The sequence below is a fragment of the Pseudoduganella sp. GW821-FHT05F09 genome (assembly GCF_059419605.1).
In genome coordinates, this window is the sequence record NZ_JBWKSD010000002.1 from 563,072 (window position 1) to 619,481 (window position 56,410).

Genomic DNA, 56,410 nt, shown 5'->3' on the forward strand with positions numbered 1-56,410 from the left:
GGCCTCAAGCCCATCATCCTGGAGCGCGGCAAGACCGTGCGCGAGCGCACCAAGGACACCTTCGGCTTCTGGCGCAAGCGCGAGCTGAACCCGGAATCGAACGTGCAGTTCGGCGAAGGCGGCGCCGGCACCTTCTCGGACGGCAAGCTGTACAGCCAGATCAAGGATCCCAAGCACTACGGCCGCAAGGTGCTGACCGAGTTCGTCAAGGCCGGCGCGCCGGAGGAAATCATCTACGTCAGCAAGCCCCACATCGGCACCTTCCGCCTGGTGAAAATGGTGGAAGCGATGCGCGAGGAAATCGTGTCGCTGGGCGGCGAGATCCGCTTCTCGGCCAAGGTGGCCGACATTGAAATCGACGAGACCAACGGCGTGCGCCAGGTGCGCAGCCTGACCCTGGCCGACGGCGAGCGCATCGCCACCGAGCACGTGGTGCTGGCCATCGGCCACAGCGCGCGCGACACCTTCGAGATGCTGTACCAGCGCGGCGTGTTCATCGAAGCCAAGCCCTTCTCGATCGGCTTCCGGGTCGAGCACCCGCAATCCATGATAGACGCCTGCCGCTTCGGCCCCAACGCCGGCCACCCCATCCTGGGCGCGGCCGACTACAAGCTGGTGCACCACGCCTCCAATGGCCGCGCCGTGTACAGCTTCTGCATGTGCCCGGGCGGCACCGTGGTGGCGGCCGCGTCCGAACCCGGCCGCGTGGTCACCAACGGCATGAGCCAGTACTCGCGCGCCGAGCGCAACGCCAACAGCGCCATCGTGGTCAGCATTTCGCCGGAAGACTATCCGGGCCACCCGCTGGCCGGCATCGAGTTCCAGCGCCGGCTGGAGGAAAAAGCCTTCGAGCTGGGCGGCTCCAACTACAGCGCGCCGGGCCAGCTGATGGGCGACTTCGTGGCGGGCCGCCCGTCCACCGAGTTCGGCGCCGTGGTGCCCTCGTACAAGCCGCAGGTGCAGCTGACCGACCTGGCCACCATCCTGCCGGAGTTCGCCGTGACGGCGCTGCGCGAAGCCTTCCCGGCCTTCGACAAGCAGGTCAAGGGCTACTTCAAGCACGACGCGGTGCTGACCGGCCTGGAAACCCGCACCTCCTCGCCGATCCGCATCAAGCGCCGCGACGACGACCTGCAGAGCATGAACACGCGCGGCCTGTTCCCGGCCGGCGAAGGCGCGGGCTACGCCGGCGGCATCCTGTCGGCCGGCGTGGACGGCATCAAGGTGGCCGAGGCGGTGGCGCTGTCGATGGCGGCCAAGGACTAAGTCCAGCCCGGACGGCGGCCGTCCGGGCTAGCGGCCAGCCTTCATGGCGTCCAGCGCCGCGCGCGCGCGTTGCGTGGTGTCGTCGAGCTCGCGCTGGCGTTGACGGGCATCGTCCTCGGTTTTACGCGCCATGCCGACCGTGTAGACCCGCGTCGCCTCGACCCAGGCGTCGTTGGCGGCGATCAGCCTCCTGGCACGCGCACTGGCGTCCGCCGCCACGGTTTCATACACCTTGTTCATGCCGGCGCGCGCCTGCTGCAGTTCGGTCACGCTCATCAGCTTGGCCAGGTCGGCCGGAATCGCCTTGCCGGGCGGCAACGACGCATCCAGATTCGCCACAAAGCGGTCATAGCACGCGCGCCAGGTCTTCATCGTGGCGGCGAGTTCTTTAATTTCGGGTTGCAGCACCGATTTTTCAGGGAACACCGGCTCGACGCAGCCGAACTTCTCATACTTGACGTCGGCGCCGTCATAAGTGCTGGCAAAGTAGGCAATTTCCGTCTTGCGCTTGCTGCGCAGCTGCATGGTTGCCAGCGATGCGGCGGCATCGGCATTGCCGCGCGCCTGAGCCTGCCGGAGCCAGTGCTCGGCCCGTTCCATATTCTCGGGTACGCCCTCGCCGAAGCCATACATTTCGCCCAGCATCAGCTGCGCGTCCGGCTGGCCGGCCGGCGCCAGCTTGCTGAAGATGCGGAATGCGCTGGCATAGTCCTGCCGGTCCCATGCGGCCACGCCATCCGCCAACTCATCGGCACGGACCGCTGCCGACAGCAGCAGCAACATCCATAGCGCTAGCTGTTTTTTCATCATGCCTCCTACTTGTGTAAAGTAAAAAAAACCCGCATCGCCTAAGCGATGCGGGTCCGGTATGACATGCTTTAAGTAAGCACGAGCTCTATCAGAACTTGTGGTTGAACTCGGCAGTCAGTTTCACGCTGCGTGGATCGGTGGTGCTGATCACGCGTTCGAAGGTATTGCGCAGGCCGTTGCCGTTGTTCCAGCGCTCTTCCACAGCCTGGGTGGTCTGTTCATTGAAGACGTTGAAGATGTCCATCTTCAGCGACAGGCCCTTGACCATGTTAGGACGGTAGACCAGGTTCAGGTCCAGACGCTTGTCCCATGGCAGATTGCCCATGGCGCCGCGCGGGGTCAGTACGTTGGTTGCAACGGTCAGACCGCCGCAGTAGTGTGGACCGTTGCTGTAGTTAGGCGTGGTGCCGTCGAACAGGAAGCGGCCAACGCAGCTGTGTGGACGGCCGGCAGCCAGCAGCAGATTGCCGCCCACGGTCCACTCTTGCGCAACTTCGTAGAAGCCGTATGCCTTCACTTGGTGACGGCGGTCATTGGCCAGCGGACCGTTGGCGCCGATCATCAGCTCCTTGTAGTCCCAGGTCTGGGTTGCAGCCACGTCGGTCTGGCCCACGTCGGACAGGGTCTGGCCTTCGGTGTTACCCGAGCTCTTCGACCAGGTGTAGTTCACCTTGCCGTACCAGCCGCCACGCAGTGGATGCTCCAGGAAGAAGTCCAGGGCGCGGTATTTACGCTCGGCTTTCGGGAAACCCAGATCGGCTGCGGACAGGTTGACCAGCGTCAGGTTCTTCGCGGTGCCGCCGTTGTTGGTCGAACCGCTGTAATCGACGTAGAAGGAATTGGCTTCGCCCGGGTTGAAGTTGGCGCAACCGAAACCGGACCAGTTCGAGGTATCGATCTTGTTCGCGGCAGCATACTTCTCAAACGGACGGCCATCGCAGAAGTCGTCGATGGTCGAACCCAGTTTGCGGAAGGTGCCCTTCACGCCGAAGTTCAGGTCAGGCGAGTACGCGCGCTCGAAGCCCAGCGTGATTTCGTCCTGGTAGGTTGGCTTCAGATCCACTGCGGACAGGGTCTTCGGCTCCTTGGCCTGGCCGTATTCGTTGTTGCTCGAAGCCGGGGCGGACAGTTGGGTCAGGCCGGTAGGGGCGCCGTTGGCGTCCACGCCGGTGTAGGCAAACGCCTGTGCGGTGAAGGTGGAACGGCCGGCGCCACGCACTGCCAGGTGGGTCGGAATCTGCAGGTGGTAACGGCCAGCGCTACCGAACACCTTCGTCGAAGCGTCGCCGTTCATGTCCCACACTGCGCTCAGGCGCGGTGCGATCTGGTTTTTCTGCTCGATGTACTTGACGTGGTCGCCGTTCTGGTTGTCGAAGCCTTCGCGGCGCACGCCTGCGGTGACCAGCAGGTTTTTGGTGATCTGCCAGCCGTCTTCGATGTACTGCGCGGTCTGGTTCGAATATGCATCGGTCACGTCGGTGAACAGGTTCTTGGTCACGTAGTAACCCAGCTTGCCCAAGGGGCTGGTGCTGGTACCCGGGCCTTTGGAGATGCCGCCGCCCAAGTCGAAGGAAGCCATCGGATCAGCTGCATTGCGCAGATAGGTCCAGGTGCCGCCGCCGATTGCCGATTCACCGGCGCTGTTCGAACTCAGCTTGTTCTTGTCCAGACCGAAGCGAATCTTGTGCGTGCCCAGACGGTATTCCAAGTCCAGACGCAGCGACTCGATCTTATCCTTTGCGCCGGTCGGCAGAATGTTGCCGGTGGAGCTGGTGATGGTCTGCTTGTTGACGTAGTTGATGCCTGGAGCCATGTTCTCCGGCGTGAACGAAGCAACGAACAGGTTAGGATCGTAGCCGTCGAACTCATTGATGTGCTTAGACTTCGACTTGCCGTACAGGGCTTGCACCGTGAAGTCGTCGGTAATGTTGCCGGTGTACTTCAGGATCTGGACGTCGGCGCCGTTGTCGGCGATGTTTTTCTCAACTTTCTTGGACGCGACCACACCGTCATGCGTGTTCTTTTTAGGGTCGTAGCCGGAGTTGGTGGTCTTGTTGGTCGGCGTATCGCCGATCAGCGACAGTTCCAGGCGATGGTTGTCGGTGATGTTCCAGTCGAACTTGCCGAAGTAGCGGTCAACCGTGCGCTTGGTGTTGTTCCAGCCGCCAGCCGGTGCGCCGCCAACGCGGATGCCGTTGATGGCGTCCGTGCCGTCGGTATTGGTGCGGGTGGTCTCGGCCGACAGGAACATGAACAGTTTGTCCTGGATCAGCGGGCCGCCTACGTAGGTGCCGTAGCGGGTCTGCGTGCGGCTGTTGTCATGCCGGAAGCGGTAGACGGTGCCATCGGTAGCGTTGGCTCCGGTCGAGAAATGGCCGGTGTTGGCGAAGTACAGATCGCTCTGTTCCGCACGCAGCTTGTTTGGCTCAATGCTGGCCATCGCGCCGAATTCCCAGTTGTTGGTACCGCTCTTGGTGGTGACGTTGACCACGCCGCCAACCGAACGCCCGAATTCAGCACCGAAACCGCCGGTCAGGATCTGCGCCTGGGCGATAGCGCCGAAAGGCAGCTCCGAGGCGCCCAGCTGGGTCAGCGGGTTGGTGACAGGGAAGCCGTTGATGTAGTACGCATTCTCCGAAGCGCCGCCGCCTGCGAAGCTGGCGCCGCCTGCGTAGCGTGGGTCGGCGCGTGTGGTGTTTGGCGCCAGCTGAATAATCGCGTCCACGTTTTGCGCGATCGGCAGTTTGGCCAGTTCACGCGAGGTGAACGTGGCGCCGTTGTTGGCGCTCGAAATGTCGATGCGGTTGCGGCGGCCCGTCACTTGCACGGCCTGCAGCGCTTCCGCGCCGAACACGGCTTCCGCACCCTGGCCAGCCAGCACCTCTACGGTGGCGGACGCGCCGGCAGTGGTCCCCTTCATCAGGGTGACGCTGTAGCGGCCGATAGGCAGTGCCGAGACGGAGAACGTGCCGCTGCCATCGACTGCGGTGGTTCGGGTTTGATTGGTGTCCAGATTTTTGAACACGACGGTATTCGCCGCGCCTGGGGCAACCTTGCCGTAGATGTTACCGGAGGCGTTCGACTGCGCCATGGCCGCCGGCGTAACGATAGCCGACATAGCAGAGGCAGCGAAGGCCAGCTGCAGCGCACGGACCAAAACTGTTTTCTTCAGCATATTTTTCCTAAGTGGTAAAAGCTAACGTAGTGCCTTGCTAAGGCGCCATTGGTTGCTTTGTTAATTATATGTTCCCGACTATTTGCAAAAGAGACGCTTCCAATCGCAGCGCAATTGGCCTTATTTAGACCAACTTCCGCTGCGATTAGATACAGATTCGACCATATGTAAAACTAGACTGTCAAACATGCAATCTTTCAGTTACTCCAAAAAACAACACAAGTTACATTTTACTCAACGTTGTGCAACCATATGGTGCAGCGCGGCACGTATTTAGTGCGTCAAATCCCCATTAAAGTGCCATTTTATGAGGGAAGATAGGTGAAAAATACATATCATCGGGCCGATTTACTGCTTGAAAAATAAGCAGCACTTGTAACCAGGGTAACTTTTGGTTGACGTGAACTGTGCTGGAAAGGTGGAATTTCGCGGTGGAAAGAGACGGCGATCTTGTAGCTAAAAATCACAAAAACCGTCCTAAAAGAAGGGAAATTGATATTAAAAAATTATTCAAAAACACCATGGCAAGAGCCGCGCGGGCCCCTGCCGGATTACTATGGCGGTTAAAGGAGCAAAATATTGCGCTGCGGCGCAGAGGCTGGTATTGATTTGAAAGGCGCGTTTTGGCGGCTATAGCCATCCGGCTTTGCGGAAGCGCCGGTACAAATACACGCAGGTGGCCACCATCACGGCCAGGGCGGCCGGGTAGCCGTAGGGGGAATCGAGCTCCGGCATGTGCTTGAAGTTCATGCCCCAGATGCCGGCAAAAGCCGTCATTACGGCGAAAATGGCGGCATAGGCGGCCAGCTTCTTGTTCACCTCGCCGTCGTCGATGGCCACCATGGACAGGTGCACCTGGATCGCGGTGCTGATGGTGTCCCGGATGGAGTCGAGGGTGGCGCTGATGCGCAGCAGGTGGTCGTGCACGTCGCGGAAGTATTCCTGGGAGTCCGCGCACACGGCCGGCACGCGGCCGCCGTGCAACTTGCCCACCGCGTCCAGCAGCGGCGCCACCGCGTGGCGCAGCGCCAGCGCCTTGCGCTTGAGCGCATACAGCCGCACGATGTTGGCGCGCTGCGCGCTTTGCACGAAGATGCGCTCCTCGATGTGCTCCAGCTCAGTCTCCATGGCGTCCGCGATGGGGAAGTAGCGGTCCACCACGGCGTCCATGATGGCGTACAGCACGAAGGCCGGGCCTTGCTTGAGCAATTGCGGTTCGCGCTCGGCGCGCGCGCGCACGCCCAGCAGGTCCTGGCTGCTGTTCTGCCGGTTCGACAGCACGTAGTTGGGGCCGACGAAGACGTCGACCTCGCCCACCACCAGCTCGTCCGGATTGTCCGGGCTGAGCTCCACCGTCTTGACCACCACGAACAGGGAATCGCCGTATTCCTCGATCTTGGGGCGCTGGTGGCCCCGGCTGGCGTCCTCCACGGCCAGTTCATGCAGGCCGAACTCCTCCTGCATGACGGCCAGCTCGGCCGCGTCGCCCTCGCGCAGCGCCACCCACACGAAGCAGTCGCCACGCGCCACGTAGTCGCTGATCGCGGGAACGGGCACGTCGGCCAGCTTACGTCCATCCTGGTAGGCAACACAATTGATCAGCATAGGGGCGGCTCCGGCGGCAAAGCCGGAAGCTTAGCACGGCCAATGCGGCCCCGCTAATCGTCCTTGGCGCCGTCTATGCCCAGTTCGGCGATCTTGCGCGTGATGGTGTTGCGGCCTATGCCCAGGCGCACCGCCGCGTCGTTCTTGCGGCCGTGCGTGTACTTCAGCGCCGTGCGTATCAGGGCCGACTCGAACTGCCGTCCCAGCACGTCCATCACCTCCTGCTGGCCGCTGGCCAGCATGCCGGCCGCCTGCAGCTCCAGCAGGCCCAGCCAGCTGTCGGCGCCAGCGGCGGCCAGCCCGCCGTGGCCAGCGCCGGACGATGCCGCGCCACCGCCCACTCCGCCCGCCGGCTCGGCCGGCAGCGCCAGCACCGTGCCGTGGTGCTGCATGGCGCCGTGCTCGTGCGCCGCGCCGGCCGGCGCGGCCAGGCTGGCCGGTGCGGCTGCGCTGCCGCCCGCCTGCTCCTGGGTCAGCTCCAGCGGCAAGTCCTTCACCTCCACGGTCTGTCCCGGCGCCATCACGGTGATCCAGTTGCACAGGTTCTCCAGCTGGCGCACATTGCCGGGCAGGTCCAGGCTGCACAGGAAGGCCAGCGCGCTGTCGCTCATGCGCTTGGCCTCCACGCCCAGCTGCTTGGCGCTCTGCACCAGGAAGTGCCGCACCAAAATGGGGATGTCCTCGCGGCGCTCCCTCAAACTGGGCAGGCGCAGGCGGATCACGTTCAGGCGGTGGTACAAGTCTTCGCGGAACAGGCCGTCGCGCACGCGCTGCTCCAGGTTCTGGTGCGTGGCGGTAATCACGCGCACATTGGCCTTCAGCGGCTGGTGCCCGCCCACGCGGTAGAAATGGCCGTCCGACAGCACGCGCAGCAAGCGGGTCTGCAAATCGAAGGGCATGTCGCCGATCTCGTCCAGGAACAGCGTGCCGTTCTCGGCCTGCTCGAAGCGGCCGCGCCGCGTGGTCTGGGCGCCGGTGAAGGCGCCGCGCTCGTGGCCGAACAGCTCGGACTCGAGCAGGTCTTTCGGGATGGCGGCGGTGTTGAGCGCGATAAAGGGCTGGGCCGCGCGCGGGCTGTGCTTGTGCAGCGCGCGCGCCACCAGCTCCTTGCCGGTGCCGGACTCGCCGGTGATGAGCACCGTCACGTTCGACTGCGACAGGCGGCCGATGGCGCGGAACACCTCCTGCATGGCCGGGGCCTGGCCCAGGATCTCGGGCGTCTCGGCCGGGCCGGACTCCACGCTGGTCTCGCGCAGGCTCTCGTCCAGCGCGCGGCGGATCAGCTCGACGGCCTTGTCGATGTCGAAAGGCTTGGCCAGGTATTCGAAGGCGCCGCCCTGGAAGGCCGCCACCGCCGAGTCCAGGTCGGAGAAGGCTGTGATGATAATGACCGGCAGGCCGGGATGGCGCGACTTGACCAGCTGCAGCAGGTCCAGGCCGGAGTCACCCGGCATGCGGATGTCGGACACCAGCACCTGCGGCGTCTCGTGCTCCAGCGCGGCGATGGCGTCGCGCGCGTTGGCAAAACTCTTGGTGGCCAGGCTTTCCCTGGCCAAGGCTTTTTCCAGTACCCAGCGGATCGATTCGTCGTCGTCAACTATCCAGATTGGCTTCATGTGTTCTCAGTATCCCGCGGATGGATCAACAATCAAGGGATCCGGCCCCAATATCGCGCCGCGCCCGCTTATGGCAGGGGCAGCAAGATCCTGAAGTCCGTATATCCAGGCCGGCTCTCGCACTCGATCACGCCCATGTGCTGCTGCACAAAGGTCTGCGCCAAGGTCAGTCCCAAACCGCTGCCGCCCTCCCGGCCCGACACCAGCGGGTAGAAAATGCGGTCGCGGATCTGGGGTGCGATACCCGGTCCATTGTCGATGATATGCAAATCTAATGCCAGGTTGTAGCGCACCTTGGCCAGGGTCACCTGGCGCGCCACCCGCGTCTTCAAAACCAGCTCGGCGTCGCCCTGCTCGATGCGCTGCGACAGCGCCTGGGCGGCGTTGTGCGCGATGTTGAGCACGGTCTGGATCAGCTGCTCCTTGTCGCCCCGGAACTCGGGGATGGAGGCGTCGTAGTCGCGCCGTATCGCCAGGCCGGACGGGAACTCGGCCAGGATCAGGCTGCGCACGCGTTCGCACACTTCATGGATATTGACGTCGCCCACGATGTGCGGACGGCGGTGCGGCGCCAGCAGGCGGTCCACCAGCGTCTGCAGGCGGTCGGCCTCCTTGATGATGACCTGGGTGTACTCGCGCAGCTCGGCCAGGTGCAGCGGCGGCAGCTCCATCTCCAGCAGCTGCGCCGCGCCGCGTATGCCGCCCAGCGGATTCTTGATCTCGTGCGCCAGGTTGCGTATCAGCTCCTTGTTGACCTGGCTCTGGTCCAGGATGCGCTCCTCGCGGTCCAGCTTGAGCTGCTGCACGTTCTCGCGCAGCTCGATCAGGACCGCGCCGGGCGGCTCGTCCAGCGCCGACACGATGCTGTGCACCTGCAGCGGCTCCTTGCCGGCGCGCTCGAGCGCCAGGTCCTGCCGCAGGTCGGAAAACTTGTGCGCGCGCGCCTGCGCGATGATGTTGACCAGTTCGTCGGGATTGCTGAACAGGCCGGCGAAGCGCTGGCCCGACAGCGCCTTGACCGAGCTTTCCAGCAGGTTCTCGGCGGCGGCGTTGACGTAGGTGATCAGGCCCTCGGCGTCCAGCAGGATCACGGCCGACGCCAGCAGCTCCAGCCCGGCCAGCGATTGCGGGCGCGCCAGGGCGGCCGCCGCGCGGGCGATATTGGTGACGATGCTCATATGCCTCCCCTTGGGGATGGTGCGGAAACGGCCCGCAGCGGGATCAGCGGATATTCTGGATCTCGCGCTTCAGCGCTTCCACGTTCTTTTCGGACCGGCTGATGCTGTCCTTCAGGCTGGCCACGCGCTCCTGGTATTTCGCATAATTGCGCTCGTCGCCGCGCCGCTCCGGCTCGCCGCCGTTGAACTCCTTGCGCAGCTCAGCCAGCTTGGCCAGTTCGCCGTTCAGCTCCTCCTGCAGGATCTGGCGGCGGTCGGCGTCGCGCGCCTTCTGCTCGCTGCTGTCCACGCGCGGGAAGTCACCAGGCGTGGCGGCCGGCGCCGGCGCACGCGGCTTGGCGGCGCCCTCGGCGCGGCGCGCAGGGGCCGGGATCGCGCCCGGGATATCCAGCGGCTTGCAGTTGGCGTGCTTGCGGCTGTCGGTCAGTTCCTTGTGGCCGCTGGCGTCCACGCACAGGAAAATCTGTCCCTGGGCCGAGGCTAATCCAGTAGCGAACAACAATGCGATAGGTGCAAAATTCCAGGTAGTCATGCCCCGACTATACAACATCCGGTAAAAAAAACGCGAGGAGAGCAGCTGCTGTCCTCGCGTCTGGTTGCAGGCCGGCCGGAGCCGGCGCTGCATCGCCTATTACAGCGAGTAGTACATGTCGAATTCGACCGGGTGGGTCGTCATGCGCATGCGGGTCACTTCGGTCATTTTCAGTTCGATGTAGGCATCGATCATCGAATCGGTGAACACGCCGCCGCGGGTCAGGAACTCGCGGTCCTTGTTCAGGTGATCCAGGGCTTCTTCCAGCGAAGCGCAGACGGTCGGGATCAGCGCGTCTTCTTCCGGTGGCAGATGGTACAGATCTTTCGATGCTGCTTCACCTGGATGGATCTTGTTCTGCACGCCGTCCAGGCCGGCCATCATCAGTGCTGCGAAGCACAGGTATGGGTTTGCCAGTGGATCCGGGAAGCGGGTTTCGATACGGCGGCCTTTAGGATTGGCCACGTGTGGAATACGGATCGAAGCCGAACGGTTGCGTGCCGAGTAAGCCAGTTTCACAGGCGCTTCGTAGCCTGGCACCAGGCGCTTGTACGAGTTGGTGCCTGGGTTGGTGATCGCGTTCAGCGCCTTGGCGTGCTTGATGATGCCGCCGATGTAGTACAGCGCGAAGTCGGACAGGCCTGCATAGCCGTCGCCGGCGAACAGGTTTTTGCCGTCTTTCCAGATCGACTGGTGCACGTGCATGCCGGAACCGTTGTCGCCAACGATAGGCTTAGGCATGAAGGTGGCGGTCTTGCCGTAGCTGTGGGCCACGTTCCAGACCACGTATTTCAGGTTCTGGGTCCAGTCGGCGCGCTCGACCAGGGTCGAGAACTTGGTGCCGATTTCGTTCTGGCCGGCGCCGGCCACTTCGTGGTGGTGCACTTCAACCGGGATGCCCAGCGATTCCAGGATCAGGCACATTTCCGAACGCATGTCCTGGAAGGAGTCCACTGGCGGCACTGGGAAGTAGCCGCCCTTGACGGTAGGACGGTGGCCGCTGTTGCCGCCTTCGATGTCCTTGTCGGTCGACCAGGAAGCTTCGTCGGAGTCGATCTGCACCTTGGCGCCCGACATGTCGATTTTCCATTTGACGGAATCGAAGATGAAGAACTCTGGCTCAGGACCGAAGTAGGCGGTGTCGCCCAGGCCCGACGACTTCAGGTAGGCTTCAGCGCGCTTGGCGATGGAGCGCGGGTCGCGGTCGTAGCCCTTGCCGTCCGACGGTTCGATCACGTCGCACTGCATGAACAGGGTGGTCTCTTCCATGAACGGATCAATGTTCGCGGTTGCTGGGTCAGGCAGCAGGATCATGTCGGATGCTTCGATGCCTTTCCAGCCGGCGATCGAGGAGCCATCGAAGGCGTGACCGGATTCGAACTTGTCGATATCGAAGTGCGATACAGGCACGGTGACGTGCTGTTCTTTGCCGCGGGTGTCAGCAAAGCGGAAATCAACGAATTTCACTTCGTTATCTTGTACCATTTTCAATACATCTGCGGCGGTCAGTGCCATGCGTCTCTCCTAGTGAAAAAGTGGGGCAGCCCACGCTGTTGCGTGCGGCTTGAAACTCGTCATTCCTTAAAGCAGGAAGCGTGCCAGAGGATTTTCCCTCTTGCACTACTTTTGCGCATAATCTTATGCGCACAATGTTGGTGCATATCCAAAATTATGCACCTCTACGGTGCGAAATTTTGGCATTTTGGAAAAATGCATCGGCATGGTGCAAAAAACTTCCATGGACGATCGGGCACTATAATAAACGCAATATTGACAGCAGAAGTGGGAAATGTGCCATGAGCAGTATTGCCGACATCCTCGAGCGGGCGCGCAGCCGCGACGCCGCCCTGCCCTACGCGGGCGCCGTTACGCCCGCCGAAGCGCACGCGCTGCTGGGCGCGGACAGCGCAGTGAAACTGATCGATGTGCGCACCAATGCCGAGCGCGACTGGGTGGGCCGGGTGGCCATCCCGGAGTCCCAGCATGGTGCAGTCCAATGGAGCACCTATCCGGGCGGCGTGCCGAATCCGCAATTCCTGGAGCAGCTGGGGGCGGTGGCGAAGAAGGACGACGTGCTGCTGTTCCTGTGCCGCTCCGGCGTGCGCTCGCGCCACGCCGCCAAGCTGGCGACCGAGCACGGCTACACGCAGTGCTACGACATCCTGGAAGGCTTTGAAGGGGACAAGGACGCCGAAGGCCACCGCAAGCAGGTGGGCGGCTGGTGCAAGGCCGGCCTGCCCTGGCTGGGCGCCTAGGCGGAACCGGCGGGTTACGGCGCTGCGCGCCTAACCCGCCTGCAGGCCCGCGACTTACAGGCTGTAATTCAGGCGCGCGTACACAAAGCGTCCCGAACGGCCGAACGGCGAGTAGTTCGAATACGGCGCGTTACCCGTCGTGTTGAGCGCGGCCGGGTAGGCGTCCGGATACTGGTCGAACAGGTTGTCCGCGCCCACCGCCAGCGACAGCTGCTTGGTGATGGCGTAGCGCCCTTCCAGGTCCACCAGCGTCTTGGCGCTCATCCAGAAGTCCAGCGCGGCGGTGGTGCCCGGCGCCAGGATCTTGCCGTAGCGGGTGGCGCGCGCCGTCACGCCGAAGGCGCCGTAGGACCAGGTGCTGCTGCCGATGAACTTGGTCTTGGGCGTGCCGTCGGTGAAGGTCAGCACGTTGACGCGGTCGAACAGCACCGGCGCCGGCGACAGCGCCGCCAGCTGGGCCGTGACCGGCACCTTGGTCACGTCGGTCTTGGTGTAGTTGCCCGCCACCGTGAAGTCCAGCTTGCCGTAGCCGTTGGTCTGCACCGGCCAGCTGGTGACGATGTCGATGCCCTTGGTGGTGGTGTCCACGCCGTTGATGAAGAAACGCCCGCCGCCCACGCCGATAAAGCCCTGCTTGGTCAGGAAGTCGCGCACATTGGTCGCCGTCAGGTTCTCGGACAGCACGATGCGGTCCTTGATCTTGATGTGGAAGGCGTCCGCCGTCACGTTCACCGCGCCCAGGCGCAGCACCGAGCCAACCGAGAAGTTGACCGACTTTTCCGCGTCCAGCGGCTTGGCGCCAAGCGCGATGGCGGCCGGGTGGCTAGGCTTGAAGGTGGTGATCTCGAACGGCACGCCGTTGATGAAGTTGGTCGAGGTCGAGGTGAAGAACTGCTGCTGCGGCGACGGCGCGCGGAAGCCGTTCTGCACCGAGCCGCGCAGCGCGAACTCCGGCACGAAGTCGTAGCGGCCCGCCAGCTTGCCCGACACGCTGTTGCCGAAGTCGGAGAAGTGTTCGCCGCGGATGGCCACCGAGCCGAGGAACTGCTTGGTCAGGTTGGCTTCCAGGTCCACGTAGGCGCTGTAGGCCTTGCGGCTGTTGTCCGATTCGTCGGCCGGACGGAAGCCGGGGAAGACCTGCGCGCCCGGAGGCGCAGGCGTGCCGTTGGCCAGCACCTGGCCGCCGTATCGCCACGAATCGGCTTCGCCGGCAAACAGCTTGTAGCCTTCGCGCCGCACCTCGGCGCCCACCGCCAGATTCACCGGCGTGGCCAGGCCCGCGTCGAACTGGCGCACGCCGGACAGGTTCAGCGTCAGCTGGTCGTACCAGAAGCCGCCCGCGTCGAACACGGTTTTGCTGGACGGGCCGATGGAGCGGTTCAGCGTGTTCTCGATGGTGTACTGCATCTTGTTCTTGCCGTAGCCGATGGACGCGTCCATATCCCACACGCCGGCCTGCCAGGTCACGCCGCCGGTGGCGCTGTAGTCGTCCACGTCCGGCGCGATGATGGGCAGGAAGCCGTCCGGGTAGATGGAGATGATGTTCTGGTCCTGCAGCGCGCGGCGGAAGAAGCCGGCCGACTTGGCTTCGCGTTTCTGGTAGCTGGTCCAGCCATACAGCTTGGCGCCGCCTTCCAGCGCGTAGCCTGCGTTGGCGAAGATGGTGGACTGCTTCATTTCAGGCTCGCCGTACCAGGCGTTGAAGCGGTTGATGGTTTTCTCGCGCGGGTCGAAGGCGCCGTTCACCAGCGGGTATTGCTGGCGCACGTCGTAGCCGCTGCGCTCGGTGTGCTCCTGGTCCTTGTATTCGGCGGCGACGGTCAGGTAGCCGCTGTCGCCCAGCTCGAAGCCTTTCCAGCCGCTGACGGTGGCGGTGCCGCCGTCGTTGCGCTTGCGCGAGGTCTCGGTGCCCCACGTGGCGCCGGTGGGCAGCGCGCCGGCGATGAAGTCGTAGTCGGTGCGGCGCTGGCCGTAGCTGGCGGTGAATTCGCCGCCGGTCTTGTCGGTGCGCAGGCGCAGGTTGACCACGCCGGCGATCGCGTCCGAGCCGTATTGGGCGGAGGCGCCGTCGCGCAGCACTTCAATATTCTTGAGCATGGCCACCGGGATGGTGTTCATGTCCACCGAGGAGGAGCCGCGTCCGATGGTGCCGTTCAGGTTCACCAGCGAGGACGTGTGGCGGCGCTTGGAGTTCACCAGCACCAGCGTCTGGTCCGGGGCCAGGCCGCGCAGCGTGGCGGGACGCACGGTGTCGGTGCCGTCGGCCAGGCCGGGGCGAGGGAAGTTCAGCGACGGCAGCGCCACCGACAGCGCCTGGGCGATTTCGGCCACGCCGGTGTTCTTGATGGTGTCGGCGCTGATGATGTCGACCGGCGAGGCGGTGTCGAGCGCGGTGCGGTTCGCCACGCGGGTGCCGGTGACGACCACGGTGGCCGAGTTGTCTGCTGCCGGGGAGGAGGATGCTGGTGCGGATTGCGCGGCGGCGTGGCCGGAGGCGAACAGCGAAGCGATGGCGACTGCGAGTACTTGATTTCTCTGCATTGCAACTCCTAAGGTGGTTGAATTTTTTTTGCTTTACTTAGTATCGCCTTGCCAAAAAAGTAAAGTCAAAACAAATGCAAGCACTGTGTCGCGCCGCTGTAACAATTAAGTAATATTACGTACCGATCATGCAGGCAGTACGTCCTCCGCGTGCGCCCCCAGGATGCGCTGCCGCACCAGGTTGATATGGCTGCGCAGGCCGTACAGGTCGTCGGCGAAGGACAGCGGTATCGAGATCTGGTTCACCTTTTCCTCGATCTCGTTCAGGCGCTCGAGCTGCTCGGCGTGGACCTTGGCGCGCTGGTCCGGCGGCGCGGCGGCCAGCGCCTGCTCCACCGTGCGCAGCTGGCCATACCAGCGGAACACGCGCGAGCGGATGCGCCACACGTACAGCGGCGGCACCACTTTGGACAGCGGCAGTATCAGCGCGCCCAGCGCCACCACCACCACCCACATGCGGTCAAAGAAATTGGCCAGCCAGAAGCTCATGTAGCGCTGCAGGAAAGGCGGGCCGTCCTTGTAGAACTTGGCCGCCTCGTGCGCCACCGGGATCTCGCTGTACTTGGGCGACGGGAACTGACCCTGCTGCTGGAACCAGCCGGCGCCGCTGTGGATGGTGCTGGCCGCCTGCACCAGCAGGTCCACCAGCGCGGGATGCAGGTCCTCGCGCGCCACCAGCGTGGCGGTGGGGGCGATCAGGTGGTAGTCCTTGGCCGGCAGGTCGCGGCCCAGGTCCACGATCCCGCGCGGCAGCACCACGTGGGTCAGGAAAGGCAGGCGGCGCGTGTAGGCCTCGGCCTGGGTGAAGTCGAACAGCTTGATGCCGGGCGTGATCAGCAGCATCTGGATCAGCGGCGCGTCCGGCGCGGAGCTGAACACCAGGCCGTCGATGCGTTTTTCCAGCAGCTCCACGGTGGCGGGCGTGTTGGCCAGCGAGCTCACTTTCAGCTCGGACGGCTCCAGGCCGTTGGCCTCGAGCACCTGCTTGAACAGGCGCGGCGCGCCGCTGCCCTCGGGGCCGAAGTTGATGCGCAAGCCTTTCAGCTGCGTCAGGTCCTTGACCTTGACGTCCTCGCGCAGGAACAGCCAGAGCGGCTCGGTGAACAGGCTGCCCAGCGAGATCAGGCCTTTGCGCTCGGCCTCGTCCTGGCTGGTGGTGCCGCTTTGCAGGAAGGCGATGTCGGCCTCGCCGCCGGCCAGGCGCTGCAGGTTTTCGTAGGAGCCGGTGGACGGCTTGAGCACCACCTTGATGCCGTGCTTGCCCAGCAGGTCGGCGTATTTTTTGCCGAAGGCCTCGTAGGCGCCGTTTTCCTGGCCGGTGGAGAGCGTCACCACGCGCGGCGGCGCGGGGTCCACCAGCACGTAGGCCAGCACGCAGGCGGCGGCGATGGCGAGGATGGTGGGACCGGCGGTGACGATCAGGTCCCGCACCGAAAAGCGCGAGAACTTGAGGATCTTGGTCATGTGGTGGCGCATGGGTTTCATGGGGCTACACCATGCCAACAAATGAGCAAACATGCAAGGGGCGCGCGCGGCCTGGGCCGGCGCGCCCTGGCATCAGCCGCCGCAGGCGCGCAGCGGCGGCGTGGCGCCGCCCACGGCAGGCGCCAGGGTGGGCTTGGCGCCCGCCGCGCCGGTGTTCAGCGAAGCCGCCACCACGCCGGCCTTGGGCACGGCATTGGGTTCGATCAGCGGCATCAGGCTGGGCGCCAGCACCACCAGCAGCTGCACCGGCAGCGCGCTGGTGAAGTCGTAGTTCTTCGATTCCGGCCCGTGCACATAGGCCGTCATGCTGCCGAAGAAGCGCTCGCCGATATTGAACACAAAGGTGGCCGAGCGGTTCACGAAGCGCGACTCGATCAGCCGTCCGCCGCCGCCGTACACGTCGAAGCGCTGGTCGCCGGTGCCGGTCTTGCCGCCCACCGGAATAATGCTGCCGTCGCTTTTCACGAACGCGGCCTTGACGCGCTTGGCCGTGCCGTCCGACACCACTTCGCGGATCGCGTCCGCCGCCGCGCGCGCCACTTCCGGCGACAGGATCTGTTCGTTGCTGGTGGGCTTGCCGCGCTTGAGCAGCGTTTCATACGGCGTGCCCGACGCGAAGTGCAGCGAGGTGATGCGCTGGCTGCTCTGGCGCACGCCGCCGTTGATGATAATGCCCATCATCTCGGCCAGCGCGGAAGGCCGGTCGGCCGAGGCGCCCAGCGTGGTGGCGTAGGAAGGCACCAGCGACTCGAAGGGGTAGCCCATCTTCTTCCATTGGCGGTGGATGGCCATGAAGCTTTCCATCTCCACCAGGCCGGCGATGCGCTTGTCCTGAGCGTGCTTGCGGTGGGTCTTGAACAGCCACTGGTAGACCTCCTGCCGTTCCTTCTCGCTGGCCGCCACGGCCTGCGCCATGGTGGCGCCTTCGTTGTTGCGCAAATAGGCCACCAGCCACAGCTCCAGCGGATGCACATTGGCCAGGTAGCCGCGGTCCGCCAGCGACCACTTGTCCATCGCGTACTGCTCGTACATCTTGGCGGCGCGGTCGTCCTGGATCTCGTTCTGCGACGGCAGGTTGTCGTTCAGGAAGGTGCTGAACTGCTCCACTGTGGCGTTCGGGAACAGGGTGCGGTGGATATTGGCCAGGCGCACCGGCGTGGGACGGATGCTGGCCACCAGTATCTTGTCCAGCTCCGCCTTCGGCTTGCCGCGGTACTTGGAATAGAAGCGGTACAGGAATTCCTTGCCTTCCTTGTCGGCGAAGCGCGCCAGGTAGTCGGCGCGGCGCGGGTCGTCGGCGTCGGCCAGCAGCGAGGCGGAGGACCCGGGCGCCTGGAACATGTAGTACTTCACCACGTCGCGCATCAGGCGCACGAACACCAGGTTGGTGGAGCGGCGCAGCGCTTCGCGCACGGTCAGGATGCGGCTGTCGTCCTCTTTCGAGAAGTTGCCGAAGGTGTGCACGCCGCCGCCGGTGAAGAAGCCTTCGCCCGGATTGCCGGAGTATTTGCGCTCCATGGCGTCGGCCAGCATGTCGGTCAGGCCGCGCTTGTCCGACGGATGTTCCAGCAGATAGGCCACGGCCCACTGGCTCAGGCGGTCCTGCGGCGCCAGCACCTGCTTGCGCAGCTCGTCCGGGCCCATGTCCTTGTAGCGCTTGTGCAGCTGGTCCACGATGTCCAGGTAGGTCACCAGCGTGCGCAGCTTGGCGGTGGAGCCCAGGTCCAGCTTGGCGCCTTCGTTGATGTCCAGCGGCTGGTCGAAATTGTCGGTCTGCAGGCGCAGGAAGTTGGCGCCCTCGCCTTTTTCCAGCAAGGTGAAGCTGTACACCACATTGGCCGGGTCGCCGTTGCCCAGCATGCCTTTGCCGGTCAGGCCCGCCGCCTTGGCCATTTCGGGGTCGCGCAGGTCGCGCAGCACCTGCGTGACCTTGCGCTGCGCTTGCGCGTCCAGCGTGCTGACCACGTTCAGGTCCAGCCGGTCCAGGTTGTACATGCGGTTGTCGCCCAGCAGATTGGCCAGGTGGTTGCGCACCGAGTTGGAGGCTTTGCGCTCGACGAAGGACATGTCCGGCGCCGCCGCCAGGCCGTTGCCGGCGGCCGGATGCAGGCGCTCTTTCAGCGCCGCGTCGCGCAGCTCGGGGGTGATGATGCCGGCCTGCGCCAGCACGCGCAGATGGCTGTTGGCCAGCGTTTCCAGGTCGGCGTCGCCGGCGCCCAGGTAGTAGCTGGGGCGGCGCTGCGCGATCAGCAGGCTGAGGGCCTCCTTGAAGGCCAGCGCGCTGCCCGGCTGGTCCATCTTGCCGCCCAGCAGGCGGTTGACCTCCTTGAAGTCGCGCCCATACCAGACCCACATGCCGTCGCCGATGCCGTTCACTTCGCCGTAGCCCGGCTTGGCCGACAGCGGCACCGTGTTCAGGTAGTCCACCACGATCTGGCGCCGCACGCCGCTGGTGTCCGGACCGTACTGGTAGGCGCGCAAGGTGGCCGAGATCATCTGCTGCAGCTTGTCCTTCATCGAGCCGGTGCGGCCTTCCGGCGAGTGGCGGTATTTCTCAATCTGCGTGGCCAGCGTGCTGCCGCCGGCGGCGCGGTGGCCGCCCGCCACGGCGCTGACCGATTTCTCCAGCACCGCCTTGCTCAGGCGGTCCCACTCCACGGCCGGATTGCGCTTCGGATAGGTGTTGTCCAGCAGCTCGCGGTTCTCGATGAACAGCAGGCTTTGCACCAGCGCGGTCGGCGTCTCCTTGAATCCGGGATAGATGCGCTCGGGATAGCTGGCGGTGAACAGCGGCTCGGCGCGGCAGTCCACGATGTTCAGGCCGGTGCGGGTTTTCTCGCGGTAGGTGGCGAAGATGCCCATGTCGGCCAGCTCCACCATCTTGGGCGAGAAGCGCGCCTGCGCCGCCACTTCGTAGTCGCGCGCTTTCAGCTTGCCCAGGTAGTCAGGCAGGTTGGCGTAGCCCAGGCGCTCGTCGTAAGGGCTGTCGTGCGGGTAGCGGATGGCTTTGCTCGGGCCGGGTTCGACCTTGTAGCTGATCTTGCCCGCCAGTTCGGAGAAGAACTTGGCCTGCATGGACGAGGTGCGCATTTCCTGCAGCATCCACCAGATGGCCAGCGACAGCAGCACCAGCAGCAACAGGATGAAGGCGTTGCGCGAGCGCTTGCTCTTGGGCTTGCCGGGCTCGGACGCTTCCGGTTCGGCCGCCTGCGCATGCAGCAGCACGGCGGTTTGCGGTGGCGGCACCACGCGCAGACGGTTGCGGCGGATGCCGAATACCGCTGCGCCTGCACGCAATTTACGCACTGCGCGCGCAACAATAAGGGGCCTGCGGAAACGTCGATTGCTTGGGTTGCTTGACATGATATTACTTAAACCGGTGCTGTATCAGTGGTACTGCTCTTGCTATCCATTGCACCACATCGGACCCGCACGCACAGGCCGCTACGCCGATTATTTGATCTGCACCCAGTCTTTTTCGCAAAAAAACAACGCATACGGCTGAGCCGTCATCGGACGTCCTACAGCCGCGCGTACTCCACCTTCAGGCTGTCGAGCTCCGCGCACATATGCGCATAGGCCGCAGCCGCCTGGCCCGGCTCGCCTTTCACGCCCAGCTCGATATGGCGGCGCGTGTTGGCGTCGCCCACGCTGGGCAGGCTGAACACCTTGATGCGCGGGTACTGCGCTTCCAGCGCCACCATCAGCGGCGTCAGCGCCGACTCGGCCGCCTCGTACACCAGCACGCCGTGCTCGGCGCGCGGCTCGCGGTTGAACAGGTCGGCGTAATGGGTGTCGAGCACCCATTCAATCATGGGCCAGGCCATGACCGGAAAGCCGGGCACGAAGTAGTGCGTGCCCAGCGCAAAGCCGGCCACGTTGTTGTAGGGGTTGGGAATCAGCGCGGCGCCTTCGGCGAACTCCGCCATCTTCAGGCGGTGCAGGTTTTCCGCCGACTCCAGGTCCACCGCCTGGCCCGCCTCGCGGCCCATCTGCAGGATGCGCTGCTGGATGTTGTGTTTGCCCTGTTCATGCAGCACCAGCGGCAGGCCCAGCGCGTCGGCCGCGGCCTGGCGCGTGTGGTCGTCCGGCGTGGCGCCTATGCCGCCGCAGGAGAACACGATGTCGCCGCTGGCGAAGCTGCGCTTGAGCGCGGCCGTGATGCGCACCGGATCGTCGCCCAGGTACTCGGCCCAGCCCAGCTGCAAGCCGCGCGCGGCCAGCAGCTGCACCACTTTGGGGAAGTGCTGGTCGACGCGTTTGCCCGACAGGATCTCGTCGCCGATGATGATAAGTCCGATAGCCATAGCCCTGCCCTATTCTGTTGGTGTGCGTGCGCGCTGCTGCTGCAGCGCCTCCAGACAATAATACTCAAACCACAGGCCGGTGAAGATAAAAATCAGCACGTACAGCCAGATCGAGGCGGCCGCCAGGAAGGGGAAGAACACCACGGCGATGGTGGCGCCGCCCACCCACACCATGCCCGGAATGGCGCCGGCCACGCCGGACACCACGCCGATCGCCATCAGCGGCCAGCGGTGCGCGCGGCGCAGTTCGGCGCGTTCGTCCTCGCTGGCGTAGTCGGCCAGCGCGTCGTAGCTCATCACGCGCTGCGTCAGCCAGCCCCACAGCAGCACCTGCACCAGCAGCGCGGCCGGCGGGAACAGATACAGCGGCAGCGCCAGGAACCACACGAGCACGAAGATGGCGAAGCCGCCCAGCGCGGCGGCCACGCTGCCGGCGATGCTGCCGCCGCGCTTTTTCTCCAGCTGCGGATAGTGGCGCCCGCCCACGTGGCGCACCACGAAGGGCATGGCGGCCACGCCGATAAAGATCAGCGCCGTCAGTATCATCAGCGGCAGCAGCGTGAGCATGGCGATCAGCGGCGGCACCACGGTCTTGAGCACGCCCAGCCCGATCGCGTTGAGCCAGCTGCCGCTGGCGTCGAACAGTTCGTGCTCGACAAAGGCCGCATGCAGATAGTCCACCATGGGCTGCAGGCAGAAGTACAGCAGCACGGCCCACAGCGCCACCGACAGCAGGAAGGGCACGATGCTCAGCATCAGCATCTTGCCGTGCAGCTGGGACAGCAGCGCGCGCCCGTAGGCGTTCAGTACCGCCTTCATTGTTCAACCTTCATTCAGTTGGCTCCTTGCCGAAGTTGTGCACCATGCGCTTGAGGCCCAGCCACTGCTGCTGCCAGAAGCCGCGCCCGTACTCGCGGCCCGGCGCCACGCTGCCGTCCGGCGCGGTGCGCGGCAGCTGGTCGCGGATGCCGGTCTGCACGAACTCGGGCGTGAAATTGGCGGTGCGGAACAGCATGTCCCAGACCGGGAACAGCACCGCGAAATTGCAGCCGCCCAGCGTGCCCTTGCCTTTCGACTCGTGGCCCACGCCGATGGCGTGGTGCATGCGGTGGAAGCGCGGCGACACCAGCAGGCGCTCACCGATGGCGCCGAAATGGATGCGCACATTGGCGTGCTGCAGGCTTTGCACCATGCGCGACAGCGACACCAGCAGCACGTACTGCGCCGGCGGCACGCCCACGCCGATGGCCACCAGGGCCATGACGATGTCGCGCAGCAGGTCGTCCAGCACATGGTTGCGGTCGTCGCTCCACAGGTTCATATTCATCTGGCTGTGGTGCAGGCTGTGCAGGCCCCACCACCAGTTGAACTGGTGCGAGGCGCGGTGGTACCAGTAATCGACGAAGTCCAGCAGCAGCAGATACAGCACGAAGCTGCCCAGCGGCCCCATGCCGGGGAACAGGCTCTCCAGGTTGAAGGGATGCACGTCCTCCAGCCGCAGCAGGGCGTTCAGGTGGTCCAGCAGCGGGTCCAGCGTGAAGAAGATCACCACCGTGAACAGGCCCAGGCGGTGCAGCGCGGTGTAGATGAAGTCGTTCCAGCGCGCGCGCGGGTCGGTGAATTTGTGCACCGGGATCAGCGCCTCCATGGGCCGCAGCACCAGGAACAGCAGCACCATCTCGGCCAGGCCGATCAGCAGCCATTCCGTGCCCTCAAAGGCTTCCTCGGTGATGTCGCCCAGGCCGGCATAGAACAGGAAGGGCTGGATCACGGTTTCGAACAACCAGCCCTGGGCCATGCCCAGCCAGTCGCTTAGCAGTTGCATCATGGTTTTACAGTACGCTTGAATTGGGAGACATAGTCAGGGTGCTCGCGCAGCGTGGCGAAGCAAAAGCCCTTTTGTTTCAGTCCGGCGATCAACGGCTCCAGGTTGGCCGGCGCCCACGGGTCCTTGCGCGACCAGATGCCCATGTGGGCCATGAAGATGTCGCCGCCGCGCAGTTCGCCCAGGGATTTCTGCAGCAGGGCCGCGTTCGGCCAGGCCGCGCTGGACAGCTCGTCGCCCGAGAAGCCGGCCTTGGCCCAGCCCACGTGCGCGTAGCCGCAGGCCTGCGCGGCCGCCAGGCTGCGCGGCGACACCTTGCCGCCGGGCGCGCGCCAGATGGGGTCGAGATGGCTGCCGGTGAGCTGCCGGAAGCGGCTGTCGACGCGCTTGATCTCCTCGCAGTACTGGGCCGGGCTCCAGCTTTGCGCCTTGCCGGCGCCGGCGCCGAACTGCGGCTTGACCTGCAGCTTGCCGTCCGCGCCGTCCTTGAGCCAGTAGACGTGGTCGAAGGTGTGCGAGCCGAAGGCATGGCCTTCGGCCACGCGCGCCTTCCAGAACGGCGCCCAGGACGGGTCCAGCGAATAGTCGCCGCGCACCGTCTTCTCGTTGGCGAGGAAGAAGGTGGCCTTGATCTGGTGCCGGTTCAGTGTCTGCGCGATCAGCTCGGCCTGGGACTGGCTGCCGGTGTCGAAAGTGAGGTAAATGGTGCCCTGGCACGCGGCCGCCGCGCTGGCGGCCGTGGGCGCGATCAGGTAGACGATGAGGGCGGCAGCGCCGCCCGGTAGCAGCAGGCCGCTCATGGCAGGATCAGACGCGCGGCGAGGAATTGGCGAAGAACACGCCATGCGGCGAGCGGCCGACCGGGATCAGCTTGACCACCTTGCGGGTCGCCAGGTCCACCACGGCCACTTTCTTAATCCAGCGCAGCGTGACCCACATGGTTTTCTTGTCGTCGGTGATCTCCATGCAGTCCGGGCCGCCCGGCACATTGATGGTGCCCACGTTTTCCAGCGTCTTCTGGTCGATGATGTTGATGGTGTTCGACACGCGGTTGGACACATAGGTCAGGCGGCCGTCGCCCAGCGCGCGGAAGTTGTGCGTGCCGTTGCCGGCCTTGATCTTCTTGACCGTCTTCTGGGTGCGCCAGTCGATCACTTCCACGTAGTCGCTGCCCATGATGCCAACCAGCAAATGCTTGTCGTCCGGCGTCATCGAAATGCCGGCCGGCAGCTTGCCTACCGGCAGCGTCCACTTGATCTGCTGGGTTTTCAGGTCGATGCAGCTAACCTGGTCGCTGCCCTGCTGGGTGATGAAGGCCATGGTGCTGGCCGCGTCGAACGCGATATGGCTGGGCAGCTTGGCCAGCGGCAGGCGCTTGGACAGCGTGAAATTCTTGCCGTCGAACTTGTAGATGTCGATGCGGTCCAAACGCAGCGAGGTCACCACGAACCACTTCTGGTCCGGCGAGAAGCCGATCTGGTAAGGGTCGAGGATGTCCTTGATGGTGCGCTGGGCCTGGCCGGTCTTGGGATCAAGAAACACCAGCTCATTGCCCACCGAGCTGGCCACGATCAGGGACTTGTTGTCCGGCGTGGCCATCAGGTGGTGCGGCTCCTTGCCGACGGGGAAGGTGGACAGGGTCTTGTAGCTGGCCTGGTCCAGCAGCTGGACGGTGGCGTCGCGCGAATTGAGCACGACTACCACGTTCGCTTGCGCCGAACTGAAGGCGGAAACCAGGCAGACACTGGAAAATACGATGCGGCGGAGACTGCGGAACATGACGTGAATCGCTTCTGAATAGCAAAACCCTATTCTAAGTGCAAACCGCCTCAAGTGAGGCGCAAATGGCGACAATAATGGTGGGGAATAGCGCCGAAGCGCGGCACCGACTACAATAAATGACTAAGCTAACCAAGAAAAGGAACATTATGTCCACTATCACCACCCCATCCGGCCTGCAGTACGACGACGTCACCGTAGGCGAAGGCGCCGAAGCCAAAGCAGGCCAGAACGTTACCGTTCACTACACCGGCTGGCTGCGCAACGACGACGGCAGCAAGGGTTCGAAGTTCGATTCCAGCAAGGACCGCAACGACCCGTTCGAATTCGCCCTGGGCGCCGGCATGGTCATCCGCGGCTGGGACGAAGGCGTGCAAGGCATGAAAATCGGCGGCACCCGCGTGCTGACCATCCCGGCCGACCTGGGCTACGGCTCGCGCGGCGCCGGCGGCGTGATCCCGCCGAACGCCACCCTGATCTTTGAAGTGGAACTGCTGGGCGTTTAAGCCCCGGGCTTTATCAGCGCAGCCAGGCGTTCTGCATGGCGTCCCGCTCGGCCGCCGCGTCCAGCGTGGCGCCGTTGCTGCGCTGTTCCACCACGGCCTGCACCGCCGCCGGCAGTTCGGCGCGGGCAGGCTTGTCCGCCGCCGCCGGATACTGCACCAGCACCGGCAGCCGCCATCCCCCCGCTCCCTTGCACGCCAGCCCCGCCAGTCCCTGCGCGCCCGCGCCGCCATTGGCCGTAAAGCTGCGGCAATATCCGCCGTCCACCGCCACATAGCTGCCCACGATGCGCACCGTGCCGCCGTACACGCCGCCCGCGCCGGACGGCGCCTGGTCCAGCGCCAGCGCCAGCCTGCCCTGCGCCAGCAGCGTTCCGTCGCGCCAGGCAACGCTGGGCGGCGCCTGCGGGTCCGGCTGCCAGTCGGCCAGGCCGAACTTGCCCAGCCCTACCCCCAGCGCCAGCACCGCCGCCAGCGCGCCCCATTCCAGCCACGACCAGCGCCAGCCCTTGCGCGCCTTGCGCGCGGCCTGCTGGGTGGCGGCGCGGGTGGCGCGCACAGCCGCCAGCTGCACCACGGTGGCGCCCCGGCGCGGCGCGGCCAGGCGCTGCCGGGCCGTCTGGAAACGGGCCAGGCGCTGCGCCAGCACGGCGTCGCGCAGCGCGGCCGCCTCCACGGCGCGCCGGGTTGCCTGGTCCAGTTCGCCGTCGGCGTATGCCATCAGGATGTCGTCCGAAAAGCTCATGATACGGTTCCTCGCTAGTTCCGATCATACCCCCACAGGCGCGGCAGGGGTAGCTGGCGTGACGCAAAATCGACGCAGGCCAACGCCCGTATGGCTTACTTTGGAAAATTCTGTCAGCAGATTCTTACTCCAGGCAATAATTATGTGCTAATCTGCGCGCTCTATTAACCAAGGAGGTAGTAATGAAAAAAGGCGAACTGATTGCAGAATTTGCTAAGCGTACCGAAATGTCGGGCGCAGCGGCCAACGACGCAGTGAACACTCTGATTGCCATCGTTACCGAGCGTCTGAAAAAGGGCGACACGGTCGGCATCACCGGCTTCGGCACCTTCTCCGTCGCCAAGCGTGCAGCACGCAAAGGCCGCAATCCTGCAACCGGCGAAGCGATCAAGATCGCCGCGTCCAAAACTCCGAAATTCTCCGCTGGCGCGACCCTGAAAGCGGCAGTGAACCCAGCCAAGAAGAAATAATCATTTCGGTGATTGGGTTGCCGGCCGGGCTTTAAGCCCGGCCATTTTTTTATGCGCAGCCGTCCATCAGCGCCAGCAGCACCAGTTTTTCGAACTCCGGCGCGAAGCGGCGGATGATGTTGTCCGGGTCTTTCACCAGCGCGTCGTCGGTCACGATGCCGAACTGCACCCCGCCGTTGTAGGACAAAATCGAGACGCCCACCCCGATATCGCCCGACTGCGGCACCCAGAACATGATCTGGTCCAGGCGGCTGCCGGCCAGGTAGAGCGGGCTTTGGGGCCCCGGCACATTGCTCATGACGGCGGTGGCCTTGCGCGCGAAGAAGTTCTGGATTTCGTTCTGCACCTGCTTGGGCGAGGCGCCCAGCACGCCCAGCACCGACATGGCCACCAGCGCCGTGTAGCTGCCCTTGAGCTCCGTCATGCGGCGCCGCACCTCCATCAGCCGCGCCACCGGATCGGCCACGCCCACCGGCAGCACCAGCGGCACCAGGCCGAAGGCGTTGCCCAGGCGCTGCTGGCGGCTGGCCTTGCGCAGGTTGACCGGCACCATCACGCGCACCTCGCAATCGTCCGCCACCTCGTCGCCGCAGTCCTTCAGGTAGGCGCGGATGGCGCCGGCCACGCTGGCCATCAGCACGTCGTTCACCGAGCAGCCGTAGGCCTTGCTGACCGCCTTGATCTCGTCCAGCGGCAGCGGCTCGCTCCAGGACACATGCTTCTTGCCGTTCGGCTTGCCCTTCAGGCGGGTGGCGCTGTCGTCGGCCATGGTGGTGAGCTTGACCGCGTCCGTGGTGAGCTGGGCGGCGGTCTGGCCGACGGCGGCCACGCGCCCGGCCACTTTGTCCAGGTCGGCCCACATGCTCATGGACTTGAGCAGCACCGACGAGGACAGGTCTATGGTCTTCACGCCGGCGGCGGTGATGGGGTTGAGGATCTGCTCCCAGGGATTGGCTTCGGCCTCGGCCACGGCGGCGGCGGCCGGCCTGGCGGGCTGCTCGTCCGGGTGCTGGCCGAACATGGACATGAACACGCCCACCAGCGCAATGCCGTCGGCGATGCAGTGGTGGATGCGCACGATCAGCGCCTGGCGCACCTTGCCGTCCTCGCCGATGCAGTTGTCCACCAGGTGCATCTGCCACAGCGGGCGCGCCGGGTCCAGCGGCTGCTGCGACAGCAGGCCCACCATGCGCTGCAGCGCCGCCTTGTTGCAGGCGCCGCCCTGGTCGTCCAGGCGGGTGTGGACCACGTGGTCGTCCAGGTCCACCTCGTCCTCCTCCCACCAGGAGCCGGCCAGGTCCGTCACCACGCGGCTGCGGAAGCGGCGGTAGGCCAGGAAGCGCGACTGCAGGGCCTCTTTCAGCCCGTCAACGCCGATAGCCTCGGCCATCATGGCCACGCCGACTATCATCATCTGGTTGCCTTCCGAGTCCATGCGCAGCCAGGCCGTATCCACGGTGGACATTTTTCTGCGGCCAAGCGCCGACAAGGCTTGTGACAGCATATTTGAGTTTCTCCTCTATAGTTTCAGGCCGAACGCGCCAGCACAGCATAAGTTTTGTATTATGTGGCTTCGGCACGGACGTGCGCAAAGTTACTTTAGTGATATTACTCTAGGAGAGTTTATGAGTCTGCAAGAACAATTCGATCAGGCGATGGCCGATTCCAAAAACCTTCCGGAGCGTCCGGACAATATGACCCTGCTGAAGATCTATGCGCTGTTCAAGCAAGGCTCGGCCGGCGACGTGGAAGGTTCGCGTCCAGGCTTCACCGACATGGTGGGCCGCGCCAAATACGACGCCTGGGCCAACCTGAAAGGCACCGCCCAGGACGAGGCCAAACAGCAGTACATCGACCTGATCGAAGAACTGAAGGCCGCATAAAACAAAAGCCCGCAGCAGCGGGCTTTCTTACAACCGGCGGCGCATCAGGCCGCGCCGAAAATCTTGGCCATCTTCTCGGCCGCCTTGCTCTGGATGACAGGCGCGAAGGCGCCGAACAAAAAGCCCAGCTTGATGAACATCTCGGCCTTGTGCTTGGTCAGCGTGAGCGTGCCGTTCACGCCGCTGCGCTCGAAGCGCAGCACGTCGCCGTCCCACTCGTATGCCAGGTCGAACTCCTCGGCCAGCTTCTCAGCGACCTTCTGCGCCGCGTCGCGGGCTTTTTTTGGCGTCAGGCTGTGTTCCTGAACGATATTGATGTCTGCCACGAATATTCTCTCCTTGATCTGGGGCGGGCGCCATTTTACAGCAGGCGGAACGCCAGTATGGCCACGACCGTCGGCGGCAGGGCGCCGAGCAGCAGGCCCAGCGGGCTGACGCAGCCGTCGCCGAAGTAGCGCTTGAGCAGCGCCATGCCGGCCGGATTGGGCGCGTTGGCGATCACCGTCAGGCCGCCGCCGGTCACGGCGCCAGTCACCAGCGCGTACTTGAAGTCATCGCTCAGGCCTTCCACCAGCGAGCCCAGGTAGGTCAGCGCGGCGTTGTCGGTGACGGCCGTCAGCGCGGTGGCGCCGTAGTAGACCGCGCTGCTGCTCATGCTCATCAACGCGCCCTGCAGCCACCACTGCTGCTGTCCGCCCAGCACCACCAGCCCGGCCAGGAAGAAGGCCACCATCAGGCCCTCGCGCAGCATCAGCCTGTCCTGGTGCCGCTCGTAGGCGTGCGCCACGCCGAGGAAGAACAGGAACAGGCCCATGAACACCGCGCTGTGGTGCGAAAACACCACCACGCCAGCCAGGAACAGCAGGTGCACCAGCACCAGCGCCGCCGGCACCGGCGCCTCCTTGACTTCGCCCGGACCGATGCCGTCGCTGGGGTCGTCCAGCCGGCGCAGCTCGCGCGCAAACAGCAGCGCGGCGGCCACCGCATTGAAAAACACGGCGGCGGCCGCCTTCCAGCCGATGTGGCTGAGCATGAACGCCGTGTCCCAGTTCCATTTGGCCGCCACCATCAGCACCGGCGGCGCGGCGAAGGGCGTGAGCGTGCCGCCTATCGAGACGTTGACGAACAGGACGCCCAGCGTGGCGTACTGCAGGCGCGGCGAAATGCCGGCGGCGAAAATGCGGCGCGCCAGTATCAGCGCGCCCAGCGTCATGGCGGCCGGCTCGGTGATGAAGGAGCCCAGCAGCGGCACCACGGCCAGGATCACGATATACGGCCCCATGCTGCCCGGCAGCGGCAGCGCGCGCGCCAGCAGGCCCACGCCGGCGGCCGTGGTCTGCAGGATAGGCCGGGTGGCGGCGATCACCATGATGACGAACACGAATAGCGGCTCGGTGAAGTTGCGCCCGTCCAGATAGGCGATGGCGCCGTCCCGTCCCTGCAGCGCGAACATGCACAGCACCAGCACCAGCGCCCAGAAGCCGAACACCACCTCCACCTCGCCCAGCAAATGCCACAGTCCGGCGTGCGCCGGGCGGGCGTGCGCCAGCCGCTCGAACAGCTTGGTGGAAAAAGTATGCGCAATGGCGACCGCGAACAGGGCCGCGCCAATGATGTCGATAGTGCCGGGTGCCACGCTGTCTCCTGTATGCCTGTGCTAGCGGCATTGTACGACAGCGCCGTTTGCGCAAACGCAAATGGCCGCAGCCCGCGCCGGGCCACACTCTGTAATCGGCGCGCATCCGGCCGCCGCTCTTTCGAACTGGAGAAGATTATGGAATCCGACGTCATAGAAACTGTGCTGACCCAGCCCAACCGCCTGCCGGTCGGCTATGTGCCGACCCCGTCCGCGCCGTACCGCGTGCACCGCAAGGCCGCGCAGGCCACCTTGCAGCCGGGGCGGCCTTGCCGCAACACCAACGGCCAGGCCGCGCCGGCCTTCCCGGCCGGTTCGCGCGTGCTGATCTGGAAGCAGGACCCGTCGGTGACCGAAATGGGCACGCGCAAGACCTTCCTGCCCGGCGTGATCCTGGAAGGCCCGCGCGACGCCCGCATCGCCAGCGGCGCGCCGGGCATCCCCTCGGTCAGCCCCAACACATTCGGCGACTTCATCATGCAGCCCAACACCGACCAGTTCGACGCCGTGCACACCTTCGCCGTGGTGCGCCAGACGCTGACCATGTACCAGCGCGCGCTGGCCACCGGCGGCGCCGCCGCGCCGCTGCCCTGGCAGTGGAACAGCGCCAGCAACACCAATCCGCTGCAGGTCTTCCCGCACGGCCTGCCGGACGTGATGAACGCCTACTACAGCCGCGACGAGCGCGCCCTGAAGTTCGGCGACTTCGTGCCCAGCGGCGCGAGCGAGCGCATGTACACCTGCCGCTCCTTCGACATCGTGGCGCACGAAACCGGACACGCGGTGCTGGACGGCCTGAAGCCGCGCTGGCTGCTGAGCAACAACCCGCCACAGACCGGCGGCCTGCACGAATCCTTCGGCGACCTGACCGCCATCTTCCTGACCCTGTCCCAGCTCGACCAGACCGAGGCCGTCATCGCCCAGACCAAGGCCGACCTGCACGACAAGACCTTCCTGGCCGACATGGCCGAACAGTTCGGCCTGGCGCTCGGCCGGCCCAACGGCCTGCGCAACGCGGACAACGACCTCAAGCTGTCCGAGGCCGGCAACGAGGTGCACGCCATTTCGCAGGTGTTCACCGGCGCCATCTACGACATCCTGGCCGACATGTTCGCGCACGAGCGCCACCCCGGCCTGGAGGACGACGCCGCCCTGCTGCACCGGGTGGGCGAATACCTGTGCGGCCTCGTGCTGCGCTCGCTGATGGCCGCGCCCGACCACAAGGCCACCTACGCCCACGTGGTGAACCAGATGCTGCGCATCGTGGCCGAGGACGGCAAGCCGGCCGAGTACGCCGGCTTCATCCGCGACCGCTTCAGCGTGCGCGAAGTGGTGATCGCGCCCGCCCATGCGCTCGAGGAGGAAGGGGCCGGCGCGCAGCAGGCCAACGGCGAAACGGCCGAACTGGCGCCCGCCGTGGAAGACCTGCCCGGCGCGCCGCAGGACAGGCGCGCCTGCTGCGGCACCATGAACAACGCCCAGTACTTCGAGCTGGAAGACGCGCTGGACCAGGAGCGCGCCGAGCTGGCGCGCTGGTGCCAAGGCTACGCCGCGCGCAACGGCGCGTGAAAAAGCGGCCGCTTGCGCGCCCCATTCGCCGCCCCATCCGCATTTGCTTATGCGCATAGTATCTAAGCTAAAACCGGCGGCGAATTGTGGCGGCGCGCAAATTACCTTAAAATACAGTGCTTTGCCGTGCGACCAACATAGATAGGACTGTCATGACCCACGTAGTTACCGAATCTTGCATCAGCTGCCGTTACACCGACTGCGTCGATGTTTGCCCGGTAGATTGCTTCCGCGAAGGCCCGAACTTCCTGATTATCGATCCGGACGAGTGCATCGACTGCGCGGTCTGCGTGGCGGAATGCCCGGTAAACGCGATTTTCGCCGAGGAAGACGTGCCGGCCGACCAGGTGAAATTCATCAAGATCAACGCCGAGCTCACGCACTGGCCGTCCATCACCAAGACCAAGGCGGCCCTGCCGGAAGCGGAACAATTCAAGGACGTCCAGGACAAGTTGCACCTGCTGAAGCGCTGATCCATCTGGTGAAATGGGGCCGCGCGCCGCGTGCCCCCAGCACCACACCTCGGACACTTCCTACAGAAAAGCAGCGGAAACGCTGCTTTTTTTGCTTTTTCTCCCGTATTATCTTTATATCCAGTGCCGTTATGCTGCACCGGCGTGCCTTGCCTATGGTCATCGCAAAGTGCTTTACGTCATGGTCAAATATCCTATAATGGGTTCATGATTCCACCCACCGGGGCGCCCAAGTCCCCGATTATTACCCAGGAATATTTATGCTTTACCAACTGCACGAAATGCAACGCACATTCCTGACGCCGCTGATGCAATGGGCGGACGCGTCTTCCAAACTGTTCAGCAACCCCGTCTCTCCCCTGGCGCATACGCCGTTTTCGCAGAGGATCGCAGCAGGTTACGAGCTGATGTACCGTTTGGGCAAAGAATACGAAAAACCGCCGTTCGGCATTGATAGCGTTACCGTCAACGGCAAAGAGACCCGCATCGTCGAGCACGTCGTGGTCAACAAACCGTTCTGCCGCCTGATCCATTTCAAAAAAGACCTGAGCGACAAGGAAATCCGCGCGCTCAAGCAGCCCACCGTGCTGCTGGTGGCGCCGCTGTCCGGCCACCACTCCACGCTGCTGCGCGACACCGTGTCCGCGCTGCTGCAGGAGCAGGACGTCTACATCACCGACTGGACCGACGCCCGCATGGTGCCGCTGTCGGCCGGACCGTTCCACCTGGACGACTATATTTTCTATGTCCAGGACTTTATCCGCCACCTGGGCCCGGACCTGCATGTGATTTCGGTCTGCCAGCCCACCGTGCCGGTGCTGGCCGCCATCGCGCTGATGGCCACCGCCAAGGACCCGAAACTGCCGAAGACCATGACCATGATGGGCGGCCCGATCGACCCGCGCAAATCGCCGACGGCCGTGAACAACCTGGCCACCGAGAAAAAGTTCTCATGGTTTGAAAACACCGTGATCTACTCGGTGCCGCCGAACTACCCCGGCTTCGGCCGCAAGGTCTATCCGGGCTTCCTGCAGCACGCCGGCTTCATCGCCATGAATCCGGGCCGCCACGCGCAGAGCCACCGCGAGTTCTATATGCACCTGGTGACGGGCGACGACGAGCCGGCGGAAAGCCACCGCAAGTTCTACGACGAATACAACGCCGTGCTGGACATGCCGGCCGAGTACTACCTGGACACCATCAAGACCGTGTTCCAGGACTTCTCGCTGCCGCAAGGCACGTGGAAAGTGGGCGGCCAGCTGGTGCGTCCGCAGGACATCACCAATGTGGCGCTGTTCACCGTGGAAGGCGAGCTGGACGACATCTCCGGCGCCGGCCAGACGCAGGCCGCGCACGAGCTGTGCGCCAACATCCCGGCCGACATGCAGCAGGACTTCGTCACGCCGGGCGCCGGCCACTACGGCATCTTCTCCGGCCGCCGCTGGCGCGAGATCGTCTGCCCCAAGATCAGCGAATTCATCCGCAAACACGGATAACAGCAAATCCCCGGCCCGCCCGGGGATTTTTTTGGCCTGCGCTCACGGCATCGGCAGCAGCGCCACCTCGTCGCCCATGCGGCGCCAATACTCGCGCTCGACGTTCCCCAGGTCAAACTCCCTGGCCGCCTCGTTGAAAGCCTTCTGCAGCTTCAGCCCCTCCGCATTGCGCTTAAAGCACACATGCACCGAGCGCTCCCTGAACAGCTGCTCGGAAAACACGACGCGCTCGCGCTCGGCCTTGCTGAACGGCCCCCTGGCCAGCAAATGGCGCAGCACCCGCTTCTCGATCACGATGGCGGGGTAGCGCCCGGTCAGCAGCTTGCGCAGATTGGTCTCGTCGTTCACGCCCTCCTCCGCCCGCAACTGCCCGGCGCGCGCCATGCCGTCAAACTGCTCGCCATTCGAATAACCCGCCACGGTGCCGATGCGCATCCCCTGCAAGTCCGCCAGCGCGGCGGCCTGCACCGGCGCGTCCTTCAGGTAAGCCAGCACATTCCGGGTGCTGCCGATGGAACTGGAAAAATGGCACAGCTTCTCGCGCTCGGGCGTGCGCCACACGGCCAGGAAACCGGCATAGCCCGGATGGTGCAGACCGATTTCCACGGTGCGCTTCCAGGGGAAGTAGTCGATCCGCGCCGTATAGCCGGCGCGCGCCAGCACCGCGTCCACAAAAGAGGCGGACAAACCCTGGCCGGGCAAGGCATTGGTGACAAAGGGCGCCCAGTCCTCGGCGGCGAAACGCAGCGGCGCCGGCGGTGCCGCCGGGGCAGGCGGACAAAACGCCAGCGCGGAAGCCAGCAGGACGGCCGCCAGCAAGCCGGCGCCCGGCCGCAACCGCTGCCCCCGCCTCATCGCTTCCCCCCCGCATGGTTCCCTATTCCGCATCCGGCTATGCTCCCACAAAATGTTACCGCTAGCAAACTGTTATTCCTAATTCGCAATTTTCCCCGCGCGCTGGAAGGTTTTTCCAGCCTGCCGCCCGCAGATATCGGATAATGGCATATTAACCGCCACCGATTTAGCCGTGCCAGACGCCGCGCCCCTCCCCCTCGCCGACCGCATTGAAAACGCCCTGCCGCAAACGCAGTGCACCAAGTGCGGCTATAACGGCTGCCGCCCCTACGCCGAAGCGATCGCCGCCGGCAATGCGGGCATCAACCAGTGCCCGCCGGGCGGCGCCGAAGGCATAGCGCGCCTGTCGGCCGTCACCGGCTACCCCGTCATCCCGCTCAACCCGGTCAACGGCCTGGAACGGCCGCGCGCGGTGGCCTATATCGACGAGGCGCTGTGCATAGGCTGCACGCTGTGCATCCAGGCCTGCCCGGTGGACGCCATCGTGGGCGCGGCCAAGCAGATGCATACCATCGTGCCGGAGCTGTGCACCGGCTGCGACCTGTGCGTGAACCCCTGCCCGGTGGACTGTATCGTCATGTTCCCGGTCACGGAGAGCACGGGCTGGCAGGCCTGGCCACAGGCCGAGGCCGACGCGGCGCGCGAACGGCACGACTTCCGCGCCATGCGTTTGCGCCGCGAAAGCGAAGAGAACGACGCGCGGCTGGCGGCCAAGGCCGTGGAAAAGATGAAGGCGGTGGAAGCGCTGGATCCGGGCACGGCGGCTGGCGAAGCGGAGAAGGAACGCAAGCGCGCCATTATCGCCGCGGCGATGGAGCGCGCGCGGCTGAAAGCCGAAGCGGCAAAGAAGGAAAAACCGGAATGAACGCCACTAATGAACGCCACTAAGCGCCACGAAATCTTCAGCCGCCTGCGCGCGGCCAATCCCTCCCCGAAAACCGAGCTGGAATATACGACGCCGTTCGAGCTGCTGATTGCCGTGCTGCTGTCGGCGCAAGCGACCGACGTGGGCGTGAACAAGGCCACGCGGCGCTTGTATCCGGTGGCGAACACGCCGCAGGCCATGCTGGACCTGGGGCTGGACGAGCTGACCGACTACATCAAGACCATAGGCCTGTACAAGACCAAGGCCAAGAACGTGCTGGCCACCTGCCGGATACTGGTGGATCAGCACGGCGGCGAAGTGCCGCGCACGCGCGAGGAACTGGTGCAGTTGCCGGGCGTGGGCCGCAAGACCGCCAACGTGGTGCTCAACACGGCCTTCGGCGAGATCGCCATGGCGGTGGACACGCACATCTTCCGCGTGTCCAACCGCACCGGCATCGCGCCGGGCAAGAACGTGGACATCGTGGAGGAAAAGCTGATGAAGTTCGTGCCGAAAGAATTCCTGCTGGACGCCCACCACTGGCTGATACTGCACGGCCGCTACACCTGCATGGCGCGCAAGCCGCAGTGCTGGAACTGCATCATCGCCGACCTGTGCGAGTACAAGGCCAAGACCCCGGTCCCGGCCGGGGTGTGAGCACTTACAGCAGGACCATATTGTCGCGGTGTATCAGCTCGTGGCCTTCGAGGTAGCCCAGCACGGACTCGATCTCGGCCGAGGGCTTGCGCTTGATCTTGCGCGCCTCCGCGCTGCTGTAGTTCGACAGCCCGCGCGCGATGGCGCTGCCGTCTTCGGCCACGCAGGTAATCACCGCGCCGCGCCCAAACTCGCCCTTCACGTCGATCACGCCGATCGGCAGCAGCGACTTGCCTTCCTTGCTCAGCTTCTGCACCGCGCCCGCGTCCAGCACCACCTGGCCTGCCGTGTGCAGATGATCGGCCATCCACTGCTTGCGCGCCGTCAGGTGCCCGGTCTGCGCCGACAGCTCGGTGCCGATGGCTTCGCCCCCGGCCAGCCGCGTCAGCACATTCTCCTCGCGCCCGAACGCGATCACGGTGTGCGCGCCCGACTTGGCGGCGCGCTTGGCCGCCAGGATCTTGGTCAGCATGCCGCCGCGCCCCAGGCTGGAACCGGCGCCGCCCGCCATCGCCTCCAGCGCCAGGTCGCCCGCGCGGCCCTGCGCGATCAGATAGGCCGACGGGTCCTTGCGCGGGTCCGCGCTGAACAGGCCGCGCTGGTCGGTCAGGATGATCAGCGCGTCGGCCTCGATCAGGTTGGCCACCAGCGCGCCCAGCGTATCGTTGTCGCCGAACTTGATCTCGTCGGTGACCACGGTGTCGTTCTCGTTGATGATGGGGACGATGCCCAGGCGCAGCAAGGTGGTCAGCGTGGAGCGCGCGTTCAGGTAGCGCTCGCGGTCGGCCAGGTCGGCGTGCGTCAGCAGCACTTGCGCCGTGCCCAGCTGGTGGGCGCGGAAGCTGGTTTCGTAGATCTGCGCCAGGCCCATCTGGCCCACGGCGGCGCAGGCCTGCAGTTCGTGGATGTCGGTGGGGCGGGCTTCAAAGCCCAGGCGCAGCATGCCCTCGGCGATGGCGCCCGAGCTGACCAGCACCACCTCCTTGCCCAGCGCGCGCAAGGCGGCGATCTGGGCGGCCCAGCGCGCGATGGCGGCGTGGTCCAGGCCGCGCCCGTCGTTGGTGACCAGCGAGGAGCCGACCTTGATGATGATGCGGGTGGATTTCTGTATGACGGAATTCATGATGCGGCGGTTCTCATTTCAATCAACTCGATAGTCCCGGCGCGCGCTGCGCTGCCAAGTCGTGCCTTGCTTGATTTTCGAAGGGCGGGTTGCCCTGCCTTGCCGCAGACAGTGCCAGCCCATGGTGGCGGGCCGGCACTGTTGATGGGAATGCAAATCAGCGAATAGCTGATTATGCCGTTGTTGCAGAGTTATTGCGAGTTACTGAATCTCAGTTGCAACTCAATCAAGGATTTCACTCCATGATCTTGAAGCGCGGATCGTCCGGATCGATCGAGGAAATGCCGCGCGCCTCTTCCGTCATCTGGGTTTCCTCGGCACGCTGTTCGCTGTGCTTCACTTTCTCCAGGTGCATATAGATGGCGTTGACCAGTTCCTGCGTGCCCTCGTGGCTCAGCGCGGAGATCTCGAACACCGGTCCCTTGAAACCGAACTTCTTGACGAAATCCTTCACGCGCTTGACGCGCTCGGCTTCCGGTATCACGTCCAGCTTGTTGAGCACCAGCCAGCGCGGCTTGTCCACCAGCGCCTCGTCGTACTTCTTCAGTTCCTTGACCAGGGCCTTGGCTTCCTTGACCGGATCGGCGGCGTCCTCGAACGGGGCCAGATCCACAATGTGCAGCAGCAGGCCGGTACGCTGCAGGTGGCGCAGGAACTGGTGGCCCAGGCCGGCGCCTTCGGCGGCGCCTTCGATCAGGCCGGGAATGTCGGCGATGACGAAGGATTTTTCATGCGACACGCGCACCACGCCCAGGTTAGGGTGCAGCGTCGTGAACGGGTAATCGGCGATCTTCGGCTTGGCGTTGGACACGGCCGTGATGAAGGTGGACTTGCCGGCGTTCGGCATGCCCAGCAGGCCGACGTCGGCCAGCACTTTCAATTCCAGGCGCAGCTCGCGGCGCATCCCTTCCTTGCCTTCGGTCTTCTGGCGCGGCGCACGGTTCGTCGACGTTTTGAAGTGGATATTGCCCCAGCCGCCCTCGCCGCCCAGCGCCAGCAATTCAGTCTGGCCGTGCTCGGTCATGTCGGCGATGATGTCGCCGTTGACTTCGTCGATGATCAGGGTGCCCACCGGCATGCGCAGGTAGATATCATCCGCGCCCTTGCCGTAGCAATCCGAGCCGCGTCCCGATTCGCCGTCCTTGGCGCGGTGCATTTTCGAATAGCGGTAGTCGACCAGGGTGTTGACGTTACGGTCCGCGATGGCCCAGATGGAGCCGCCTTTGCCGCCGTCGCCGCCGTCAGGACCGCCGAAGGGGCGGAACTTCTCACGGCAGAAAGAGGCGCAACCGTTACCGCCACTGCCGGCGATGACTTCAATTCGTGCTTCGTCGATAAACTTCATAATGTGCCGCCATAAAACTAAAAAGGCTCTACCGTTGGCAGAGCCTTTCGATTGAAGGCTTGCGCCTTACTTTGCGTTAGTAGCGCGAATTACGCTGCTACTACGGTCACGAACTGGTGCGAGTCCGGGCCTTTGACAACAAACTTCACCTTGCCGTCCACCAGGGCGAACAGGGTGTGGTCTTTGCCGGTGCCTACGCCTTCGCCAGCGCGCACTGGAGTGCCGCGTTGACGAATGATGATGCCGCCAGCATTGATCGATTGACCGCCGTACACTTTAACGCCCAGGCGTTTTGATTCCGAGTCGCGGCCGTTGCGGGTTGTGCCGCCGCCTTTTTTGTGTGCCATTTATTAGCTCCTAAATTAGCTGTAGTTAAAGACGACGATTAGCCGTTGATCGAAACGATCTGGATTTCGGTGTAGTTCTGGCGATGGCCTTGATGCTTCTGGTAATGCTTACGACGACGCATTTTGAAGATCTTGACCTTGTCGTGACGACCTTGGGAAACTACTTTCACCTGAACCGTAGCACCTGCGACCAGGGGCGTGCCAAACTTGATGGCTTCGCCCTCGCCAACCGCGAGTACTTGATCGATGGTGAGTTCGGAACCAATGTCAGCAGGTATCTGTTCTACTTTGAGTTTTTCGCCAGCGACAACTTTATACTGTTTGCCACCGGTTTTTATGACCGCGTACATGATTTGAAACCTCATCAAATGTTAAAAGAATCCTCCGCTGCGTACCGCAGAACAACAGTGTGGAACGGGGAGAACCTGCGATTATACACAAACTGAAAATTTGCGTCAAAGAGTATTCCAAATTCCTGGCGAGCATGGTATGTCGGCAATATTGCCGTCCGGCGCAGGCGCCCGGGTTGCCAAGCCGACATCCCCTATGGCAATCGCCACCACAGCCGGGGCATGACGTATAATCGCGGCACTTCACTCACCCTTGCAGGTTTGCCTTGTCTGCCGCTACCCAACACGCCAACTCCAACACCATCACCCAGACCATCGCCGCCGATATGGACGCGGTGAATCTGGTGATCCGCCAGCGCCTGCACTCGGAAGTGCCGCTGGTTAACCAGATTGCGGAATATATCATCAGCGCCGGCGGCAAGCGCATCCGTCCCGTGCTCGTGCTGCTGGTGGCCAACGCCTACTCCTATCAAGGCGCGGCCCACCACGAGCTGGCCGCCGTGGTCGAATTCATCCACACCGCCACCCTGCTGCATGACGACGTGGTGGACGAATCGTCGCTGCGCCGCGGGCGCGCCACCGCCAACGCCCTGTTCGGCAACGCCGCCTCGGTGCTGGTGGGCGACTTCCTGTACTCGCGCGCCTTCCAGATGATGGTATCGCTCAACAGCATGCGCGTGATGCAGATCCTGTCGGACGCCACCAACGTGATCGCCGAAGGCGAAGTGCTGCAGCTGCTCAATATGCACGACCCGGACGTGAGCGAGGAGCGCTACCTGCAAGTGATACGCTCCAAGACCGCCAAGCTGTTCGAAGCGGCGGCCGAGCTGGGCGCGCTGATCTCCGGCGCCAATGACGAGCAGATCGCCGCCGCCGGCGAATACGGCCGCTCGCTGGGCACCGCCTTCCAGCTGATCGACGACGTGCTCGACTACGCCGGCGACGCCGCCGAAATCGGCAAGAACGTGGGCGACGACCTGCGCGAAGGCAAGCCCACCCTGCCGCTGATCTGGCTGATGAGCCACGGCACCGAAGCGCAGCGCCAGCTGGTGCGTTCCTGCATCGAGAACGGCGACGAGCAGCACTTCGACACCATCCTGGCCGCCATCACCGGCAGCGGTGCGCTGGACTACACCCGCCGCGCCGCCGAAGTGGCCGCCGAGCGCGCCGCCGACGCCGTCTCCGGCCTGCCCGCCAGCGTCTACAAGGACGCCCTGCTGCAGCTGGCCCGCTTCGCCGTCGACCGCACCCACTAAGCGCCAGGCTTGCCGTAAAAACAAAAGGGGTCAGGGTTAGTTTTCCCGCATGGGAAAACCAACCCTGACCCCTTTGTGGTTTTGGGCTACAGGATGTCGTGGACCAGTGCGGGCGGACGGCACAGGCGCACGCCCTTGGGGGTGACGACGAAGGGGCGGTTGATGAGGCTGGGATGCGCCATCATCGCGTCCAGCAGAGCGGCGTCGTCCAGGCTGGCGTCGGCCAGCCCGAGTTGCTCGTACAGCTCGCCCTTGTCGCGCATGGCGCCGCGCACCGTCAGGCCGGCCTGCAAAATCAGCTCTTGCAGGCGCGCGCGCGTGGGCGGCGCGCTCAGGTAGTCGATGATCTCGGGTTCGACGCCGCTTTCGCGTATCAGCGCCAGCGCGCCGCGCGAGTTGCTGCAGGCATTGTTGTGGTAGATGGTGATGGCCATGGCCGCCTCCTGTGGTTCGTTGAGGCGGCCATGCTAGGCGATACGGGACGGCCGCGCAAGCACCCGTCCCGCCGCCGGCTCAGAAGCGCACGAAATTGCTGTCGTCCGGCTCGGTCTCCGTGACCAGGGTGCGCGTGCTGGGCGTGGCCCGGCCGCGCACCGGCGCGGCGGCGGCGCGGCGCGGCGGCGGCCGCCGCTCGCTGCCTTCCACCCGGAAGAAGGCCACCGCCTGCTGCAGCTGCTCGGCCTGGCCGCTCATCTCCTCGGCGGTGGCGGCCAGCTCTTCGGAACTGGAGGCGTTCTGCTGGGTGGTCTGGCTGAGCTGGCCTATCGCGGAGTTGATCTGCGCCACGCCGCTCGATTGCTCCTCGGACGCGGCCGTGATCTCCTGCACCAGGTCGGAGGTTTTCTTGATGCTCGGCACCATCTCGTCGAGCAGCTTGCCGGCTTTTTGCGCCAGCTCCACGCTGCTGCCGGCCACTTCGCTGATCTCCTGCGCCGCCACCTGCGAGCGCTCGGCCAGCTTGCGCACCTCGGCCGCCACCACCGCGAAGCCCTTGCCGTGCTCGCCCGCGCGCGCCGCTTCGATGGCCGCGTTCAGCGCCAGCAGATTGGTCTGGTAGGCGATGTCGTCGATAATGCTGATTTTCTTGGCGATCTGCGTCATCGCTTCCACCGTGGATTTCACGGCCGAGCCGCCCTCGGCGGCCTGGGCCGAGGCCTGGCCGGCCATGCTGTCGGTCACCTTGGCGTTCTCGGTGTTCTGCGCGATGGAAGCCGTCATCTCTTCCACCGAGGCGCTGGTTTCCTCCACGCCCGCCGCCTGCTCGCTGGCGGCCTGCGACAGCGACTGCGCCGTGGCGGAGATTTCTTCGGAGGCGCTGGCCAGCGCCTGGGCGCCGCTGCTCACCTCGGTCAGCACCGAGGACAGCTTGTCTATCATGGTTTTCATGGCGAACAGCAGGCTGGCCTTGTCGCCGGGACGCAGGTCGACCTGCACCATCAGATCGCCGCGCGCCACTTCGTTGACGATGCGCGCCGCATAGGCCGGCTCGCCGCCGATCTGCTGCAGCAGCTTGTCCACCATCTGCTTCATCGAATACAGCAGGCTGCTGGTGTCGCCCGGCCGCAACTGCACGTCGACCGCGAAATTGCCTTGCGCCACTTCGTGCACGATGCCGGCAGCGTAGGCCGGCTCGCCGCCCAGCTGGCGCAGCACGCCGCGCAGTATCATCCAGCCTATGCCCACCAGCAGCAGCAGCGCCAGCGCGGCGGCGCAGTACATCAACATGAGCGCGCGGCTGGATGACTCTTCGGCCTTGGCCACGGCGGCGGTGCCGTATTGCTCGTTGAGTTCGACCACTTTGCCCAGCGTGGCTTCGGCCGCGTTGAACAGCGGACGCTGCGCGGTCAGTTCCTGGTGCATGGCGGCGAACGCGTCCTTGCGCTTCTCGGCGCTGCCTGCGCGGCCCACCTCGAGCGCCAGCTGGTCGTAGCGCGTATCGGCCGCCTTCCACGCGTCCCACTCCTTGACGAACTGCTTCCAGATCACCGCCTCCTCGGTTTCCTGCGGCAGCGCGTCGTAGATTTTCCAGGCCTTGTCCACGCGCGCGGCGAACTCCTGCTTGCGCTTGAGCAGCCGGTCCACTTCGGCGAACTCGTCGGGATAGGCCGCCACCGCGTCGATGGCGCGGCTGGCCGAGCGCAGCGCCGTCATGCCCTGGTTGATGGTTTGCAGGCTGAGCACGGAGGGCAGCTTGTTGCGGCCCACGTCGTCCAGCATCACGCGGTCGTGCTGCATGCCGCGTATGCCGATGGCCATCACGATTAGCAGGGCCAGCAGGCTCACGCCCACCAGGGTGATCAGCTTGGCGCGCACCGTCATGTTGTTGAGCATAAATCCTCCTTAGGCGGGCACGGCGGCAACCTGCGCCATCGCTTCCAGTTCGGATACGGACAGCACCTGGTCGGTGTTGAGCAGGATTACGAACTTGCCGTTGACCTTGCCCATGCCGGCGATGAATTCGGCGCGGATGCGGGCGCCGAACTGCGGCGCCTTTTCAATGTCGGCCGGCGGGATGTCGATCACGGCGTTGACCGCATCCACCATCACGCCCACCACCTGCTGCTCGCCGTCCGCGTCGATCTCGACGATGACGATGGCGGTGCGCTTGCCGATCTGCGTGGCGGGCCGGCCAAAGCGCGCCGCCAGGTCCATCACCGGCACCACCGCGCCGCGCAGGTTGATCACGCCGCGCACGCACTCGGGCATCAGCGGCACCGTGGTCAGGCCTTCATATTCGATGATTTCCTTGATGGCCAGGATGCCGATGGCAAACACTTCGCCGCCCAGCATAAAGGTGAGGAACTGGGCCGACTCCTGTACTGCGGCCGGCGGCGTGCCCCGGCCTGCTTGCACCATTGCTGTCATGATGGTCTCCTTGTTGGATGGGGTTCAGGCGGCCAGCTGCGGCGTGTCGGCAGCACCGCCGCCGCCGCCGCGCCCGACGATGGCCGGCACGTCCAGGATCAGCGCCACCTCGCCGCTGCCCAGGATGGTCGAGCCGCTGATGCAGCGCAGCTGGCTGAACATGCGCCCCAGCGGCTTGATGACGGTCTGGAATTCGCCGTGCAGCGCGTCCACCACCAGGCCGATGCGCTGGCCCTGGTGCTTGACCACCACGATGCTCTCGCGCCGCGGCGGCGGCGTGCTGACGCCGAACAGCGAACGCAGCCGGATGAAGGGCAGCACCTGGCCGCGCAGATTGGTGTAGTCGTGCCCGGGCTCGGCGGCGAACTCGATGCATTCGTCTATCATGTCCAGCGGCACCACGAAGGTGGCCGTGCCCAGGCCGACCAGGAAGCCGTCGATAATGGCCAGCGTCAGCGGCAGGCGCACGGTGACCGTGGTGCCCAGGCCCGGCGCGCTGTCGACCATGACGGTGCCGCGCAGCGCGGTGATGTTGCGCTTGACCACGTCCATGCCCACGCCGCGCCCGGACAGATTGGTGATGGCGGCCGCCGTGGAAAAGCCCGGCTCGAAGATCAGGCCGTAGATTTCCTGGTCGCTCAGCTTGCGGTCCGGCTCGATTAGCCCGCGCTCGATGGCCTTGGCCAGGATGCGCTCGCGGTCCAGGCCGCCGCCGTCGTCGCTCACTTCGATGACGATGCTGCCCGAGTCGTGGAAGGCGTTCAGGCGCACGGTGCCGCGCAGCGGCTTGCCGCGCTCGGCGCGCAGCTCGGCCGGTTCGATGCCGTGGTCGATGGCGTTGCGCACCAGGTGCGTCAGCGGGTCGCCGATTTTCTCCACCACGGTCTTGTCCAGTTCGGTGTCCTCGCCGCTCACGGCCAGGCCGATGTCCTTGCCGATTTCGCGCGCCACGTCGTGCACCACGCGCTGGAAGCGGTTGAAGGTGGCGCCGATTTTCACCATGCGCAGCTGCAGCGCCGAATCGCGCACCTGCTCCACCAGGTCGCTCAGCATGGAGGTGCATTCGAGCAGCTCGCTGTTGCGCACCTGGCGCGCGATCAGGTTGGCCGAGGCGCCTACGATGATGAGCTCGCCCACCAGGTTGATCAGCAGGTCCAGCTTGTCGGCGTCGACGCGGATGGAGCGGCTCTCGGTGGGCTTGGGATCGGCGCCCTGCTTCTGCTTGCTCAGCGCGGCCTCCACCATGGCCGGCTCGGCCGTGCCCTGCCCCACCAGGATGGCGCCCAGCGGGGGCGCGGCGGCCGGCGAATGGCCGGCGGCGGCCTGCACCTGCAGCGCCGCGTCCAGCTCGCGCTGCGTGATGCAGCCGCAGCGCACCAGGATGTCGCCCAGCAGCGCCTTCTGCTCGGGCAGCTCGCGGATCAGGCGCACATACTCCTCGACCCGGCTGCGCGGCGGCAGGATGTGCAGCGTGCAGGAGTCCTGCACGAATTCGAACACGCCTTCGATGGCGGCCTTGTCGGCCTCGGTTTCCAGCGCGATTTCAAAACCCAGGTAGCAGGTCTCGGGGTCCATCTGCTCGGCGGCGGGAATGGCGTCGGCGAGCGTGACGATGCCGACGATGCGGCCGATCTGGCCCAGGTAGCGGATAAAGGACAGCGGGTCCATGCCGTCGCGCAGCACGTCGGGACCGAAGCGCAGCGACAAATGCCAGGCGTCGCTGGAACCGCCCGGTTCGCCCATGCGCTCCACGCCGGGATGGTCTTCCGCCACCAGCGCGCCGCCTTCGCCGTGGCCGCCGTGTCCGCCATCATGGTGGCCGCCGTCGGCCGGCTGGCCCATCTGCACGCGCAGCTGGGCGATCAGCGGCTTGCCCTCGGCCAGCATGGCGGCGTCGGCCTCGGTCTGGCCGGCCGCCAGCGCCGTGATCATGCCCGACAGGTGGTCGCAACAGGACAGCAGCAGCACGATCAGCTCGTCGCTCAGCGCCAGCTTGCCGTCGCGCACGTCGTCCAGCAGGCTTTCCACCACGTGGGTGAATTCCACGATATGGTCCAGGCTGAACAGCCCGGCCGAGCCTTTGATCGTATGGGCCGCGCGGAAGATGGCGTGCACCGCCTCGTCGCCCCCGCCCTCGCCGGAGTGACCCGCGTTGAGCAAGGCATTCTCCATGTCCTCCAGCAATTCCCGGCTTTCCAGGATGAAGGTTTGTAGCGCCAGGTCCAAGTCCATCGTCTTGCCTCCAGAGCGGGTACGGCGGTGCGGGGGGAGTGCCCAGTGATGCGCTGAGTGATCTACTTAATGATCCTTGCGCGGGGCCATCAGCAGGGCGTCGCCGAACCAGGCGCCCAGGTCCAGCAGTTCAAACACGTCCAGCACGGCCGGGCTGTGGCCGCTGAGGCGCAGCTCGCGCTTGTCGGCGCGCGCGGTCTGCTTGGCCAGCATCAGCACCTGCAGGCCGGCGCTGTCGACTTCGGTCACGCCGGCCAGGTCGACCTCCAGGCTGGTGCTGCGCTGCAGCTCGCCCAGCAGCAAGGTCTTCAGGTCCGCCGCGCGGTAGATATTCAGTTCGCCGTCGATGGCGATGCGGGCCGCGCTCACGGCAGCACCAGCTTCTGCACCGCCCCCAGCAGCACTTCCGGCTTGAAGGGCTTGACCACCCAAGCCTTGGCGCCGGCCGCCTGGCCTTCGCGCTTTTTCGCCTCCTGCGACTCGGTGGTCAGCATGATGACGGGAGTGAACTTGTAATTGGGCAGCTGCTTGATTTCCTTGACGAAGGTAATCCCGTCCATATTGGGCATGTTGACGTCGCACACCACCAGGTTGACCTTCTGTCCGGTCAGCTTGGACAGCGCATCCATGCCGTCGCGCGCTTCGATCACGTCGTAGCCCGCGCTTTTCAGCGCAATGCCGACCACCTGCCGCAGCGAGGCCGAATCGTCGATGACCATGATGGTTTTTGCCATAGTGCTTCCCTAGAAAAATGTCACTTCGTCGGACGGCGCCGCGATCACTTTCTGATCGCCCCGGTGCACAGCGTGCTCCTCGGCCATTGCATAGGTTTTCTCCAGCTCGCCCAGCAGCGCGTTGGCCTGCGGTGCCTCCAGTGTAGCCCCATGCTGATATTGGCGGCGGTTCTCGTCAAGCAAACTGGGCAAAAGCCCGATATTGTGGCTCACATGCCCCAGAACCTGGCTCACCCGGTCCTGGAATTGCAGCTGCACCAGAGCCTCGCCCACTTCACCTTTGATAGTGACACTCTCCTGCTTGAGCAGTTCGGACGACTGCGCCATGGCGTCGGTGAGGTTGCGGAACTCGCGCAGAACGGCGTCGATGGTGCCTTCTGAGGACTGCATGGCCTGGTCCTCGGCCGCGCTCGATTCATTGGCGGCCTTGCAGGCGGACACGATGGCCACGCTGATCTTGCCCACCCGGTCGCTGATGCTGCGCCCGGTTTCGGCCGAGCGGTTGGACAGGTTGCGCACCTCCTGCGCCACTACGGCGAAGCCGCGTCCGGCCGGGCCGGCGCGCGCCGCCTCGATGGCCGCGTTCAACGCCAGCAGATTGGTCTGGGCGGCGATGCTGGCTACGCCCTCGGCCATGTCGCGCAGTTCGCGCGTGAACTGTTCCAGCTCGCGGATGCGGGTCAGCATGGCGTGCTTGGAGGCCAGCGCGGATTTCATGGTGGCCACCACCTCGCCCAGCTGGCGTTCGCTTTGTGTGAAGACCTGGCTCAGCGAGGCGCCGTCCTGGCTGTCGGCGGCGGCGCTGGACAGGCGCAGGGTTTCGTCCAGCTTGTCCACGATGGTGGAGAAGCGGCTGGCCAGTTCGGACACCGCGTCCTCCATCTGGCTGCGCGAGGATTCGATATGGCGGCACCATACCGGCGTGACTTCTTCGGCGAACTGCTGGCGGCCGTCCAGGTAGTCATGCACTTCGGCGCGCGGATCGGACTTGCCGCCGCTGAGCTGCAGCCAGGCGTAGGCGCCGGCGGCGAGGAAGGCCAGCGCCCCCAGGATGCCGTACCAGCCAGCATGGGGCCAGAACAGCGCCATCAAGGCGCCGGCGAGAGCGAAGGCGGCCGGATAGTTGCGGCCGCCGGTATTGTCCAGAAGTGAGTTCAATGGGCGTCTTCTCAGGGTGGGAGAACTTCAAACCATGTCATGCACACTGCCGAATCATTCTATCAAAAAGATATTTGCGATTTGCAATATCGATGCGCTTGTACCAAAAAACCACGCTTGCACGAAAAAAGTGCAGTGTTGCCATGGCGATCCAGCATAGTTGCCATTTCCGTCATTTTCTGCTGTAATTTAGGCCTGCACCGTCGGGGTGTGGCTCAGCCTGGTAGAGCGCTGCGTTCGGGACGCAGAGGCCGGAGGTTCGAATCCTCTCACCCCGACCAAGAATCCGCTAGACAATCAACCACTTGCATGGATTTTATTTTTCGCCGGATTCTCTATTCCAGCCTCAGAAACTAAAGGAGTTGGGCTTCGAAGGTTGTACGACCGGGTTGCAGCATCGCCAGGTATGGCGAGCGGGTCAAACTGACAGGGTCATGCGCAGGACGAACACCGCAACAATCGAAGCTCGCGTGGTCGTCCGTCAACTTGCTCGTTTAAGCATTGTGCGAACTGCACAATCTGCGTGCACTTCTTTTTTTGAGAGACTAGCGGTCGCGGACACGCCCCACTCACCTTTGCGCTGTAAGGATTGCCGCATCAATTCATTCGTTTCGAGTGTTGTAGCGACTTCGAACCATTGAGTTTGGCTAGGTTCGATGGTGACGTATCTTCGAACCACGTTGGTGCTATCAATTACCCTAATACCCCGAAAGTGCAGCGAGTCGCCTTTGCAATCACGAGCGTTCGCGGCAGCTGTTTGTGGGTACAGGTACAAATCAAATTTTTCAGTCTCCCATCCGAACGCTTTAGTGTCCGGATTTGCCAGCAGAATGCTTATGCGAACGTTGGCGGTGTCGCCTACTATCGAGTACCCGATATCCAGCACATCAAGTCGTGGCGCCGTCGATCCCTTAGCAGTTTTGATTACCTGCGTGGGTAGTATCGTAGCGTGCAGTATGACCCAGTGGCCGAAGAGCATCGATATTCCAGTAGTGGCCATTATTACTGTCGCCATCAACTTCTTCCGTCGCCAGAGCAACCTAAGTCTTAACCCGCTGACTACGAAAATCAGGGGGCATACCAGCGCAGCGACCAAGCCAGTAAAAATAGCTAAGTAGAACATCGCGCCAAAAAACTTGGCTCCGATGGCTCCCCCTGGGGGCTCCCATTTACCTGCGATCGTGGCAAGAACCACAAAGCCAAAGACCAACGAAAACAATAGCCAAGCCTGCGCACCGAATGCATAACTTAGGACGAAGGGCACCAGCCGGCGTGAGCGGGGTGCGCGTTTAGCGAGCATCGTTCGCAGCACCACAGAGAGCACGACAACAACCAAGACACCGGGCAAGGCCTGAACAGCAACCTTTAATAAGGAAATCTCCTTGCTCAATGTATCGGTAACTTTTTCGGCAAGGTCATCGGAGAACCAAATCCAATCGTAGATCTGAGTTCCCGCCACTTGACCAAGCAGCGAAAGCAGGAAAAGCCCAATGGACAGGTATGTCATGGGCAGGACGAACCTCACTCGTGCCGCATGACGGTCCGCAAGCAGGTCAGAAATTCGTCGACGCGGAGAGGTAATGACACGTATGCCGGTGCGAAAGTAGCGGGATAGGAAATGCAGCAATCCCTCCACACTGGATTCGAGTGCCTCAGCAACCCGAATGCGCGGTTTTTTTGTCGAATCAGTCATTCGCCGCCCCAATGTTTAGACAATCTGCTTTATATAGACCAGCCCTGAGTGATGCGAGACAGAATAGCAGCTTGTCAAAGTGAAAAGTAGGCGCCCAGCTGCTGCGCGTCGAACAGACGCCTTTCACACAGATCCAGGGCTACTATTTTGCCCGGCCGCTGCCGGTGCATAGCGTGCTGGAAGATGCCCGCGCACTGCATGCCGACGGATTATCCGGGACAACACCGTAGCCATACGGCGGCCGCGGCTTCTGCTGCTTGGCTGCAAGCGCAGCCTGATAGGCGAGATAGGCGCTAAGCACCGCATCGTCCTGCCCTGGCGCCTCCTCCGCCTGCTTGCTCACCGGCACATTCATCCGACCTCCTAAACCATACCGTTATGATTTTTAGATCAATATAGCCGAGTATTTACCGCTGGGCAATAGAGTCATCCTTCGGTTTGCTCGGCTGCCTGGACCAGGCAGCGGGACAGCTTGTCGAAGTGCATCAGCGCGGCCTGGGTCAGCTCGATCTGCTTGCGCCGCGTGTCCTCGGTGTCGGACAGCATGATCCAGCCTTTTTCACGCATGGAGGTCAAGCGGCTATGCAGCGTGGCAGGAGATCCGAGTTCTTTCTTGCCCATCATGTCGCGCACGGAAAGGCGCTGCTGCTCCTGTCCCGCGCGGGCGATGATGCCCAGGATGCGCTCCTCCAGCGGGTCGAGCGACGGCAAGGACGGCAGCCCGCGCAGCGCTTCGGCCAATTGCAGGAAGCGCAAGTAAATGTCGGCGGGCCGTTTCGGGGTAGTCATGCTATAAATTCTAGCACGGTGCAGGCAGCAGCGTCAGCAAGCCTTTGGCCGCGTAGACCACCAGCAGCGTGCCGGCGAGGTCGCCGATGAACATGACGGCAAAGCCGCTGAGCAGGTGCTCGCCGCCTTGCAGCGCAAACCAGGCGTGGTGCAGCAGCGGACTGGCCAGCGAACAGCCGGCCGCGCACCATAGCAAACGCCCGGGAGTCAGGTTGGTCAGCGAGGCGCGCAAGCCCAGCTTGCGCTGCGCGATCAGGTACACGAGATAGGGACCGGCGGCCCCGGCGATTGCGCCGGCGGTGGAGCGCAGCGGGTCGCCCGGAAAATAGTAGCAATAGCAGGCGAGCCAGCCGGCGATCAGCAAACCGACGGCGCCAGCCTGTCCGAACAGCAGCGTGCACAGCAAACGCGTGCCTGCCGGCAGGTAAATCCATCCTATGCCCTGCAGGAATTCGGCCTTCATGAAAAACGCTTCATTCAACAGCATCATCAAGCCGTGCAAGGCGACGGTGCCCGCCACCAGATACAAGTTCATGCGGAAGGGCGGGATAGTCTGGTTCATGGCGGCATTTGAAGGTGTTGCCCCAAGGTATCACATTCCTGGCATCATTGCCATTTTCCTCACTTTTTACTGGCCAGGCCATCATGATTGCCCCAACGCAATCCGTTGCGCTACACTAGTCGGCTTTGAAAATCGACAAATAACCATCATGCGTCCCTTCCTGCGTAGCGCCAGTCTGCTGACCACCCTCGTTCTCGTCCTGGCCGGCTGCGGCGGCGGGGCCGGCGGCGAGGCGGCGCCAGCTGCGCAGCAGCGCCTGCGCCAGTCGGCAGCCGCCCAGCCCGGCGCCGCCCCGATTATCTTCAACGGCCCGCGCGCCAATTACAGCATCAGCAAAACCGGCGACGGCTACCTGGTCACCGACAACAGCGGCAGCGAAGCGCCGCGCACGGTGGCCGCCACCGCCCGCCTGCGCTTTACCGACACCTCGCTCACCTTCGATCTGGACGGCATTCCAGGCCAGGCCTACCGCCTGTACCGCGCCGCCTTCGCGCGCACACCCGACGTGGCCGGCCTGGGCTACTGGATGGGCGTGCTCGACACGGGCTATGGCCTGGTCAACGTGGCCGAAGGCTTTGTCGGCTCGACCGAATTCCAGAACCTGTACGCCGGCGCCGCTACCAATAGCGCCATCGTCACCCAGTTCTACCGGAACGTGCTGAACCGCGAAGGCGATGCGGCGGGCCAGGCCTACTGGGTCTGGATACTCGACACCAAGGCCGCCTCCGTGGCCGCCGTGCTGGCCAGTTTCAGCGACAGCCCGGAAAACATCAGCGCCACCGCCGCTGCCGTGCCAAACGGCATCGCCTACCTGGAACCTGGCATCGTCTACGACGGCGTGCCGGTCAGCTTCCCGGTACGCGCGGCCTACCACCAGCGTACCTTCGCCGGCGGCACGGACTACCTGACCATCACCGGCACCTGCAACGGCTACGCGTCCTTCAGCAACGCGGTGCCGGGCGCCGGCAGCTTCGAGGGCGCCAGCGCGCTGCTGGCGCAAACCAGCGTCAGCGTGGGCCTGACGGACTGCTACCCGGCCAGCCTGGGCTGGAACACGGTCGACTATTTCGACGGCAGCGACGCGCTGCTCGGCCACGCCGAACCCGGCAGCGAATACGACGTCAGCACCGGCGCTCAGCGCAGCCTGCCGGCGGCGGCCAGGATCGGCGACCAGGGCGTCTACGCCACCCAGGCCAGCTACACCGACAGCAGCAAGAAGGGCAGCCCCGGCAAGCGCGTGCTGAGTTACGCGCTCGAAGCGGACGGCAACTCGCGCACCACCGCGATCCTGAAGCTGACGGCCGTGCACAGCGGTGCGGCCGGCAACACCTCCCTGACCCGCGTCGCCACCTACCGCATCGGCAGCAACGGTACCTTGGCGCAGCTGGCCGTGGACGAGACTTATTCCAGCGGCGTCCAGTTGATCTACACGCAATCCCCCGCCAGCGCCCAGCCCGCAGCGCTGACCGTGACCGACATCCTGCCCGGCAGCGGCGCCGCCGCCCAGAGCGGCCAGACGCTGACCGTCAACTACACCGGCTGGCTGTACGATCCGGCCGCGCCCGGCTTCAAGGGCGCGCAATTCGACTCATCAAGCGGACGCGGTCCCTTCAGCTTCACGCTGGGCCAGGGCGCCGTCATCCAGGGCTGGGACCAGGGCATGCAGGGCATGCGGGTGGGCGGCAAGCGCACCCTGCTCATCCCCAGCAGCATGGGCTACGGCACCAGCGGCGCGGGCGCGTCGATTCCGGGCAACGCCGCCCTGGTGTTCGAGGTGGAGATGGTTAGCCTGAGGTAACGCGGTTCACCAGCGGCTCGCCGCGCTCGAACGCGGTGAGGCTGGCGATGGTGGTCTGCATGATCTGGCCGATGGCTTCCTCCGTGAAGAAAGCCTGGTGGCCGGTGACGATCACATTGGGAAAGGACACCAGCCGCTGGATCACGTCGTCACAGATAATGGCCGAGGACAGGTCCTGGAAAAACAGGCTGGCCTCCTGCTCATAGACGTCGATCGCCAGGCCGCCCAGCTGGCCGGTCTTGAGCGCCTCGGTGGCGGCCACGGTGTCGACCAGGCCGCCCCGGCTGGTGTTGATCAGGATGCTGCCGCGCTTGGCGCGCGCCAGCGCGGCGGCATTGACGATGTGGCGGGTATCCTCGGTCAGCGGGCAGTGCAGCGACACCACGTCGCTGCAGGCCAGCAATTCATCAACCGTAACATAGCGCCCGCCCAGCGCCTCGAAGGCCGCCGACGGATAGCGGTCGTAGCCCACCACGGTGCAGCCGAAACCCAGCATGATGCGCGCGAAGATGGCGCCGATCTTGCCGGTGCCGATCACGCCCACCGTCTTGCCGTGCAGGTCGAAGCCCATCAGGCCGTCCAGGTCGAAATTGCCTTCGCGCGTGCGCACGCTGGCGCGGGCGATCTTGCGGTTGACCGCCAGCAGCAGGCCGACGGCAAATTCGGCCACCGAATACGGCGAGTAGTCCGCCACGCGCACCACGGCGATGCCGTGGCGCCCGGCGGCGGCAATGTCGATCTGGTTGTAGCCGGTGGAACGGGTGGCCACCAGCCGCGTGCCCTGCGCGGCCAGCAGCGCCAGCACTTCGGCGTCCACCGTGTCGTTGACGAATACGCACACGGCGGCACAGCCGGCGGCCAGCGGCGCGCTCGCCGCCGTCAGGCGCTCATCCAGAAAAAGCAGCTCGTGGCCCGCCTGCGCGTTGGCGCGCGCCAGCATGGTTTTGTCGTACCGGCGCGCACTGAATACGGCCGCCTTCACTAAATCAGGCCGTGGCGGAAATAGGAACGGGGACTGGAGACAGGCAGGTCGGCCACGGCCAGCGTCGGGGCTAGGCCTTGCTGATCAGCAACACGGATCTTGCCTTCGGGACCCAGCACGCGCGCGATCACGCCCTGGTTCACGCCTATGCTGTTCAGGAAATCCTCCGCCGCAGGCGTGCCGATATCGCGCTGGACCTCCAGCGCCTGCCGCACCACGTACTCCAGGGAATGCCAGCCGGAAGTCTCGGACGTGGCCTGGGATTTTTCGCGTCGGTCGTGCTCTGGAGTCATGGTCAGCCTCGCTCAGCAATGGGGGGAAGGGGTACTTACATATTACTGCATTCGCTGCGGTGCAGCACGGCGATTTTCAGAACAAATTGCCTTGCGATGTGGTGAGGCCGGCAAAGCTGTCGCTCAAGGGCAGCAGGATGGCGTCGGCGATAGGCTGCAGCTGCTTGCTCAGGTAGTGCTCATAGTCGATGCCGGATTTCACCACTTCCAGCGGCTCGGCGCCGCTGGTGGTCATCAAGTAGCTGATCCAGCCGCCGTTCTGGTAGCGCTGCGGCCGCTGCAAGGACTTGTTGTAGTCGTCCGCCAGGCGCGCCGCGCGCACCTGCGGCGGCACATTCACCTGATACTCGTCCAGCCGGTGCCGCAGCCGCTTGCGGTACACCAGCAGTTCGTCGAACTCGCCGGAGACGGTCTTGCGCGCATACTCGCGCACATAGTCCTGGTAGGGCTGGTTGCGGAAGATGCGGTTGAACAGGCCTTTCTGGAATTCGTGCGCCAGCGGCGTCCAGTCGCTGCGCGCCACTTCCAGGCCGCGATAGATCACCTCCTCCTCGCCCCTGCCGTTCACGCTCAGGCCCGCGTAGCGCTTCTTGCTGCCGGTGTCGGTGCCGCGTATGGTGGGCATGAAGAACTTGCGGTAGTGGGTGTCGAATTCAATTTCCAGCTGGCTCTCCAGGCCCAGCTCGCGCTTGAGCTTTTCCTTCCACCACGCGTTGATATGCTCCACCAGCCCCTGGCCGATGGCGATGGCTTCGCCGTCCGCGTATTCCTTTTTCAGCCAGATGAAAATGGAGTCCGTGTCGCCGTAGATCACGTCGTAGCCGGCCTGCTCCACCAGCCCGCGCGTGAGCTTCATCATTTCGTGCCCGCGCAGCGTGACCGAGGACACCAGCTTGGGATTGAAGAAGCGGCAGTCGGGCGAGCCGAGCACGCCGCAGAAGGAGTTCATCAGCAGCTTGAGCGCCTGCGACAACGCTTCGTTCTTCTGCCGCTTGGCTTCGTCGCGCCCGGCCGACAAGGCGTTGACGATGGCGGGCAGGCAGTGCTTATCGCGCGAGAACACGGCGCCGCGAAAGCCCGGTATGCCTTGCTGCGGATCGGCCGCCGCGCCTTCGATCAGGCCCACCGGGTCGACCATGAAGGTGCGGATGATGGAGGGGTACAGGCTTTTGTAGTCCAGCACCACAACCGAGTCGTACAGACCGGGCTTGGAGTCCATGACGAAGCCGCCCGGCGACGGCCCCACTTCGATGTCGCCCACGCTGGGCGCCACGTAGCCTTCGCGGTGCATGCGCGGCAGGTAGTGGTGGCCGAAGGCGGCGATGGAGCCGCCGAAATGGTCGGCCTGCAGCCCGGTCACGTGCGAGCGCTCGAGGATGAAGGCCATCAGCCGCGCCTTGTCGAAGATGCGCGTCACCAGCTCGCAGTCCTTCAGGTTGTACAGCGCCAGCGCGGGCTTGTCTTCGTGGAAGCGGCGATCGATCTCGGCCATCTTGTCGTAGGCGTCGCCGATGTCCTTGCCCTCGCCCAGCATGGTTTGCGCCACGTTCTCCAGGCTGAAGGACGGGAAGGTCCAGGATGCCGCGCGCAGCGCCTCGATGCCGTCCAGCGCCACGCGTCCGGCCAGCGAGGCGAACACGTATTCCTGCTTGGCGTGGTGCTTGCGCCAGTCGATCTGCCGGCCCTCGCGGCCCAGCAGCAGCGGCACCTTGTGCTTGTCGGCGTTCTTTTGCAGCACGCGCAGGTCGAACTGCACCAGGCTCCAGCCCACGATCACGTCCGGGTCGTACTGCTGGAACCAGGCGTTCAGCTTTTCAATCAGCTGGCGCGGCGTGGCGCAGTATTCCAGCGCAAAGTCCACTTCCGCCGCTGTCGCGGGCGCGTCGCCCAGCATGTACACCTGGCGCTGGCCGCAGCCTTCCAGCGCGATGGAATACAGGTCTTCGTAGGCGCTGGTCTCAATGTCGAGCGACACCATCTTGAGTGCGGGCCGGTACTCGGGCGCGGGCTTGAGCTTGCAGCCGGTGATGGTGTGGCCGCGCTGCTCGCCGCCTTCGATCTGCACGGTGGCGGTGATGAAGCGCTCCATCAGGTAGCGCTCGGGCGGGCGGATGTCGGCTTCGTAGAGCTTGATGCCGTGCTCGCGCAGGGTGCGCTCCAGCGCCGTCAGCTGCTTGTAGTGGCTGGTGTAGATGCCCACCACCGGCTGCTGGCCAAAGGTCTTCAGCGGCAGCTCGCGCACATCGGCGCGCTGCTGGCCGGACAGGCCCAGCTGCGCCTCGATGGCCGCGCGCTGGCCCGCCTCGGCGAAGGCGACGGATGTCTGGGCCTCCAGCCGCACCTTGCGCGGCCCGTCGTCCGTGGCCAGCCAGAATTCGATCTCGGTGCCGTCGCGGGTGTCGCGCCAATGGCGGGTCAGGATGAAGCCTTGCTGGGAAGTCGGAGCCACGGGTGCGGTGTTTGTATGCGATGCCCGGATTATACTGTATATAAACCCAGCCTGGCGGCGTAACGGCGCGCTTCTTCCTCCAGCTGGGCATCGCTCGCATCGCGCGCGTCGTACACCACGAAGGGCGGCTGCCATTGCAGGCCGCAGCGGTGCGCCACCGCCTCCAGGGGACGCAGCAGCTCGGCCATGGTGGCGCCGTTGCGCCCTTCCGCGCTGTAGGCCTGGGCGGGCGCGCCCACCGTCACCGCCACCGTCAGTTTGCGGCCGCGCAGCCGGCTGCCTTCGGCCTCGGGTTCGAGATAGAACATGCGCGTGAGCACCGCGTCCAGCCAGTCTTTCAGCAGCGAGGGCACCGAATACCATTGCAGCGGGAATTGCAGCACCAGGTCGCCGCCGTCGAGCAGGCGGCGCGCCTCGCCTGCGGCGTCGATGCGGCCGTCCGGGTAGGCCGCGTGCAGGTCGTGCACGGCCACGCCGGGCAGCGCGCGCGCCGCCTCCAGCAGGGCTTTGTTGGCGCGCGAAGCGGCCAGGTCGGGATGGGCGGACAGTATCAGTATGGATTGCATGGCAGGCTCCGTTTGGCTTGGGTGGGTGATGTAGCCATTCTGCCGCCGCGCGCTTCATCAATCCAATGGATAATTCATATGCCATATAATCCATTTCATGAATCTACGTTCACTCGACCTCAATCTGCTCGTCATCCTCGACGCCCTGCTCGACGAGGCCCATGTGACGCGCGCGGCCAACCGGCTGGCGCTGTCGCAGCCGGCCACGTCCAGCGCGCTGGAACGCTGCCGCCACCAGTTCCAGGACCGCCTGCTGGAGCGCGGCAGCGGCGGCCGCATGCAGCTCACGCCGCGCGCCCAGGCATTGCGGGCGCCGCTCAAGGAAGCGCTGGCGGCGGTTGG

Annotated in this window: 52 protein-coding genes and 1 tRNA gene (2 of these 53 cut by a window edge); 14 read left to right on the forward strand and 39 right to left on the reverse strand. The window is 64.5% G+C overall.

What is annotated here, in order from left to right:
* Window positions 1-1,266 carry the 3' portion of an NAD(P)/FAD-dependent oxidoreductase gene (locus AC07S4_RS07765; RefSeq protein ID WP_494986092.1) on the forward strand. It extends 360 nt beyond the left edge of the window, so 1,266 of the gene's 1,626 nt are visible here — the last part of the coding sequence; the start codon falls outside the window, past its left edge; its stop codon occupies window positions 1,264-1,266.
* A 27-nt stretch (window positions 1,267-1,293) separates the two neighbouring features.
* Here AC07S4_RS07765 and AC07S4_RS07770 read toward each other — a convergent pair whose 3' ends face one another.
* From AC07S4_RS07770 to glnA, 7 genes are all read right to left on the reverse strand, one after another.
* On the reverse strand, window positions 1,294-2,076 hold the full coding sequence (locus AC07S4_RS07770; protein WP_494986093.1) for a tetratricopeptide repeat protein: 783 nt from the start codon (window positions 2,074-2,076) through the stop codon (window positions 1,294-1,296).
* 88 nt (window positions 2,077-2,164) lie between these two features.
* Window positions 2,165-5,251 carry a TonB-dependent receptor gene (locus AC07S4_RS07775; protein ID WP_494986094.1) on the reverse strand — a complete coding sequence of 1,029 codons (3,087 nt, stop codon included), beginning with the start codon at window positions 5,249-5,251 and terminating at the stop codon, window positions 2,165-2,167.
* Between the two features lie 630 nt (window positions 5,252-5,881).
* On the reverse strand, window positions 5,882-6,856 hold the full coding sequence (locus AC07S4_RS07780; protein WP_494986095.1) for a magnesium and cobalt transport protein CorA: 975 nt from the start codon (window positions 6,854-6,856) through the stop codon (window positions 5,882-5,884).
* A gap of 53 nt (window positions 6,857-6,909) precedes the next feature.
* Window positions 6,910-8,472: a nitrogen regulation protein NR(I) gene (gene ntrC, locus AC07S4_RS07785; protein ID WP_494986096.1), complete on the reverse strand. Its 1,563-nt coding sequence runs from the start codon at window positions 8,470-8,472 to the stop codon at window positions 6,910-6,912.
* A 68-nt stretch (window positions 8,473-8,540) separates the two neighbouring features.
* Window positions 8,541-9,650: a nitrogen regulation protein NR(II) gene (glnL, locus tag AC07S4_RS07790; RefSeq protein ID WP_494986097.1), complete on the reverse strand. Its 1,110-nt coding sequence runs from the start codon at window positions 9,648-9,650 to the stop codon at window positions 8,541-8,543.
* A gap of 43 nt (window positions 9,651-9,693) precedes the next feature.
* Complete coding sequence (locus tag AC07S4_RS07795; protein WP_494986098.1) at window positions 9,694-10,182, reverse strand: DUF4124 domain-containing protein; 489 nt, start codon at window positions 10,180-10,182, stop codon at window positions 9,694-9,696.
* A 99-nt stretch (window positions 10,183-10,281) separates the two neighbouring features.
* A complete protein-coding gene (gene glnA, locus AC07S4_RS07800; RefSeq protein WP_161075543.1) occupies window positions 10,282-11,697 on the reverse strand; it encodes a type I glutamate--ammonia ligase in 1,416 nt (471 codons plus the stop codon).
* Window positions 11,698-11,978: 281 nt separating this feature from the next.
* Here glnA and AC07S4_RS07805 point away from each other — a divergent pair, with 281 nt between their 5' ends.
* Window positions 11,979-12,437 carry a rhodanese-like domain-containing protein gene (locus AC07S4_RS07805; protein ID WP_494986099.1) on the forward strand — a complete coding sequence of 153 codons (459 nt, stop codon included), beginning with the start codon at window positions 11,979-11,981 and terminating at the stop codon, window positions 12,435-12,437.
* A gap of 54 nt (window positions 12,438-12,491) precedes the next feature.
* Here AC07S4_RS07805 and AC07S4_RS07810 read toward each other — a convergent pair whose 3' ends face one another.
* The 8 genes from AC07S4_RS07810 to AC07S4_RS07845 form a co-directional block, all read right to left on the reverse strand.
* Window positions 12,492-14,978, reverse strand: a complete 2,487-nt coding sequence (locus tag AC07S4_RS07810) for a TonB-dependent receptor plug domain-containing protein (RefSeq protein WP_494986100.1) — start codon at window positions 14,976-14,978, stop codon at window positions 12,492-12,494.
* Between the two features lie 126 nt (window positions 14,979-15,104).
* On the reverse strand, window positions 15,105-16,442 hold the full coding sequence (locus tag AC07S4_RS07815) for a TAXI family TRAP transporter solute-binding subunit (RefSeq protein WP_494986449.1): 1,338 nt from the start codon (window positions 16,440-16,442) through the stop codon (window positions 15,105-15,107).
* A gap of 93 nt (window positions 16,443-16,535) precedes the next feature.
* A complete protein-coding gene (locus AC07S4_RS07820) occupies window positions 16,536-19,688 on the reverse strand; it encodes a transglycosylase domain-containing protein (RefSeq protein ID WP_494986450.1) in 3,153 nt (1,050 codons plus the stop codon).
* A gap of 296 nt (window positions 19,689-19,984) precedes the next feature.
* Window positions 19,985-20,770: a competence/damage-inducible protein A gene (locus AC07S4_RS07825; RefSeq protein ID WP_494986101.1), complete on the reverse strand. Its 786-nt coding sequence runs from the start codon at window positions 20,768-20,770 to the stop codon at window positions 19,985-19,987.
* A gap of 9 nt (window positions 20,771-20,779) precedes the next feature.
* Entirely contained in the window at window positions 20,780-21,589 is an 810-nt protein-coding gene (locus tag AC07S4_RS07830) for an EI24 domain-containing protein (RefSeq protein ID WP_494986102.1), read from the reverse strand.
* A 10-nt stretch (window positions 21,590-21,599) separates the two neighbouring features.
* Complete coding sequence (locus tag AC07S4_RS07835) at window positions 21,600-22,598, reverse strand: sterol desaturase family protein (protein WP_494986103.1); 999 nt, start codon at window positions 22,596-22,598, stop codon at window positions 21,600-21,602.
* A complete protein-coding gene (locus AC07S4_RS07840) occupies window positions 22,595-23,395 on the reverse strand; it encodes a polysaccharide deacetylase family protein (RefSeq protein ID WP_494986104.1) in 801 nt (266 codons plus the stop codon). Before AC07S4_RS07840 ends, AC07S4_RS07835 begins: the two co-directional genes overlap by 4 nt.
* A 7-nt stretch (window positions 23,396-23,402) precedes the next feature.
* Window positions 23,403-24,374, reverse strand: coding sequence for a YVTN family beta-propeller repeat protein (locus AC07S4_RS07845; RefSeq protein ID WP_494986105.1), 972 nt, complete (start codon window positions 24,372-24,374; stop codon window positions 23,403-23,405).
* Between the two features lie 149 nt (window positions 24,375-24,523).
* On the opposite strand from AC07S4_RS07845, the gene AC07S4_RS07850 reads away from it, so the two are divergent.
* Window positions 24,524-24,880 carry an FKBP-type peptidyl-prolyl cis-trans isomerase gene (locus AC07S4_RS07850; RefSeq protein ID WP_494986106.1) on the forward strand — a complete coding sequence of 119 codons (357 nt, stop codon included), beginning with the start codon at window positions 24,524-24,526 and terminating at the stop codon, window positions 24,878-24,880.
* Between the two features lie 13 nt (window positions 24,881-24,893).
* Here the strand turns inward: AC07S4_RS07850 and AC07S4_RS07855 are convergent, their stop codons facing one another.
* On the reverse strand, window positions 24,894-25,622 hold the full coding sequence (locus tag AC07S4_RS07855; RefSeq protein ID WP_494986107.1) for a hypothetical protein: 729 nt from the start codon (window positions 25,620-25,622) through the stop codon (window positions 24,894-24,896).
* A 182-nt stretch (window positions 25,623-25,804) separates the two neighbouring features.
* On the opposite strand from AC07S4_RS07855, the gene AC07S4_RS07860 reads away from it, so the two are divergent.
* Window positions 25,805-26,092: an HU family DNA-binding protein gene (locus AC07S4_RS07860; protein ID WP_132136728.1), complete on the forward strand. Its 288-nt coding sequence runs from the start codon at window positions 25,805-25,807 to the stop codon at window positions 26,090-26,092.
* Window positions 26,093-26,141: 49 nt separating this feature from the next.
* Here AC07S4_RS07860 and AC07S4_RS07865 read toward each other — a convergent pair whose 3' ends face one another.
* Complete coding sequence (locus AC07S4_RS07865; RefSeq protein ID WP_494986108.1) at window positions 26,142-27,557, reverse strand: wax ester/triacylglycerol synthase family O-acyltransferase; 1,416 nt, start codon at window positions 27,555-27,557, stop codon at window positions 26,142-26,144.
* A gap of 160 nt (window positions 27,558-27,717) precedes the next feature.
* On the opposite strand from AC07S4_RS07865, the gene AC07S4_RS07870 reads away from it, so the two are divergent.
* A complete protein-coding gene (locus AC07S4_RS07870; protein WP_494986109.1) occupies window positions 27,718-27,975 on the forward strand; it encodes an acyl-CoA-binding protein in 258 nt (85 codons plus the stop codon).
* Window positions 27,976-28,019: 44 nt separating this feature from the next.
* Here the strand turns inward: AC07S4_RS07870 and AC07S4_RS07875 are convergent, their stop codons facing one another.
* Window positions 28,020-28,301, reverse strand: coding sequence for a polyhydroxyalkanoic acid system family protein (locus tag AC07S4_RS07875; RefSeq protein WP_494986110.1), 282 nt, complete (start codon window positions 28,299-28,301; stop codon window positions 28,020-28,022).
* A 35-nt stretch (window positions 28,302-28,336) separates the two neighbouring features.
* Entirely contained in the window at window positions 28,337-29,611 is a 1,275-nt protein-coding gene (locus AC07S4_RS07880; RefSeq protein WP_494986111.1) for a putative Na+/H+ antiporter, read from the reverse strand.
* A 138-nt stretch (window positions 29,612-29,749) separates the two neighbouring features.
* On the opposite strand from AC07S4_RS07880, the gene AC07S4_RS07885 reads away from it, so the two are divergent.
* From AC07S4_RS07885 to AC07S4_RS07895, 3 genes are all read left to right on the forward strand, one after another.
* Complete coding sequence (locus AC07S4_RS07885) at window positions 29,750-31,180, forward strand: hypothetical protein (protein WP_494986112.1); 1,431 nt, start codon at window positions 29,750-29,752, stop codon at window positions 31,178-31,180.
* Between the two features lie 152 nt (window positions 31,181-31,332).
* A complete protein-coding gene (gene fdxA, locus AC07S4_RS07890; protein ID WP_161072494.1) occupies window positions 31,333-31,653 on the forward strand; it encodes a ferredoxin FdxA in 321 nt (106 codons plus the stop codon).
* Between the two features lie 260 nt (window positions 31,654-31,913).
* Window positions 31,914-33,149 carry a polyhydroxyalkanoate depolymerase gene (locus AC07S4_RS07895; RefSeq protein ID WP_494986113.1) on the forward strand — a complete coding sequence of 412 codons (1,236 nt, stop codon included), beginning with the start codon at window positions 31,914-31,916 and terminating at the stop codon, window positions 33,147-33,149.
* A gap of 42 nt (window positions 33,150-33,191) precedes the next feature.
* On the opposite strand, the gene AC07S4_RS07900 is transcribed toward AC07S4_RS07895, so the two are convergent.
* Window positions 33,192-33,968, reverse strand: a complete 777-nt coding sequence (locus AC07S4_RS07900) for a substrate-binding periplasmic protein (RefSeq protein WP_494986114.1) — start codon at window positions 33,966-33,968, stop codon at window positions 33,192-33,194.
* 208 nt (window positions 33,969-34,176) lie between these two features.
* Here AC07S4_RS07900 and rsxB point away from each other — a divergent pair, with 208 nt between their 5' ends.
* Both rsxB and nth read left to right on the forward strand, forming a co-directional pair.
* Entirely contained in the window at window positions 34,177-34,869 is a 693-nt protein-coding gene (gene rsxB / locus AC07S4_RS07905) for an electron transport complex subunit RsxB (protein WP_494986115.1), read from the forward strand.
* A gap of 9 nt (window positions 34,870-34,878) precedes the next feature.
* Window positions 34,879-35,526 (forward strand): endonuclease III, encoded by a 648-nt coding sequence (nth, locus tag AC07S4_RS07910; protein ID WP_494986116.1) that lies wholly within the window; start codon window positions 34,879-34,881, stop codon window positions 35,524-35,526.
* A gap of 4 nt (window positions 35,527-35,530) precedes the next feature.
* Here the strand turns inward: nth and proB are convergent, their stop codons facing one another.
* The 4 genes from proB to rplU form a co-directional block, all read right to left on the reverse strand.
* Window positions 35,531-36,649, reverse strand: a complete 1,119-nt coding sequence (gene proB, locus AC07S4_RS07915; RefSeq protein WP_494986117.1) for a glutamate 5-kinase — start codon at window positions 36,647-36,649, stop codon at window positions 35,531-35,533.
* Between the two features lie 235 nt (window positions 36,650-36,884).
* Window positions 36,885-37,994, reverse strand: a complete 1,110-nt coding sequence (gene obgE / locus AC07S4_RS07920) for a GTPase ObgE (RefSeq protein ID WP_494986118.1) — start codon at window positions 37,992-37,994, stop codon at window positions 36,885-36,887.
* A gap of 89 nt (window positions 37,995-38,083) precedes the next feature.
* On the reverse strand, window positions 38,084-38,341 hold the full coding sequence (gene rpmA / locus AC07S4_RS07925) for a 50S ribosomal protein L27 (RefSeq protein WP_161072501.1): 258 nt from the start codon (window positions 38,339-38,341) through the stop codon (window positions 38,084-38,086).
* A gap of 38 nt (window positions 38,342-38,379) precedes the next feature.
* The gene (gene rplU, locus AC07S4_RS07930; protein WP_057153473.1) at window positions 38,380-38,691 is read right to left on the reverse strand and encodes a 50S ribosomal protein L21; all 312 of its coding nucleotides are present in this window, start codon (window positions 38,689-38,691) and stop codon (window positions 38,380-38,382) included.
* 266 nt (window positions 38,692-38,957) lie between these two features.
* Here rplU and ispB point away from each other — a divergent pair, with 266 nt between their 5' ends.
* Complete coding sequence (gene ispB / locus AC07S4_RS07935; RefSeq protein WP_494986119.1) at window positions 38,958-39,947, forward strand: octaprenyl diphosphate synthase; 990 nt, start codon at window positions 38,958-38,960, stop codon at window positions 39,945-39,947.
* An 86-nt stretch (window positions 39,948-40,033) separates the two neighbouring features.
* On the opposite strand, the gene arsC is transcribed toward ispB, so the two are convergent.
* The 7 genes from arsC to AC07S4_RS07970 form a co-directional block, all read right to left on the reverse strand.
* The gene (gene arsC, locus AC07S4_RS07940; protein ID WP_494986120.1) at window positions 40,034-40,381 is read right to left on the reverse strand and encodes an arsenate reductase (glutaredoxin); all 348 of its coding nucleotides are present in this window, start codon (window positions 40,379-40,381) and stop codon (window positions 40,034-40,036) included.
* A 79-nt stretch (window positions 40,382-40,460) separates the two neighbouring features.
* On the reverse strand, window positions 40,461-42,278 hold the full coding sequence (locus AC07S4_RS07945) for a HAMP domain-containing methyl-accepting chemotaxis protein (RefSeq protein WP_494986121.1): 1,818 nt from the start codon (window positions 42,276-42,278) through the stop codon (window positions 40,461-40,463).
* Window positions 42,279-42,287: 9 nt separating this feature from the next.
* Complete coding sequence (locus AC07S4_RS07950) at window positions 42,288-42,812, reverse strand: chemotaxis protein CheW (protein ID WP_161072505.1); 525 nt, start codon at window positions 42,810-42,812, stop codon at window positions 42,288-42,290.
* A gap of 24 nt (window positions 42,813-42,836) precedes the next feature.
* Entirely contained in the window at window positions 42,837-45,044 is a 2,208-nt protein-coding gene (locus AC07S4_RS07955) for a chemotaxis protein CheA (RefSeq protein ID WP_494986122.1), read from the reverse strand.
* 66 nt (window positions 45,045-45,110) lie between these two features.
* Window positions 45,111-45,413, reverse strand: a complete 303-nt coding sequence (locus AC07S4_RS07960; protein WP_494986123.1) for an STAS domain-containing protein — start codon at window positions 45,411-45,413, stop codon at window positions 45,111-45,113.
* Window positions 45,410-45,778, reverse strand: coding sequence for a response regulator (locus tag AC07S4_RS07965; protein ID WP_107876323.1), 369 nt, complete (start codon window positions 45,776-45,778; stop codon window positions 45,410-45,412). The genes AC07S4_RS07960 and AC07S4_RS07965 overlap by 4 nt, the downstream gene beginning before the upstream one ends.
* A gap of 9 nt (window positions 45,779-45,787) precedes the next feature.
* A complete protein-coding gene (locus tag AC07S4_RS07970) occupies window positions 45,788-46,936 on the reverse strand; it encodes a methyl-accepting chemotaxis protein (protein ID WP_494986124.1) in 1,149 nt (382 codons plus the stop codon).
* A 204-nt stretch (window positions 46,937-47,140) separates the two neighbouring features.
* Between AC07S4_RS07970 and AC07S4_RS07975 the strand changes: the two genes are divergently transcribed.
* A tRNA-Pro gene (locus tag AC07S4_RS07975) sits at window positions 47,141-47,217 on the forward strand.
* A gap of 200 nt (window positions 47,218-47,417) precedes the next feature.
* Here the strand turns inward: AC07S4_RS07975 and AC07S4_RS07980 are convergent.
* The 4 genes from AC07S4_RS07980 to AC07S4_RS07995 all read right to left on the reverse strand — a co-directional run bounded on the left by AC07S4_RS07980 (window position 47,418) and on the right by AC07S4_RS07995 (window position 49,980).
* Complete coding sequence (locus tag AC07S4_RS07980) at window positions 47,418-48,629, reverse strand: hypothetical protein (RefSeq protein ID WP_494986125.1); 1,212 nt, start codon at window positions 48,627-48,629, stop codon at window positions 47,418-47,420.
* A 142-nt stretch (window positions 48,630-48,771) separates the two neighbouring features.
* A complete protein-coding gene (locus tag AC07S4_RS07985; RefSeq protein ID WP_494986126.1) occupies window positions 48,772-48,984 on the reverse strand; it encodes a hypothetical protein in 213 nt (70 codons plus the stop codon).
* 71 nt (window positions 48,985-49,055) lie between these two features.
* The gene (locus tag AC07S4_RS07990; RefSeq protein ID WP_494986127.1) at window positions 49,056-49,418 is read right to left on the reverse strand and encodes a winged helix-turn-helix domain-containing protein; all 363 of its coding nucleotides are present in this window, start codon (window positions 49,416-49,418) and stop codon (window positions 49,056-49,058) included.
* 10 nt (window positions 49,419-49,428) lie between these two features.
* A complete protein-coding gene (locus AC07S4_RS07995; protein WP_494986128.1) occupies window positions 49,429-49,980 on the reverse strand; it encodes a hypothetical protein in 552 nt (183 codons plus the stop codon).
* Between the two features lie 148 nt (window positions 49,981-50,128).
* On the opposite strand from AC07S4_RS07995, the gene AC07S4_RS08000 reads away from it, so the two are divergent.
* A complete protein-coding gene (locus AC07S4_RS08000) occupies window positions 50,129-51,778 on the forward strand; it encodes an FKBP-type peptidyl-prolyl cis-trans isomerase (protein ID WP_494986129.1) in 1,650 nt (549 codons plus the stop codon).
* On the opposite strand, the gene AC07S4_RS08005 is transcribed toward AC07S4_RS08000, so the two are convergent.
* The 4 genes from AC07S4_RS08005 to AC07S4_RS08020 all read right to left on the reverse strand — a co-directional run bounded on the left by AC07S4_RS08005 (window position 51,765) and on the right by AC07S4_RS08020 (window position 56,068).
* Window positions 51,765-52,760, reverse strand: a complete 996-nt coding sequence (locus AC07S4_RS08005) for a 2-hydroxyacid dehydrogenase (RefSeq protein WP_494986130.1) — start codon at window positions 52,758-52,760, stop codon at window positions 51,765-51,767. The two genes, AC07S4_RS08000 and AC07S4_RS08005, sit on opposite strands and share 14 nt — an antisense overlap.
* A complete protein-coding gene (locus AC07S4_RS08010) occupies window positions 52,760-53,053 on the reverse strand; it encodes a hypothetical protein (RefSeq protein ID WP_494986131.1) in 294 nt (97 codons plus the stop codon). Before AC07S4_RS08010 ends, AC07S4_RS08005 begins: the two co-directional genes overlap by 1 nt.
* Window positions 53,054-53,129: 76 nt before the next feature.
* Window positions 53,130-55,502: a DNA polymerase II gene (locus AC07S4_RS08015; RefSeq protein WP_494986132.1), complete on the reverse strand. Its 2,373-nt coding sequence runs from the start codon at window positions 55,500-55,502 to the stop codon at window positions 53,130-53,132.
* A gap of 29 nt (window positions 55,503-55,531) precedes the next feature.
* Entirely contained in the window at window positions 55,532-56,068 is a 537-nt protein-coding gene (locus tag AC07S4_RS08020; RefSeq protein WP_494986133.1) for an NAD(P)H-dependent oxidoreductase, read from the reverse strand.
* 97 nt (window positions 56,069-56,165) lie between these two features.
* Between AC07S4_RS08020 and AC07S4_RS08025 the strand changes: the two genes are divergently transcribed.
* Window positions 56,166-56,410: the beginning of a LysR substrate-binding domain-containing protein gene (locus AC07S4_RS08025; RefSeq protein ID WP_494986134.1), read on the forward strand. The gene runs 667 nt beyond the window's last position; the window shows 245 of its 912 coding nt (coding positions 1-245); its start codon is at window positions 56,166-56,168; its stop codon lies off the right edge, out of view.

Excerpts from the sequence above, each read along its gene's own strand:
- AC07S4_RS07825 (WP_494986101.1), bottom strand. The coding sequence starts at position 20,770 with ATGGCTATCGGACTTATCATCATCGGCGACGAGATCCTGTCGGGCAAA.
- AC07S4_RS07845 (WP_494986105.1), bottom strand. The coding sequence starts at position 24,374 with ATGTTCCGCAGTCTCCGCCGCATCGTATTTTCCAGTGTCTGCCTGGTT.
- AC07S4_RS07805 (WP_494986099.1), top strand. The coding sequence starts at position 11,979 with ATGAGCAGTATTGCCGACATCCTCGAGCGGGCGCGCAGCCGCGACGCC.
- AC07S4_RS07980 (WP_494986125.1), bottom strand. The coding sequence starts at position 48,629 with ATGACTGATTCGACAAAAAAACCGCGCATTCGGGTTGCTGAGGCACTC.
- AC07S4_RS07835 (WP_494986103.1), bottom strand. The coding sequence starts at position 22,598 with ATGATGCAACTGCTAAGCGACTGGCTGGGCATGGCCCAGGGCTGGTTG.
- AC07S4_RS07965 (WP_107876323.1), bottom strand. The coding sequence starts at position 45,778 with ATGGCAAAAACCATCATGGTCATCGACGATTCGGCCTCGCTGCGGCAG.
- nth (WP_494986116.1), top strand. The coding sequence starts at position 34,879 with ATGAACGCCACTAAGCGCCACGAAATCTTCAGCCGCCTGCGCGCGGCC.
- rpmA (WP_161072501.1), bottom strand. The coding sequence starts at position 38,341 with ATGGCACACAAAAAAGGCGGCGGCACAACCCGCAACGGCCGCGACTCG.
- AC07S4_RS07985 (WP_494986126.1), bottom strand. The coding sequence starts at position 48,984 with ATGAATGTGCCGGTGAGCAAGCAGGCGGAGGAGGCGCCAGGGCAGGAC.
- AC07S4_RS07840 (WP_494986104.1), bottom strand. The coding sequence starts at position 23,395 with ATGAGCGGCCTGCTGCTACCGGGCGGCGCTGCCGCCCTCATCGTCTAC.
- AC07S4_RS07810 (WP_494986100.1), bottom strand. The coding sequence starts at position 14,978 with ATGCAGAGAAATCAAGTACTCGCAGTCGCCATCGCTTCGCTGTTCGCC.
- AC07S4_RS07780 (WP_494986095.1), bottom strand. The coding sequence starts at position 6,856 with ATGCTGATCAATTGTGTTGCCTACCAGGATGGACGTAAGCTGGCCGAC.
- AC07S4_RS07885 (WP_494986112.1), top strand. The coding sequence starts at position 29,750 with ATGGAATCCGACGTCATAGAAACTGTGCTGACCCAGCCCAACCGCCTG.
- AC07S4_RS07895 (WP_494986113.1), top strand. The coding sequence starts at position 31,914 with ATGCTTTACCAACTGCACGAAATGCAACGCACATTCCTGACGCCGCTG.
- AC07S4_RS08020 (WP_494986133.1), bottom strand. The coding sequence starts at position 56,068 with ATGCAATCCATACTGATACTGTCCGCCCATCCCGACCTGGCCGCTTCG.
- AC07S4_RS07860 (WP_132136728.1), top strand. The coding sequence starts at position 25,805 with ATGAAAAAAGGCGAACTGATTGCAGAATTTGCTAAGCGTACCGAAATG.
- AC07S4_RS07770 (WP_494986093.1), bottom strand. The coding sequence starts at position 2,076 with ATGATGAAAAAACAGCTAGCGCTATGGATGTTGCTGCTGCTGTCGGCA.
- AC07S4_RS07955 (WP_494986122.1), bottom strand. The coding sequence starts at position 45,044 with ATGGACTTGGACCTGGCGCTACAAACCTTCATCCTGGAAAGCCGGGAA.
- ntrC (WP_494986096.1), bottom strand. The coding sequence starts at position 8,472 with ATGAAGCCAATCTGGATAGTTGACGACGACGAATCGATCCGCTGGGTA.
- AC07S4_RS07830 (WP_494986102.1), bottom strand. The coding sequence starts at position 21,589 with ATGAAGGCGGTACTGAACGCCTACGGGCGCGCGCTGCTGTCCCAGCTG.
- AC07S4_RS08010 (WP_494986131.1), bottom strand. The coding sequence starts at position 53,053 with ATGACTCCAGAGCACGACCGACGCGAAAAATCCCAGGCCACGTCCGAG.
- fdxA (WP_161072494.1), top strand. The coding sequence starts at position 31,333 with ATGACCCACGTAGTTACCGAATCTTGCATCAGCTGCCGTTACACCGAC.
- AC07S4_RS07815 (WP_494986449.1), bottom strand. The coding sequence starts at position 16,442 with ATGACCAAGATCCTCAAGTTCTCGCGCTTTTCGGTGCGGGACCTGATC.
- AC07S4_RS07870 (WP_494986109.1), top strand. The coding sequence starts at position 27,718 with ATGAGTCTGCAAGAACAATTCGATCAGGCGATGGCCGATTCCAAAAAC.
- AC07S4_RS07995 (WP_494986128.1), bottom strand. The coding sequence starts at position 49,980 with ATGAACCAGACTATCCCGCCCTTCCGCATGAACTTGTATCTGGTGGCG.
- AC07S4_RS07865 (WP_494986108.1), bottom strand. The coding sequence starts at position 27,557 with ATGTCCACCGTGGATACGGCCTGGCTGCGCATGGACTCGGAAGGCAAC.
- rplU (WP_057153473.1), bottom strand. The coding sequence starts at position 38,691 with ATGTACGCGGTCATAAAAACCGGTGGCAAACAGTATAAAGTTGTCGCT.
- glnL (WP_494986097.1), bottom strand. The coding sequence starts at position 9,650 with ATGAGCATCGTCACCAATATCGCCCGCGCGGCGGCCGCCCTGGCGCGC.
- AC07S4_RS07990 (WP_494986127.1), bottom strand. The coding sequence starts at position 49,418 with ATGACTACCCCGAAACGGCCCGCCGACATTTACTTGCGCTTCCTGCAA.
- proB (WP_494986117.1), bottom strand. The coding sequence starts at position 36,649 with ATGAATTCCGTCATACAGAAATCCACCCGCATCATCATCAAGGTCGGC.
- glnA (WP_161075543.1), bottom strand. The coding sequence starts at position 11,697 with ATGGCACTGACCGCCGCAGATGTATTGAAAATGGTACAAGATAACGAA.
- AC07S4_RS07850 (WP_494986106.1), top strand. The coding sequence starts at position 24,524 with ATGTCCACTATCACCACCCCATCCGGCCTGCAGTACGACGACGTCACC.
- AC07S4_RS07775 (WP_494986094.1), bottom strand. The coding sequence starts at position 5,251 with ATGCTGAAGAAAACAGTTTTGGTCCGTGCGCTGCAGCTGGCCTTCGCT.
- AC07S4_RS07795 (WP_494986098.1), bottom strand. The coding sequence starts at position 10,182 with ATGACTACCTGGAATTTTGCACCTATCGCATTGTTGTTCGCTACTGGA.
- AC07S4_RS08000 (WP_494986129.1), top strand. The coding sequence starts at position 50,129 with ATGCGTCCCTTCCTGCGTAGCGCCAGTCTGCTGACCACCCTCGTTCTC.
- arsC (WP_494986120.1), bottom strand. The coding sequence starts at position 40,381 with ATGGCCATCACCATCTACCACAACAATGCCTGCAGCAACTCGCGCGGC.
- AC07S4_RS07855 (WP_494986107.1), bottom strand. The coding sequence starts at position 25,622 with ATGAGCTTTTCGGACGACATCCTGATGGCATACGCCGACGGCGAACTG.
- obgE (WP_494986118.1), bottom strand. The coding sequence starts at position 37,994 with ATGAAGTTTATCGACGAAGCACGAATTGAAGTCATCGCCGGCAGTGGC.
- AC07S4_RS07945 (WP_494986121.1), bottom strand. The coding sequence starts at position 42,278 with ATGCTCAACAACATGACGGTGCGCGCCAAGCTGATCACCCTGGTGGGC.
- AC07S4_RS07950 (WP_161072505.1), bottom strand. The coding sequence starts at position 42,812 with ATGACAGCAATGGTGCAAGCAGGCCGGGGCACGCCGCCGGCCGCAGTA.